The 57090-nt window shown below is 65.3% G+C and carries 49 protein-coding genes (2 of these 49 only partly in view); 21 read left to right on the forward strand and 28 right to left on the reverse strand.

Going from position 1 to position 57090, the window contains the following annotated elements; all coding sequences use genetic code 11:
• The 10 genes from pstB to FJQ54_RS06525 all read right to left on the reverse strand — a co-directional run.
• Nucleotides 1-599: the 5' portion of a phosphate ABC transporter ATP-binding protein PstB gene (pstB, locus tag FJQ54_RS06480; protein WP_140927744.1), read on the reverse strand. Its footprint begins 148 nt before the window's first position; 599 of the gene's 747 nt are visible here — the first part of the coding sequence; it begins with the start codon at nt 597-599; its stop codon lies beyond the left edge, outside the window.
• Nucleotides 600-655: 56 nt separating this feature from the next.
• On the reverse strand, nt 656-1954 hold the full coding sequence (gene pstA, locus FJQ54_RS06485; RefSeq protein WP_140927599.1) for a phosphate ABC transporter permease PstA: 1299 nt from the start codon (nt 1952-1954) through the stop codon (nt 656-658).
• On the reverse strand, nt 1947-3341 hold the full coding sequence (pstC, locus tag FJQ54_RS06490; RefSeq protein WP_140927600.1) for a phosphate ABC transporter permease subunit PstC: 1395 nt from the start codon (nt 3339-3341) through the stop codon (nt 1947-1949). The genes pstA and pstC overlap by 8 nt, the downstream gene beginning before the upstream one ends.
• Nucleotides 3338-4396 (reverse strand): substrate-binding domain-containing protein, encoded by a 1059-nt coding sequence (locus FJQ54_RS06495; RefSeq protein WP_140927601.1) that lies wholly within the window; start codon nt 4394-4396, stop codon nt 3338-3340. Before FJQ54_RS06495 ends, pstC begins: the two co-directional genes overlap by 4 nt.
• 77 nt (nt 4397-4473) lie before the next feature.
• The gene (locus FJQ54_RS06500) at nt 4474-5778 is read right to left on the reverse strand and encodes an ATP-binding protein (RefSeq protein WP_140927602.1); all 1305 of its coding nucleotides are present in this window, start codon (nt 5776-5778) and stop codon (nt 4474-4476) included.
• Nucleotides 5779-6320: 542 nt separating this feature from the next.
• Nucleotides 6321-7124: an SDR family NAD(P)-dependent oxidoreductase gene (locus tag FJQ54_RS06505; protein ID WP_140927603.1), complete on the reverse strand. Its 804-nt coding sequence runs from the start codon at nt 7122-7124 to the stop codon at nt 6321-6323.
• Nucleotides 7121-7861, reverse strand: a complete 741-nt coding sequence (locus FJQ54_RS06510) for an NnrU family protein (protein ID WP_140927604.1) — start codon at nt 7859-7861, stop codon at nt 7121-7123. Before FJQ54_RS06510 ends, FJQ54_RS06505 begins: the two co-directional genes overlap by 4 nt.
• A 10-nt stretch (nt 7862-7871) precedes the next feature.
• Nucleotides 7872-9170, reverse strand: coding sequence for an amidohydrolase family protein (locus FJQ54_RS06515; RefSeq protein ID WP_140927605.1), 1299 nt, complete (start codon nt 9168-9170; stop codon nt 7872-7874).
• A complete protein-coding gene (locus FJQ54_RS06520) occupies nt 9167-10564 on the reverse strand; it encodes an amidohydrolase (RefSeq protein ID WP_140927606.1) in 1398 nt (465 codons plus the stop codon). Before FJQ54_RS06520 ends, FJQ54_RS06515 begins: the two co-directional genes overlap by 4 nt.
• Nucleotides 10564-12141: a peptide MFS transporter gene (locus FJQ54_RS06525; protein WP_181160018.1), complete on the reverse strand. Its 1578-nt coding sequence runs from the start codon at nt 12139-12141 to the stop codon at nt 10564-10566. The genes FJQ54_RS06520 and FJQ54_RS06525 overlap by 1 nt, the downstream gene beginning before the upstream one ends.
• A 188-nt stretch (nt 12142-12329) precedes the next feature.
• On the opposite strand from FJQ54_RS06525, the gene FJQ54_RS06530 reads away from it, so the two are divergent.
• Complete coding sequence (locus FJQ54_RS06530; protein WP_140927608.1) at nt 12330-13193, forward strand: AAA family ATPase; 864 nt, start codon at nt 12330-12332, stop codon at nt 13191-13193.
• Between the two features lie 252 nt (nt 13194-13445).
• On the opposite strand, the gene FJQ54_RS06535 is transcribed toward FJQ54_RS06530, so the two are convergent.
• Nucleotides 13446-13934: a hypothetical protein gene (locus FJQ54_RS06535; protein WP_140927609.1), complete on the reverse strand. Its 489-nt coding sequence runs from the start codon at nt 13932-13934 to the stop codon at nt 13446-13448.
• 350 nt (nt 13935-14284) lie between these two features.
• Between FJQ54_RS06535 and FJQ54_RS06540 the strand changes: the two genes are divergently transcribed.
• Nucleotides 14285-14878, forward strand: coding sequence for a hypothetical protein (locus tag FJQ54_RS06540; protein WP_140927610.1), 594 nt, complete (start codon nt 14285-14287; stop codon nt 14876-14878).
• On the opposite strand, the gene FJQ54_RS06545 is transcribed toward FJQ54_RS06540, so the two are convergent.
• A complete protein-coding gene (locus FJQ54_RS06545; protein WP_181160019.1) occupies nt 14875-15462 on the reverse strand; it encodes a TetR/AcrR family transcriptional regulator in 588 nt (195 codons plus the stop codon). The two genes, FJQ54_RS06540 and FJQ54_RS06545, sit on opposite strands and share 4 nt — an antisense overlap.
• 146 nt (nt 15463-15608) lie before the next feature.
• Between FJQ54_RS06545 and FJQ54_RS06550 the strand changes: the two genes are divergently transcribed.
• The 6 genes from FJQ54_RS06550 to FJQ54_RS06575 all read left to right on the forward strand — a co-directional run bounded on the left by FJQ54_RS06550 (nt 15609) and on the right by FJQ54_RS06575 (nt 22238).
• Nucleotides 15609-16868, forward strand: coding sequence for a parallel beta-helix domain-containing protein (locus tag FJQ54_RS06550; protein WP_207790379.1), 1260 nt, complete (start codon nt 15609-15611; stop codon nt 16866-16868).
• Nucleotides 16865-17980, forward strand: a complete 1116-nt coding sequence (locus FJQ54_RS06555; protein WP_140927612.1) for an SO2930 family diheme c-type cytochrome — start codon at nt 16865-16867, stop codon at nt 17978-17980. The genes FJQ54_RS06550 and FJQ54_RS06555 overlap by 4 nt, the downstream gene beginning before the upstream one ends.
• 41 nt (nt 17981-18021) lie before the next feature.
• Entirely contained in the window at nt 18022-20457 is a 2436-nt protein-coding gene (locus FJQ54_RS06560; protein WP_140927613.1) for a zinc-dependent metalloprotease, read from the forward strand.
• A gap of 73 nt (nt 20458-20530) precedes the next feature.
• Nucleotides 20531-21106 (forward strand): DUF4136 domain-containing protein, encoded by a 576-nt coding sequence (locus FJQ54_RS06565; protein WP_181160020.1) that lies wholly within the window; start codon nt 20531-20533, stop codon nt 21104-21106.
• 2 nt (nt 21107-21108) lie between these two features.
• Nucleotides 21109-21714 carry a DUF4136 domain-containing protein gene (locus FJQ54_RS06570; RefSeq protein ID WP_181160021.1) on the forward strand — a complete coding sequence of 202 codons (606 nt, stop codon included), beginning with the start codon at nt 21109-21111 and terminating at the stop codon, nt 21712-21714.
• Nucleotides 21715-21749: 35 nt separating this feature from the next.
• Nucleotides 21750-22238, forward strand: a complete 489-nt coding sequence (locus tag FJQ54_RS06575) for a TPM domain-containing protein (RefSeq protein ID WP_140927616.1) — start codon at nt 21750-21752, stop codon at nt 22236-22238.
• Nucleotides 22239-22846: 608 nt separating this feature from the next.
• Here FJQ54_RS06575 and FJQ54_RS06580 read toward each other — a convergent pair.
• The 4 genes from FJQ54_RS06580 to FJQ54_RS06595 form a co-directional block, all read right to left on the reverse strand.
• Nucleotides 22847-24478, reverse strand: coding sequence for a long-chain-fatty-acid--CoA ligase (locus tag FJQ54_RS06580; RefSeq protein ID WP_140927617.1), 1632 nt, complete (start codon nt 24476-24478; stop codon nt 22847-22849).
• Between the two features lie 85 nt (nt 24479-24563).
• Nucleotides 24564-25523: a glutathione S-transferase family protein gene (locus FJQ54_RS06585; RefSeq protein ID WP_140927618.1), complete on the reverse strand. Its 960-nt coding sequence runs from the start codon at nt 25521-25523 to the stop codon at nt 24564-24566.
• Nucleotides 25524-25551: 28 nt separating this feature from the next.
• On the reverse strand, nt 25552-27336 hold the full coding sequence (atzF, locus tag FJQ54_RS06590) for an allophanate hydrolase (RefSeq protein ID WP_140927619.1): 1785 nt from the start codon (nt 27334-27336) through the stop codon (nt 25552-25554).
• Nucleotides 27329-28540 carry an aromatic ring-hydroxylating oxygenase subunit alpha gene (locus tag FJQ54_RS06595; RefSeq protein WP_140927620.1) on the reverse strand — a complete coding sequence of 404 codons (1212 nt, stop codon included), beginning with the start codon at nt 28538-28540 and terminating at the stop codon, nt 27329-27331. The genes atzF and FJQ54_RS06595 overlap by 8 nt, the downstream gene beginning before the upstream one ends.
• Before the next feature lie 169 nt (nt 28541-28709).
• Between FJQ54_RS06595 and FJQ54_RS06600 the strand changes: the two genes are divergently transcribed.
• From FJQ54_RS06600 to FJQ54_RS06615, 4 genes are all read left to right on the forward strand, one after another.
• Nucleotides 28710-30107, forward strand: a complete 1398-nt coding sequence (locus tag FJQ54_RS06600) for an amidohydrolase family protein (RefSeq protein ID WP_140927621.1) — start codon at nt 28710-28712, stop codon at nt 30105-30107.
• Between the two features lie 395 nt (nt 30108-30502).
• Nucleotides 30503-31003: a VOC family protein gene (locus FJQ54_RS06605; RefSeq protein ID WP_140927622.1), complete on the forward strand. Its 501-nt coding sequence runs from the start codon at nt 30503-30505 to the stop codon at nt 31001-31003.
• A 31-nt stretch (nt 31004-31034) separates the two neighbouring features.
• Nucleotides 31035-32015, forward strand: a complete 981-nt coding sequence (locus FJQ54_RS06610) for a bile acid:sodium symporter family protein (protein WP_140927623.1) — start codon at nt 31035-31037, stop codon at nt 32013-32015.
• A 96-nt stretch (nt 32016-32111) separates the two neighbouring features.
• Nucleotides 32112-33209 (forward strand): TauD/TfdA family dioxygenase, encoded by a 1098-nt coding sequence (locus FJQ54_RS06615; protein ID WP_140927624.1) that lies wholly within the window; start codon nt 32112-32114, stop codon nt 33207-33209.
• Here the strand turns inward: FJQ54_RS06615 and FJQ54_RS06620 are convergent.
• Genes FJQ54_RS06620 through FJQ54_RS06630 form a run of 3 tightly spaced genes read right to left on the reverse strand, consistent with a single transcriptional unit; the run spans nt 33176 to nt 35742 of the window.
• The gene (locus FJQ54_RS06620; RefSeq protein ID WP_140927625.1) at nt 33176-34198 is read right to left on the reverse strand and encodes an Lnb N-terminal periplasmic domain-containing protein; all 1023 of its coding nucleotides are present in this window, start codon (nt 34196-34198) and stop codon (nt 33176-33178) included. The genes FJQ54_RS06615 and FJQ54_RS06620 overlap by 34 nt on opposite strands.
• 39 nt (nt 34199-34237) lie before the next feature.
• Nucleotides 34238-34912: a cysteine hydrolase family protein gene (locus FJQ54_RS06625; protein ID WP_140927626.1), complete on the reverse strand. Its 675-nt coding sequence runs from the start codon at nt 34910-34912 to the stop codon at nt 34238-34240.
• Nucleotides 34909-35742, reverse strand: a complete 834-nt coding sequence (locus FJQ54_RS06630; RefSeq protein ID WP_140927627.1) for an oxidoreductase — start codon at nt 35740-35742, stop codon at nt 34909-34911. The genes FJQ54_RS06625 and FJQ54_RS06630 overlap by 4 nt, the downstream gene beginning before the upstream one ends.
• Before the next feature lie 164 nt (nt 35743-35906).
• Here FJQ54_RS06630 and FJQ54_RS06635 point away from each other — a divergent pair, with 164 nt between their 5' ends.
• The 5 genes from FJQ54_RS06635 (at nt 35907) to FJQ54_RS06655 (ending at nt 42386) form a co-directional block, all read left to right on the forward strand.
• On the forward strand, nt 35907-36779 hold the full coding sequence (locus FJQ54_RS06635; RefSeq protein ID WP_140927628.1) for a PfkB family carbohydrate kinase: 873 nt from the start codon (nt 35907-35909) through the stop codon (nt 36777-36779).
• Between the two features lie 64 nt (nt 36780-36843).
• A complete protein-coding gene (locus tag FJQ54_RS06640; protein ID WP_140927629.1) occupies nt 36844-37965 on the forward strand; it encodes an LLM class flavin-dependent oxidoreductase in 1122 nt (373 codons plus the stop codon).
• Between the two features lies 1 nt (nt 37966).
• Entirely contained in the window at nt 37967-38608 is a 642-nt protein-coding gene (locus FJQ54_RS06645) for a cysteine hydrolase family protein (protein WP_140927630.1), read from the forward strand.
• Nucleotides 38605-39972 (forward strand): zinc-binding metallopeptidase family protein, encoded by a 1368-nt coding sequence (locus FJQ54_RS06650; RefSeq protein WP_140927631.1) that lies wholly within the window; start codon nt 38605-38607, stop codon nt 39970-39972. The genes FJQ54_RS06645 and FJQ54_RS06650 overlap by 4 nt, the downstream gene beginning before the upstream one ends.
• 98 nt (nt 39973-40070) lie before the next feature.
• On the forward strand, nt 40071-42386 hold the full coding sequence (locus tag FJQ54_RS06655; RefSeq protein ID WP_140927632.1) for an acetamidase/formamidase family protein: 2316 nt from the start codon (nt 40071-40073) through the stop codon (nt 42384-42386).
• Nucleotides 42387-42392: 6 nt separating this feature from the next.
• On the opposite strand, the gene FJQ54_RS06660 is transcribed toward FJQ54_RS06655, so the two are convergent.
• From FJQ54_RS06660 to FJQ54_RS17930, 8 genes are all read right to left on the reverse strand, one after another.
• Complete coding sequence (locus FJQ54_RS06660; RefSeq protein ID WP_140927633.1) at nt 42393-43661, reverse strand: serine hydrolase domain-containing protein; 1269 nt, start codon at nt 43659-43661, stop codon at nt 42393-42395.
• Between the two features lie 29 nt (nt 43662-43690).
• Nucleotides 43691-44503, reverse strand: coding sequence for a TauD/TfdA dioxygenase family protein (locus FJQ54_RS06665; RefSeq protein ID WP_140927634.1), 813 nt, complete (start codon nt 44501-44503; stop codon nt 43691-43693).
• An 11-nt stretch (nt 44504-44514) separates the two neighbouring features.
• Complete coding sequence (locus FJQ54_RS06670) at nt 44515-45609, reverse strand: acetamidase/formamidase family protein (protein WP_140927635.1); 1095 nt, start codon at nt 45607-45609, stop codon at nt 44515-44517.
• A gap of 13 nt (nt 45610-45622) precedes the next feature.
• Nucleotides 45623-46432, reverse strand: a complete 810-nt coding sequence (gene ygiD, locus FJQ54_RS06675) for a 4,5-DOPA-extradiol-dioxygenase (RefSeq protein ID WP_140927636.1) — start codon at nt 46430-46432, stop codon at nt 45623-45625.
• 86 nt (nt 46433-46518) lie between these two features.
• A complete protein-coding gene (locus FJQ54_RS06680) occupies nt 46519-47004 on the reverse strand; it encodes a VOC family protein (RefSeq protein ID WP_140927637.1) in 486 nt (161 codons plus the stop codon).
• Nucleotides 47005-47388: 384 nt separating this feature from the next.
• Nucleotides 47389-48636: an MFS transporter gene (locus FJQ54_RS06685; protein WP_235890344.1), complete on the reverse strand. Its 1248-nt coding sequence runs from the start codon at nt 48634-48636 to the stop codon at nt 47389-47391.
• Nucleotides 48637-48833: 197 nt separating this feature from the next.
• The gene (locus FJQ54_RS17925; RefSeq protein WP_328592164.1) at nt 48834-49604 is read right to left on the reverse strand and encodes a TonB-dependent receptor domain-containing protein; all 771 of its coding nucleotides are present in this window, start codon (nt 49602-49604) and stop codon (nt 48834-48836) included.
• Entirely contained in the window at nt 49508-51220 is a 1713-nt protein-coding gene (locus FJQ54_RS17930) for a TonB-dependent receptor (protein ID WP_268920563.1), read from the reverse strand. Before FJQ54_RS17930 ends, FJQ54_RS17925 begins: the two co-directional genes overlap by 97 nt.
• 386 nt (nt 51221-51606) lie before the next feature.
• Between FJQ54_RS17930 and FJQ54_RS06695 the strand changes: the two genes are divergently transcribed.
• Nucleotides 51607-52278 carry a Crp/Fnr family transcriptional regulator gene (locus FJQ54_RS06695; RefSeq protein ID WP_235890345.1) on the forward strand — a complete coding sequence of 224 codons (672 nt, stop codon included), beginning with the start codon at nt 51607-51609 and terminating at the stop codon, nt 52276-52278.
• A gap of 41 nt (nt 52279-52319) precedes the next feature.
• Here FJQ54_RS06695 and FJQ54_RS06700 read toward each other — a convergent pair whose 3' ends face one another.
• Complete coding sequence (locus tag FJQ54_RS06700; RefSeq protein ID WP_140927638.1) at nt 52320-52979, reverse strand: OmpW/AlkL family protein; 660 nt, start codon at nt 52977-52979, stop codon at nt 52320-52322.
• A gap of 199 nt (nt 52980-53178) precedes the next feature.
• On the opposite strand from FJQ54_RS06700, the gene hemN reads away from it, so the two are divergent.
• The 3 genes from hemN to mgtE all read left to right on the forward strand — a co-directional run.
• The gene (hemN, locus tag FJQ54_RS06705) at nt 53179-54501 is read left to right on the forward strand and encodes an oxygen-independent coproporphyrinogen III oxidase (protein WP_140927639.1); all 1323 of its coding nucleotides are present in this window, start codon (nt 53179-53181) and stop codon (nt 54499-54501) included.
• Between the two features lie 364 nt (nt 54502-54865).
• Nucleotides 54866-56113: an MgtC/SapB family protein gene (locus FJQ54_RS06710; RefSeq protein WP_140927640.1), complete on the forward strand. Its 1248-nt coding sequence runs from the start codon at nt 54866-54868 to the stop codon at nt 56111-56113.
• Nucleotides 56114-56159: 46 nt separating this feature from the next.
• On the forward strand, nt 56160-57090 hold the 5' portion of the coding sequence (gene mgtE / locus FJQ54_RS06715) for a magnesium transporter (protein ID WP_140927641.1). The gene runs 455 nt beyond the window's last position; 931 of the gene's 1386 nt are visible here — the first part of the coding sequence; it begins with the start codon at nt 56160-56162; its stop codon lies off the right edge, out of view.

The raw sequence follows: 57090 nt of genomic DNA on the forward strand, positions 1-57090 counted from the left end.
GTCACGATCACGATGGCATAGCGCCCGCGCAAATCGTCGATCAGCTCCTCGATCTTCGCCGTGGCGATCGGGTCCAGCGCAGAGGCCGGCTCGTCCATCAGGATTACTTCCGGGTTCACCGCAATGGCGCGGGCGATGCACAGCCGCTGCTGCTGCCCGCCCGAAAGCGCGGTGCCGGAATCGGCAAGCCGGTCTTTCACCTCGTCCCACAAACCGGCGCGGCGCAGCGATTGTTCCACGATGCCGTCCATGTCGGCCTTGGTGCGCGCCAGCCCGTGAATGCGCGGCCCATAGGCCACATTTTCATAGATGCTCTTGGGGAAGGGGTTCGGCTTCTGGAACACCATCCCCACCCGCGCGCGCAGCTGCACCACGTCCATCGCCGGGGAATAGATATCCTCGCCGTCCAGCTGGATATCGCCCACCACGCGCGCACCCGCCACCGTGTCGTTCATGCGGTTCAGGCAGCGCAGAAAGGTGGATTTGCCGCAGCCGGACGGGCCGATGAAAGCCGTCACATCCTCGCGCGTGACGTCGATGGAGACGCCCGTGATCGCCTCGAACTCGCCATAGAAGACGCGCACGTTGCGCGCCGTCATTTTCAGCGAACTATGGGCGGCGGGCGGGGCCGCCGTTGCTGTCGGGCTCAAATCGTTCACCAGCGCACCTCGAAACGGTTTCTCAGATAGATCGCGAGGCTGTTGATCATCAGCAGGAACAGCAGCAGCACGATTATCGCACCGCTGGTCTTCTCTACAAAGCCCCGGCTTACATTGTCAGACCAGATGAAAATCTGCACCGGCAGCGCGGTCGCGGGCTGGGTAAAGCCCTGCGGCACCGATGTCAGGAAGGCGCGCATGCCGATCATCAGCAGCGGCGCGGTTTCCCCCAGCGCCCGCGCCATGCCCAGGATCGTGCCCGTCAGCATCCCCGGCAGCGCCAGCGGCAGCACATGGTGCGTCACCACCTGCACCGGCGATGCGCCAATGCCCAACGCCGCATCGCGGATGGAGGGCGGCACCGCCTTGATCGCGGCGCGGCTGGCGATCACGATCACCGGCAGCGTCATCAGCGCCAGCGTCAACCCGCCCACCACCGGCGCGGATCGCGGCATGTTCATCGTGTTCAGGAACACCGCGAGGCCCAGCAGACCGAAGATGATCGAAGGCACCGCCGCCAGATTGTTGATCGAAACCTCGATCAGGTCGGTCCAGCGGTTCTTCGGGGCGAATTCCTCCAGATAGATGGCGGCCAGCACCCCCACCGGGAAGCTGATCAGCAAGGTGATGATTGCCGTCAGGAAACTGCCCTTCAGCGCCCCCCAGATGCCCGCCAGTTCCGGGTCCACCGAATCCGCCGACGTCAGGAAGGTGGTGTTCAGCACGGTGCGGATATCGCCCTTCGCCTCCAGCCGCTTCCACGCCGCCACTTCGGCGTCGTTCACCGGCCGGTCGCCTTCGTCGGCGTCCAGATCGATGCGGCCCTTCGCCAACTGGTCGATGTTGGAGGTCGCGATCACCCACATCGGCACCGTCTTGCCGATCAGCGCCGGGTCCGCCTCCACCGCCTCGCGCAGCGCCAGCCAGCCGCCGTCGGAGACGATCTCCACCTCGTCGCCATGCGCTTTTGCCACACTGTCGGCCAGCACGCCGGGGAAGTTCGCCCGCCTGAGCAGCGTCGGGTCGGCCTTCGCCTGCTCCGCCGTCACGCCCAGCCGCACGGGGTCGAACACCACCGGCACGGAAATCTCGGTCTGTTTGAAGCTGGTCCAGCCGTCGGAAATCACGCTGGTCATCAGGAACAGCAGGAAGCCCGCCGCCAGCGCCAGCGCGGCGATGCCGGTGTATTTGAACAGACGCTCCTGCCGATAGCGGCGGCGGATGCGCGCCTGCATCTGCGGGGAAGACCACACAGTCGGCGTCACGGCATCCAGGGTGGAAAGACGATCAGTCATAGGCTTCCCGATACTTTTTCACCACGGCCAAGGCGTAGATGTTCAGCGCCAGCGTCACCAGGAACAGCACCAGCCCCAGCGCAAAGGCAGAGAGCGTCTTGGCGCTGTCGAACTCCTGATCGCCCGTCAGCAGGGCGACGATCTGCGCGGTCACGGTCGTCACGCTGTTGAACGGGTTGGCGGTCAGGTTGGCGGCAAGGCCTGCGGCCATCACCACGATCATGGTTTCGCCGATGGCGCGGGAAACGGCCAGCAGCACGCCGCCCACGATCCCCGGCAGCGCGGCGGGGATCAGCACCTTGCGGATAGTTTCGGATGGCGTCGCCCCCATCGCAAGGCTGCCGTCACGCATGGCACGCGGCACCGCCGTCAGGGCATCATCCGCCATGGAGGAGACGAACGGGATGATCATCACCCCCATCACAAGGCCCGCCGCCAGCGCGCTTTCGGAACTCGCGTCCGAAATGCCGATGGAAACCGCGAAGTTGCGCACCGCAGGCGCCACCACCAAGGCCGCGAAGAAACCGTAAACCACCGTCGGCACTCCGGCGAGCACCTCCAGCATTGGCTTGGCCCAGCGCCGGAAGCCCGGAGCGGCATATTGCGTGAGGTAAATCGCCGTCATCAGCCCCAGCGGAATCGCCACCACCATGGCGATGATCGCGCCGATGAACACCGTGCCCCAGAACAGCGGCACCGCCCCGAACGCGCCGGACGATCCCACCTGATCCGCCCGCATCGCCGTCTGCGGGGACCATTTGGTTCCGAACAGGAATTCGGCCGGGCTGACCATCTGGAAGAAGCGGAAACTTTCGAACACAAGACTGGCGACGATGCCGAAGGTCGTCAGAATCGCCACCAGAGAGGCCAGCACCAGCAGCCCCATCGTCAGCTTTTCCACCCGCGTCCGCGCGCGGAAATCCGGGCGCAGCCGGGTCCAGCCCCAGAAGGCGCCCACGCCCCCCAGCGCCAGCGCGCCCAGCCCGAAGATCAGCCCATAGCGCAGCGAAGCCGCCTTCCACACGGCAGCCGCGCTTTCAGCCTGCGGATTGAAGGCCGCCGCATAGCTGCCGCTCACCAGCCCGCGCACCTCCGACAGGAAGGCCGCCTGCTCAAGGTCGCTCGGCCCCACCGCACCGGCCGGCACGCTCGCCAGCACCTCGCGCGAAACCAGCCCCGGCCCCATCACCGCGCCAATGGTCAGCAGCAGCAGCGCAGGCAGCAGCGCCAGCACCGCCACATAGGCCGCATGATAGCCGGGGCGCGAATGCACCGCGCCCACTTCGGTGCTGTGCGTCGCCACGAACCCCAGCCCGCGCCGATAGCCCAGCCAGCCTGCCAGCAAACCAAGCGCCAGCACCAGCAGAAAGCCGACCCCAATCGTCATTCGAGATCGCCTTTCGTCAGCGGCGTCAGCGCTTCGGCGCGCGCCCGGTTCTCGGCCCGCACATCATCGGGCGCAGGCACCAGCCCGCGCCGCTGCAGGTAGCCGCCCGGCCCCCATGCGCGCTCGCTGGTATATTCGTCCAGAAACTCGCGCAGGCCGCGAATGGCGTGCACATGCTGCGCCTTCACATAGATGAACAGCGGCCGGGAAGCCGGATAGCTGAAGTCCGAAATCGTCTGGTAGGTCGCGGGCACGCCATCAATCGGCACGTCGCGGATGGTGTCCATATTCCGCTCAAGGAAGCTGAACCCCAGCACGCCGATCGCCGTGGGGTTGGTGCCCAGCTTCTGCACGATCAGATTGTCGTTCTCGCCCGCCTCCACATAGGCACCGTCCTCGCGGATCTTGTTGCAGATTTCCTTGTGGCGGCTCTCGTCGGTCTTTTTCAGCGCCTTCATCGCCGGGTCGGTGTCGCAACCGCCCACCATATACAGCTCGTTGAAGGCGTCGCGGGTGCCGGATGTCGGCGGCGGCCCGATCACTTCGATGCGGGTGGCGGGCAGCGCGGGATTCACATCCTTCCACGTTTTCGCCGTCTGCTTCTTCCCGAACGGCTCAGCCGCCAGCGCCGCATACACGTCGCGCAGCGTCAGGTTGAAGGGCGCGCCCTTCTTCCCCTGCACCAGCACGACACCATCGATGCCGATCTTGATCTCGACGATGTCCTTCGCGCCATTCTTCTGGCAATCCGCCAGTTCCCCGGGCTTCATCCGCCGCGAGGCATTGGCGACATCGGGGAAACGCGAACCCACCCCGTCGCAGAACAGCTTGATCCCGCCGCCGGTGCCGGTCGCCTCCACGATGGGGGCCAGATACTCCGGATTGTTGCGGCTGAAATTCTCCGCCACCACGGTGGTGAAGGGAAACACGGTGGACGATCCTACGATGCGGATCTGCGTACGCGAATCAGTGCAGGACGCCAGCAGCGCAACCGCCGCAGCCCCCAGGCCGATCGTTCGGATCAGATTCGCGCGATTCACGGAAATTCCCGCCATTTTCAAATCAGTTACCCATTCACGCCCCGGCAGCGAACCGGGGGCAGTGCCGCCTCTCTAGAGCCGGTCGATGGGGCTTATGTGACAGTCATATTGCGGTTTTGTGACGCTGCCCCGGCTTCGCCCGCCGCATCACCCTCCCCGGCCCGTCCGGGCATCGTCACCGGCAGCAGAAAGGCCACCGTCGTGCCCTCCCCCTGTCGGCTGCTGATCTCCAGCCGCCCCCGGTGCCGCTCCACGATATGCTTCACAATCGCCAGCCCCAGCCCCGTGCCGCCCATCGAGCGGGAGCGCCCGGTATCCACCCGGTAGAAGCGCTCGGTCAGCCGCGGCAGATGCTCGGGCGCGATGCCGTCGCCCTGATCGGTCACCGCCACACGCACCATCTCCTCGCCCCGCGCCGAATGGTCCCGCGCTGCCGTCACGCTAATCGGAGAGCCAGAATGCCCATATTTCAAAGCGTTGGAGATCAGGTTGTGCAACACTTGCAGAATCTGGTCGCGATCCGCCACCACCTGCGGCAAATCCGGCTCCACGCTCATCAGCAGCTTGCGGCCATCGGATTCCAGCCGCATCGCCAGCGTCTTGCTCACATCCACCAGCAACGGCGGCAGCTCCAGCATGGTCTGCGGCCGCACATATTTGTCCAGCTCGATCCGCGACAAGGACAGAAGGTCGTCGATCAACCGGCTCATCCGCCCGGCCTCGCGGCTCATGATGTCCAGAAACCGCCGCCGCGCCGGTTCATCCTCGGCCGCAGGCCCCAGCAACGTCTCGATAAAGCCGGAAATATTCGCCAGCGGCGTGCGCAGCTCGTGGCTCGCATTCGCCACGAAATCCACCCGCATCCGCTCCGTCAGCCGCGCCTGAGTCACATCGGTGAAGTTCAGCAGCAGCCGTTCCCCATCCAGCCGCACCACCCGCACGCGAAAGGCCCCGTCCTGCGAGCCCAGCGTCGTCACATCGCGCACCAGCGGCGCTTCGCCCGCCAGCCCGCTGCGCACTGCCTCCACCACCACCGGATGCCGCACCGTCTGCCTGAGGTCGCCGCCCACGATGCGCCCGCCGAACAATTCCAGCGCGCCATCATTCGCCGCCAACACCCGCCACCCGGATGACACGATCAGCGCAGGGTCCGCCAAAGCGGCAATGCTGATCCGGTCTCCGCTATCCGGGCTGGCCGTCGTCCCGGCCCATGGTTTCAGGGGCAAACTCTCTTCCTTGCGCGGGCTGCTCTCCAGCGAACGATAAACAAGGAAAATGACAAGTCCGATAACGGGCACGAACAGCAGCGGCGAAATTCCCGCATCGTCCGCCAGCGCCGCGCCCAGCAAGCCCAGCGCCACCACCGCACCCAACAGGATCAGCCGAAGAGAGCCCATCCGCCGCTGCTGCCACAGCCCGCGCGAAAATACACGCGCCTTGTGGGGGTGGGTGCTGCATTGAGGAGGCTTCGCCCCCTCAAACTCCCCCAGCAGGGAGCCGTGCTCCCTGCACCCACATTTGTTTTATCTGGCGCTTTTCGTTGTGCTTTTCCTCCTCACCCCGGACTTGATCCGGGGGCCAGCCGTTCTTCGGCAACGTGTGGGTGAAAAGCTGGACCCCGGATCAGGTCCGGGGTGACGTTGTGGGGGTTGCGAGGGTGGTGGGCGTCTCAGGGGCCTTCGACCCTTCGACAATCTCAGGGCTCAGGCTGAGCGGGTGGAGAGGTTAGTGGGCTTGGCCCGGCGTTACTCCCCTCTCTCCATCTCTCTCCCCGGCGGGGAGAGAGAGCCTCGTTGCGCCGCAGGCAATGGAATCGGATCACCCGCACGGCGCTGGAGTTGCGCCGTTGCGCCAATTTCGAGGGTGCAGGGACATCATGTCCCTGCTGGGTTCCAAGGGCGAAGCCCTTGGCCGCGCGGCGCGCAAAACCAAGCCGCCGCTAACTCCCAGCCTTCAGCTTCGTCACCACCCCTTGCCCCATCTGCGCCATCAGGTCGAACAGCGCGTCCGGGTTCTGCCGTTTCAGCTCCAGCAGCGCCATTTCCGGCCCGCCCCCGCCAACCGGGATTTCGCGCAGACCGCTCGCGAAGCCGTTCAGGATGATCGCCGCGGCTTCGTCGGCGGAGATTCCGGCGTCCACATCATCTTCGCCCGCCCCCTTTGCCGTTCCGTCGGCGGTCAGCGCCCGCGCGCCGATCTCGGTGCGCACAAAGCCCGGCACGATGGTCGTCACCTTCACGCCGCGCCCGGAAACTTCGGTGCGCAACGCGTCGAAAAAGCCCATCACCGCATGCTTGGCCGCGCAATAGCCGGTGCGCTGCGGCGATCCCACCTTGCCCGCCACGCTGGCAACGGCAGCCACATGGCCGCTGCCGCGCGCCAGCATCTGCGGCAGCACCAGCTTGGTCAGATGCACCGGCGCGAAGAAATCCACTTCCATGATCGTGCGATAGACATCGAACTCGGTGTCCTCCGCCAGACTCCGCTGCGAAATCCCGGCGTTGTTGATCAGCATGTCTACCGGCCCGGCATGGTCCACCACGGCGGGCAGCAGATCATGGTCGGTCGCCTCGAACGGCAGGATCACATTGTTCGGAACGTCGGCCGCCACCGCCGCCAGCGCCTCGCGGTTCCGGCCGGAGAGGATGACGGTCGCCCCCGCCACGCCAAACGCCCGCGCCAGCCCCGCGCCGATGCCGGAGGACGCCCCGGTGATCCAGATCCGCTGTCCCTGATAATTCATGCCAACACTCCCCAAGGTGGCACCATCGGTGCCTTCATGATTGCCGGATGCACAAACGTCAGCAGCGCCCACAAGGCCCCGCCCGCCAGCACCGGCACCACCCCCGGCCACAGCGCGCTCCACGGCTGCACACCCTTCATCTGCGCGCCCAGCGGCCAGAAGCTGGTTTCCTTCTCATAACGCGCCCATGTCGCACCCAGCAGCTGCCGCTTCTTATGGTCCTGATGCGCCGCCCCCAGCAGCGCCAGCCCGCCGATCCCCAGCACCAGCAACAGCGTGGGCAGGCTGCCCGAAAGCCAGCCGTGCACAAAGGCCCAGATGGCAAAGGCCCACATCATCGGATGCCGGGTGATCCGCATCGTCCCGCTCGCGGGTCGCTCCGTCACCGGCACGCCTGCCAGCCCCTTGTTCGCGGGCGTTAAAGACCCGGCGAACAGAATGCAGGCGATCAGCATCAGCGCCGAACACAGCGGCCACGCCCATGCCGGTGCCACCCACAGCGGGTAAGGCTCCATCCCGCGATAGGCGAAGATCGCCCCGCCCAGCAGCAGGATGGAGATCAGCGAATAAACCGCCTGAAACCCCTTCTCGCCCAACCGCGCCACCAGCGCGCTGCGAACCGGCCGGGCGGCCAGCCCGATATGTGTCAACACGAACGCCAGCAACAGCCCGATGAACAGCATGGCAACCTCCGCATTCCGCATCAGGAACGCAAGGATACCAGCCAGAACAAGCATGGCGCAGCCGTCAGCGCGTATAGGCTTCCGGCAGCTGCGTCCGGTCCCGTCCCGGCAGGTATCGCCGCGCCAGCCTTGTCTGCCGGCTTTCCAGATTCTGCGGCACGCCCCGGATGAACACCTTCTCCGTCTGTGTGGAAAGCTCCAGCGGATCGCCGGACCAGATCACCACATCGGCCCGCGCGCCCTGCTTCAGCACGCCCTGCCCTGCCAGCCCGAAGATTTCGGCCGGGGTCTTGGTGATGCTGGCAAAGGCCTGATCCCATGTCAGCCCCACGCCGCCCGGCAGCCGCGCCTGCGCCACCATGTTCCCGGCATAATGCGGCAGGTTGCGCGGCTGGAACGAGGCATCCAGATCAGGCGTGCCCAGCGCCACCTTCACGCCCGCCGCCGCCATGCGCCCCACGTTGGACATGGTCGCGCCCAGATACTCGAAATTCTCCGGCCGGTTCTGCATCCCCAGCGTGATCACCGGCACACCCGCGCGGGCGATCTCGTCAGCCACCAGCCAGCCCTCGTTGGCAGACACCAGCACCAGCCGCAGCCCCGGATACATGCGCGGCAGCTTCAGCACCTGCCGGATGTCGGAAGCCCGATCCACCCGCACCAGCAGCGGCTGCGCGCTTCGCAGCACCAGCGTCAGCGCCTCCGCATCCTCTGGCGTCAGCCGCGGGTCCTGCGACAAGTCGCGCTCGCCCTTCCGCCCCCGCATGGAGCGTTGCGCTTCTTCCAGCGCGTTGGTCAGCTCGTTCCAAGCCGCCGGGCGCGAACCGCCCGCCAGTTCCGATCCGCGCTCACCATAGCTCACATATTGGAACGCCCGGGACCGCAGCGGTGCCGTCACCCCTTCGCCAAGGCTCAGCACAAAGCCCTGCCCCGCGAACAGCGTGCGCCCCGGTGCCGGGCCGACGATCGCCGCCGTCACCCCTTCCTGCCGGGTGACGGGAATGGAGGTTTCAGCCGGGTTCAGCGCCACGTCCAGATCCAGCGCGGCGGTCCCCGGGGAGCGGCGGGCGGACAGGTCATTGGTGCTGCTGTTGCCCGCAATCTCGGCGGTTCCGATCTGGCTGAGCCCGGCGATCACGCCGGGCGTCACCCATTTGCCGGTCGCATCCACCTGCGTGAACCCGGCAGGCACGGACACACCGGGCGAGACGCCGATCACGACGCCGTCATTCAACAACACGGTCCCGCCCTCGATGGGCGCGCCGTTATTCGTGATGATCTTACCCCCGGTGATCGCAATGCGCTCTTGCGCAAGCGCCGGAACCGAAGTCGCCATCAGAAGCGCAAACAGGATCTTCCTCATTTGCGGTCTCCTTCACCCGGCTGGCCCAGTTCGAAATCGCTCACCGGCCGTCGCTTCGGATCATTGCTGTCATACATCAGCGCCCCGTCGATCCACACCTTCTCGGGCCGGGAATAAACGCTCAGCGGATTGCCGTTCCACAGCACCACATCCGCCTGCTTGCCCGGCTCCAGGCTGCCCACCTTGTCGGCGATGCCCAGCGCCTTGGCCGGGTTGATGGCAATCCACGTCCAGGCTTCCTCGTCCCTGATCTGCAAGCCCCATTTCCGACCGTCAGACAGCGCCTTGGCGGTTTCCTGATTCAGCCGCTGAATGCCGTCGGCATCGTCCGAATGGGTGATCGCGCAGCCGCCAGAGGCATGGAAGAAGGGCAGATTCTCCTCGATCCCGTCATAGCTTTCCAGCTTGAAGCCCCACCAATCCGCCCACATGGCGGCGCAAATGCCATTGTCGCGCAGCAGGTCGGCGATCTTGTAACCCTCCACCGCGTGATGGAAGGCCGTCACCTTATATCCGAACTCCTTCGACAGCTGGATCACGTTCGCCATCTCGTCCGCGCGATAGCAATGGTTCTGCACCAGAATCTTGCCGTCCAGCACGCCTGCCAGCGTTTCCATCTGCAAGTCGCGCTTCTGCGGCCCCTTCGCCGCCTTCATCCGCTGCTGGTAATCGCGCGCATTGGCCCATGTCTGGCGCATCATCGCCACATTGCCCATGCGCGTGCCGGGCATCTGGTTGCGGCTGCCATAAACCCGCTTGGGGTTCTCCCCGCAGGCCATTTTCAGCGTCCATGGCGCGTCGGGCATCATCATGTCCTGCGCCGTCCGCCCATAGACATTTTTCAGCGTCACGCCCCGCCCGCCGAACAGGTTGGCAGAGCCGGGCAGCACGTGCAGCACCGTCACCCCGCCCGCCAGCGCGCGGGAGAAATTCGGGTCCTGCGGCCAAACCGAATGGATCGCCCAAACCTCCGGCCGCACCGGAGACGTCACTTCATTGCCATCCGAATGCGCAGGCACGCCCGGCGCGGGATAGTCCCCCAGATGGCTGTGGATATCGATGATGCCGGGCGTCACCCATTTGCCCGTCCCGTCGATCACGGTCGCCCCGTCCGTCGGGACGCTCGCGCCGATCGCCGTCACCTTGCCCTTTTCAAAGCGCACCGCACCGCCGTCGATCCGGCCACCCTTGCCATCATAGATGGTCACGTTGGAAACCACCGTCGGCACGCCCGGCCATGCGTGATAGGTGGATTTCACCTCCCCTTCGGCCTCCGGGCTGCCGCCCTGCAACGCCGCAGGCGGCGGCGCAGACGCCGCCACCGGCTTCGGCCCGCTCGTCGTCGCACATCCCGCCAGCAACCCCGCCAGCAGGCCCACAGCCACTATCCGCATCAATCAGCCTTTCCCGGGTGCACACCCGCCGCCTGCGCTTCGCCAATCTCGGAAGCACCGGCAATTTCATCGTCCTTCAACGTATCCAGATGCATCAACCGCTTGATCAGCGGGCTGATCGCCAGCACCAGCACCCCGGCCCCGATCGCCATCCAGCCCACCTGCGAATAAACCGCCAGCGTCGATTCCGCAGTCGCCGCCCCGTCATGCCCGCCAGTCGCGCTCGCAATCAGCCCGGCCGCGAAATTGCCGGTGGCAGAGGCAAAGAACCATGTCCCCATGATCAGGCTCGCCATATGCGCCGGTGCCAGCCGGTTCATGGCGGACAAGCCCACCGGAGACAGGCAAAGCTCCCCGGTCGTGTGCAGCAGATAGATCAGGAAGATGAAGATCACCGGCGTCAGCCCGCCGCCCGCCGATCCCCACACCAGCACCAGAAAGCCCAGCCCCAGCTGCAGCATCGCCAGCCCGAACTTCGCAGGCGCACTCGGCTCCAGCCCCCGCTTCGCCAGCGCCAGCCACAGGATCGCGAACAAAGGCGCCAGCGTCACGATATAGATGGAGTTGATGGACTGGAACATCGAAGCAGGCACATCCCACCCCAGAATGTTCCGATCCACCGAACGGTCCGTGAACAGGTTCAGCGAAGACCCGGCCTGTTCGAACAGTGCCCAGAACAGGATGGAGCCAAGGATCAGGAACATCGCCGCGAAAATCCGGTCCCGGTCCTCGCGCGGCAGCTTCACCACCGCCACCCAGATCACATAGCCCACCAGCACGGCCCCGGCCGCGCCCAGCAGCGTCCCCACCAGCGCCTGATTCTGGATCAGCCACCAGCTCACGCCCACCGCCGCGATGCCGGAAAGATACAGCCACCACTCCAGCGGCAGCCCCGCCTTGCGCGCCAGCAGCGCCTGCGGATCGGGCGCTTCGCCCCGGCCCTCCAGCCAGGGCTTGCCGATCACGAACACGATCAGCCCCAGCAGCATCCCCACGCCAGCCGCGCCAAAGCCATAGGCCCAGCCATAGGTCTGCCCCAGATAACCGGCAAAGATCGCCCCCAAGGCCGCGCCAAGGTTAATCCCCATATAGAAGATGGTGTAGGCCGGATCGCGCCGCGGATCGGTGCGGCTGTAAAGCTGCCCCACGATCACGGAGATATTGGCCTTCAAAAAACCCGAGCCGACGATGATGAAGCTCAGCGCCAGCCAGAAGATGTTCATCGCCGGGTCGCCCTGCCCGCCGTCGCCCTCGGCCGCCATCAGCAAATGCCCAAAGGTCAGCAGGATCGCGCCATACAGCACCGCCTTGCGCTGCCCCAGCCAGCGATCCGCCAGATAACCGCCGATCACCGGCGTGATATACACCAAGGCCGTATAGGCCCCATAAATCACGCTTGCCTGCCCGTCCGAGAACATCCAGTGCTGAACAAGGTAGAAGATCAGCAGCGCCCGCATCCCGTAATAGGAAAAGCGCTCCCACATCTCGGCGAAGAACAGCACGAACAGCCCGCGCGGATGGCCCAGCCATGTCGGCCGCCCCCTCTCGCCAGCGACTTCAACAGTCGTTTGCGACAAACTCAGTCTCCCAGATGCGAGCCCGTCTGTCGCGGGCTCCACTTATAGCAGCTTGATGCGGCCCCCCGCCCGCAAGCGCAACCCCCAACGCGATCAACTGCAAACCCGGCTTTCACTGCCCCTCCCAATATCTCCATTGGCAAAACCCCCGCCCGCGCCGCACAAGGGGCCGCGAAAGGATTCCCCGTATGAGCAACCCCACCCGTTTCGAAGGCACCGAAGCGTATGTCGCCACAGACGATCTGAAGGTCGCCGTCAACGCCGCCGCCACGCTGCGCCGCCCGCTGCTGGTGAAGGGCGAACCCGGAACGGGCAAAACCGTGCTTGCGCACGAGATTTCCAAGGCGCTGAACGCCCCGCTGCTGGAATGGCACATCAAATCCACCACCAAGGCGCAACAGGGCCTGTATGAATATGACGCAGTCGCCCGCCTGCGCGACAGCCAGCTCGGCGATCCGCGCGTGGCCGATATCGCCAACTACATCCGCCGCGGCAAACTGTGGGAAGCCTTCACCGCCCCCACCCTCCCCGTCCTCCTCATCGACGAGATCGACAAGGCCGACATCGAATTCCCGAACGATCTGCTGCAGGAACTCGATCGGATGGAATTCAACGTCTACGAAACCGGCGAGACGGTGAAGGCCCACCAACGCCCCATCGTCGTCATCACGTCGAACAACGAGAAAGACCTGCCGGACGCATTCCTGCGCCGCTGCTTCTTCCACTACATCCGCTTCCCCGATGCCGACACGATGAAGGCCATCATCGAAGTCCACTTCCCCGGCATCCAGAAAGCCCTCGTCCGCGAAGCGCTGACGATCTTCTACGACATCCGCGAAGTGCCGGGCCTGAAGAAAAAGCCCAGCACGTCCGAACTGCTGGATTGGCTGAAACTCCTCCTCCACGAAGACCTGCCGCTGGACATCCTGCAAAGCCGCGACCCGAAAAAGCTGATCCCGCCACTGCACGGCGCGCTGCTGAAGAACGAGCAGGACGTGATGCTGTTCGAGCGACTGGCGTTCATGGCAAGGCGCGAGGGCGCGAAGGGCTGACCACCCTGTTGGACCGAACGCCTCCTCGGCCTTCGTGCGCGGAGGGGCGGGGTCGGACATGAATGGTGCCTTGCTGACGTGAAAACTGGAATTCACCACACACTCTAATTTCCACCGATTCTGCCACTCTCAAGACCACCGCACACTTTTCCACCAGTCGTCGCAAAAATGCGAATACAAATCACCATCCATCACAATAGCAGACTTTCAGTTAGCAGAAATACTCCAGACAGAGCGCCAATTATCTAAGTATCAGAATATCCAGCTCCATCCCCAGACAATTATTGCAACGATTCCTGCAGATATGATAGAAGCAAGAATTCCTGCAAGAAATGCGATCCATCGTTCTCGATTTACATTCGGCACACCAGCCAATTCCCGAAATGTAGTGATGTCTTGTTGCATTGCATCGCGAATGCTCTTAAGCTTGCCGTCCGTGTCCTGCTTACTTTCGAGGATCTTATTCAATTCTTTTCGACTATTTTCGTATTCTGCCTTTACCTTCTGCGCACTCTCTTTCAACTGATCGATGGCCGTCAGACTCTCCGAGAGCGCTTCACGCGCAACTTCGAGTTTGCTAATCCTCTCGTCGACCGACCGTTTGTCGGGCCGAGACACAAAAACTCCAACCTTCAACTCACCAAAATCAAAAATATTTGCAGAAATATTAAATATTGTATTTATATATTTTCCAAATATAGACTCAACAAAATTTAATAAAAATGAAAAAAATGATCTCATGTTCCATCCATCTTAAATTCTTTATATTAAATAATTTATGAAATACATCAAAAATACGACAATGCAATACTATTCAAACCTTCCCGATTTCCGGGCATGAGATAGATGATGGCCGGCTTTGGCGGCACTTGACGACCAACGCCTCAACCCCACTCCCCGCCCACTTCGGTCGTCTGAAAAAACGTAATGTGCGCGACCAGTTAGGTAGTCCGCGTTGCACGCAGACACCGAGGTCGGCAACATCCTTTACAATCCCATCCTTGCCCCCCGCCCCCCCCCGCCCCATACCCATGCTGCAAGGCCGCAAACGGCCAGCCAACACAAGAATCACACGGGTCGAAAGCGCAGCCATGCCAAGCAACGCCTCCGGGCCTGACTCCCTCCGCGCCGCACAGCTGCCCGCGCTCGTCGGCGATGTGCAGCCGCAGCCGCTGGAACAGCTGGTGGATCAGCTGCTGGATCGCTGGCACGGCAAGGGTGCGCCGCGCAATGTGCTCAGCAAGGCCGCGCAGGTGGATCGCGAATTCCGCACCCGCCACGCCGCTGTCCGCCATGATCGGGAATTCATCTCCAACTGCGCCTTCCTTATCGCCTTCCTCGGCGGCCTCTCCGCCGTCACGCTGGGCATCACGCTGGCGGAACTGCCGATCCTTACCGGCGAGCGCGTCGCCCGCATGGTGGTGCTCGCGCTGATGGTCGGTGCGTCCGTCTCCGTCGCCACCCGCACCAGCAACCGCCTCGCCATGCAGCTGGCGATCCTCGGCGGCTTCGCCCTCATCCTGTTCACCGGCGCGCCATCCGATTTCGCCCTGCGCGGCTGGGATCGCACCACCACCATGGTCGGCACAGCCCTCATCGCCGCCAAGGCGGTCCGACTGTTCCTTGATCGCATGCTGGATCGTTACGAAGCCCGCCTCCTCCTCGCCTCGGCGGGCTGCCGTTAAGTTCGCACCATCAGCTTCTCCAGATAGGCGACGCCCATCGCCACCAGTTCGCGCTGCATGAACAGCCGCTGCTCGCCATCCTCGCACGACAGGATCGCATCCGCCCCACTGATCATCGCCTGCGCCAGCACCAGCACTGCGGCCTGCCGCACCGGCTCTGGCAACCGGGGATTGCGCGCCTGAACAGCCACCGTCAGCGCCCCCACCACCCGTGCTCTGGAAAGCGTCCAGATATCCACCAGATCCTGAGAGGAGCGCACCAGTTCCAGCAACCGCCGGTCCGCCACGGTGTTGTTGGCGATCAGCAGCCCCACCGCATGCTCCGTCAGCCACTGCAGCGAAGCCCCGCTCAGCAGCATATCCTCCAGCGGCCCGTCCACCGTTTCCATCGCCTGCTCCGCCAGCGCGCGGAAAATCTCCATGCTGCCCGCGAAATGCCGATGAATCTCCACGGCAGTCATGCCCGCCCGCCCGGCGATCGCAGCCATGTCGATCTCCGCAGGCGCCCGTTCGCCCAGAAGCGCATAGGTCGCGTTCAAAATCTTCCGGCGGGCGGCCTGCGCACGCGTCTGGTTCGGCATCATTCCGTCAAATATCCCCTGCGATGGCATGGCTCTGGACAGGGATGTCCGGAACACGCAATGTTCAAATAACAACAACGAACCAAACGATGTGTCTCAAAGACACAAACACAGACATTGATTCAGGTCATCGCTCGGGGAGGAGCAGCATGAACAATCGTCATCCGGGCCTGATGCCCGTGCTTCTGGCCGCGCTGTTGGCTGCCTGCGGCCAGCAGCAACCACAGGCCACCAAAGGCGAACGCCCGGTCGCTGCCAGCGAACAGGCCGTGGAAACCCTGCTGGAACAGCTTGTGGCGGCAAAGCCCGGCGATGTGATCCGCATCCCGGCGGGCATCTACAGCCTCGATCGCTCGCTCAGCCTGTCCAGCCCCGGAGTCACCATCCGTGGCGCGGGGATGGATCAAACCATTCTCAGCTTCAAAGGCCAGATCGCCGGGGCGGAAGGGCTGCTGGTAACCGGCGGCAATTTCCTGATCGAAGACCTCGCCATCGAAGATTCCAAGGGCGACGCGCTGAAGGTGAACGGCGTGGAAAATGTGATCATTCGCCGCGTCCGCACCGAATGGACGAACGGGCCGGATACCGCCAACGGCGCCTATGGCATCTACCCGGTGCAGGCGAAGAATGTGCTGATCGACGGCTCCGTCGCCATCGGCGCATCGGATGCGGGCATCTATGTCGGCCAGTCCCGCGATGTGGTGGTGAAGAACAGCCGCGCCGAATTCAACGTGGCGGGAATCGAGATCGAGAACACCGTGAACGCCGACGTGTTCGACAATGTCGCCACCAACAACACCGGCGGCATTCTGGTGTTCAACATGCCCAACCTGCCGATGGCGGGGCACAGCACGCGGGTGTTCCGCAACCGCATCTTCGCCAACAACACGCGCAACTTCGGCGCGAAGGGCACCGCCGTCGCCTCGGTTCCGGCGGGCAGCGGGGTCGTCATCAACTCCAACGATCTGGTGGAAATCTTCGACAATGACATCAGCGACAATGCCACCGCCAACGTCATCGTCTCCAGCTATTTCTCCACCGGCTACATGACGAAAGAGGGCGTCGCCACCAGCTTCGATCCATGGCCGCAGGGCATCCATGTGCATGGCAACCGCTTCACGGGCGGCGGCGATTCCCCCGGCACGGTAGAGCTGAAGGCGCTGAAAACGCTGAAATTCGGGCTGAACGGCCGCCTGCCGGACATTTTGTGGGACGGTTTCGCCAACCCCAAGCCGCCGGCGGGCACCCCGCCGGTGCTGTGCGTGAACAACCCGCCCGCGCAGGTGCTGAACGCGGATGGCCCCAACAAGTTCAAGAACCCTGCCCTCTCCACCACGCATGATTGCAGCCTGCCGCCGCTGCCCGCCGCGGTGGTGAACACCAGCTGGGCCGACACGCCCGCGAAATGACGCGCTGGCCAATGGCGCTGCTGATCCTGCTGCTGGCCGCCTGTGGCCAGCCGCAAGGCGTGCGCTTCCACGAAAATACCGATCCCGCCGATCTGGCGGAATGGGGCGTGCTCCACCGCGACGGCACGCAACTGCAACTGGCCGAAGGGGTGATCCCCTATGAACTGGCGACGCCGCTGTTCACCGATCATGCCTCGAAGCTGCGCACCATCTGGATGCCGCCGGGCAAGGCAGCGGCCTACAATCCCGCCACCGCTCTGGAGTTCCCGGTCGGCACCATCCTCAGCAAGACCTTCTATTACCCGCTGGATGAACAGGGCCGCGCCATCGCCACCCATGGCCCCGCCGAGCTGCGTGGGAACGCGCTGGATGTCCGCCATGTCCGGCTGATCGAAACCCGCCTGCTGGTCCGCCGCGAAACCGGCTGGGTGGCGCTGCCCTATGTGTGGAACCCAGACGGCACCGCCGCCCGGCTGAAGCGCATCGGCGGGGTGGAGAAACTCACGCTCGCCCCCGGCGTGGCCGGGCCGGGCGGCGACTTCGCCTATGTGATCCCCAGTTCCACCCAATGCGGGGCCTGCCATGTGCCGGATGCCGCGACCAAGGCGCTCGCCCCCATCGGCCCCACCGCGCGCAGCCTGAACATCCCCTCCCCCTTCATCAGCGGCCACCCCAACCAGTTGCACCTGCTGGCGGATGGCGGCCAGCTCTCCGGCCTGCCCGCCAGCCCGCCCGCCAACGCCGTCTGGACGAAAAGCGCTCAGCCGCTGGAGGCCCGCGCCCGCGCCTATCTGGATGTGAACTGCGGCCATTGCCACAGCGCCACCGGCCCGGCCCGCACCTCCGGCCTGCATCTGGATGCCGCCACCCCGCTTTCGCACGATCTGGGCCTGTGCAAGCCGCCGGTCGCCGCCGGGCAAGGCACGGGGGACAGGCAGTTCGACATCGTGCCGGGCCAGCCCGAACGCTCCATCCTTATCTTCCGCATGCAAAGCCTGAAGCCGAACGAGATGATGCCGGAAATCGGCCGCACCACCGCGCACGCGCAGGGGATCGCGCTGATCTCCTCGTGGATCGCGGCCATGAAGGGCAGTTGCACAGTGGAACGCTGAACCGGCTTGCCGTGCAGGCCCGGCCCCGATAGCCATTGCGGATGCAAGCCCGATCCCGCGCGGCCGCCGCCGTCATCGCCCTCCTCCTCGCCACCAGCCCGGCGCTTGCCGCGAAACCGGCGGACCCGCTGGCGGGCACCGTGCGGCAAGAGGGGCTTCTCCCCGTTTATGTGGACAAGGCGGGCGGCCGCATCCTGCTGCAACTGCCGCCGCCGGGGCCGGACGGCGTCTCCACCCGCCTGCTCTACATGGCGCAGCTGCGCACCGGAATCGGCTCCGCGCCGCTGGGGCTGGATCGCTCCCGCCCCGGCCCGGCGCAAATCCTCAGCATCCGCCGCATGGGCAAAAAGGTCGCGTTCGAGTTGGAAAACCCCCGCTTCCGCGCCACCAATGCCCCCGCCCCGGAACAGGCCGCCGCGCGCGACGCCTTCGCCGCCTCCACCCTCTGGCTGGGGGACGCCATCCCCGGCCCGGGCGGCAGCCTCCTCGTCGACATCGCCCCCTTCCTCGCCCGCGATGCGCAGGACGTGACGAGCGACCTGAAAGGCGCGGGCGAAAAGAATTGGCGGCTGGCCCCCGAGCTGACGGCGGCAGACCCGAACGCGGTGAAAGCCTTTCCGGACAATCTGGAATTCGAAGCCCGGCAGACCTTCGTTTCGGATTCCGCAGGCCCGGAAATCCGCAACATCGCCCCCGATCCCCGCCAGATCAGCCTTACGGTGCGGCACAGCTTCGTCCGCCTGCCCGAAGCGGGCTATGCCCCGCGCCGCTTCGATCCGCGCGGCGGCAGCTTCGCCACGCAAGTGGTGGATTTCGCCGCCCCGCTGGGCAGCCCGGTGGTCTATGAACTCGCCAACCGCTTCCGGCTGGAAAAGACGGACCCGACCGCCGCCCGCTCCCGCGTGAAGAAACCCATCATCTTCTACATCGACAACGCCGCCCCCGAACCCATCCGCACCGCGCTGCTGGAAGGTGCGCGCTGGTGGGAAAAGGCGTTCGAAGCCGCAGGCTATATCGACGCCTACAAGGTGGAAATCCTGCCCGAAAATGTCGATCCGCTGGATATAAGGGTGAATGTGGTGAACTGGGTGAACCGCGCCACGCGCGGCTGGTCCTATGGCTATGCCGTGACCGATCCGCGCACCGGCGAAATCCTGAAGGGCACGGTGCTGCTCGGCTCTCTCAGGGTGCGGCAGGATATGCTTATTTTCGAAGGACTTGTGGGTGCAGACAAGATCGGCACCGGCGGCCCCAATGATCCGGTGCAGGCCTCGCTCGCCCGCATCCGCCAGCTCTCCGCGCATGAAGTCGGGCATGCGCTGGGGCTGCTGCACAATTTCGCGGGCAGCACGCAGGACCGCGCCTCGGTGATGGATTATCCCGCCCCGCGCGTGGGGTTGGTGAACGGCCTGCCCGACCTGACGGATGCCTATGGCGTCGGCACCGGCCGCTGGGACGCTTACGCCATCGACTGGCTCTATGGCACCAACGACGACGCACAGGCCCGCGCCAAGGCAGACGCCGCCGCCGCGCAAGGCCTGCGCTTTGTCTCCGACGAACAGGCCCGCGACGTCGGCAGCGCCCACCCGCACGGCAGCCTGTGGGACGATGGGGCCGATCCGGTGGCCGAACTGGCGCGGGTGATGGCCGTGCGCCGCGCGGCGGTCAGCCATTTCGGCCCGCAGGCGCTCACCCCGGATGAACCCGCCAGCAACCTCCGCCGCAAGTTCGTGCCGATCTGGCTGCTGCACCGCTATCAGGTGGAAGCCGCCGCCAAGCTGCTGGGCGGGCTGGACAGCCGCTATGCCGTGGCCGGGGGCACCGGCCCGATCTCCGCGCCCGTTCCGCCCGCCGAACAGCGCGCCGCGCTGGACGCGCTGATGGAAACACTGGCCCCGTCCGCGTTGCAGGTGCCGCCCGGCCTTGTGCCCACCCTCTCGGCCGGATGGTCCGGCGAACGCGACCGCCAGTTCGAAATCGAGATATTCCCCACCAATGGCGGCACCATGTTCGAACCGCTCGCCGCCACGGATGCCGCCGCCACCGTCACGCTGGATGCACTGCTGCACCCGGCCCGGCTGAACCGGCTGGCCACCCAGCATGATCGCAACCCGCAGGTGCCGTCGCCGCTGCAACTGGCAGACCGGCTGACGACGCTGGCGCTCGCCCCTCCGCCCTCTAACGTGTCGGAAGATGTCAGCCTGCGGCTGGGCACCCGCATCATCGCCGCGCTGTTGCAGGCGCAGCGGCAGCCCGGTCTGTCTCCGGTGGTGGCGGTGCAGTTGCAAGGCGCGCTGGAGCAGTTCCGCACCCGGCTGGCCGCTGCGCCCGCCGGCACGCCAGCCCGGCAGGCCTGGAAAACCGGCTTGTCGAAGCTGCTGGCAGACCGGGATGCGATCGAAGCCTTCCTCGCCCGGCCAGAGAGCGCGCCGCCGGTTCCGCCCGGCATGCCGATCGGCAGCGGCGATCTGGATTGATGCGACGAACCGCGCTGGAATTCCGCCAAAATTGGCAGTAGAGCGGACAGGAAACGAGCCAGGGGAACCCGATATGAAGCGTAAGATTTTCGCCGCCACCTCCATCGCCCTGATGGTCGCGCTCAGCGCCTGCGGACGCGGCGGCACCTATGCCGATGTCGCCCGCTTCCACACCAACCAGCCAATCAACCGCGGCACGCTGTTCATCCAGCCTGCAGACCCGGCCATCGCCAACAGCCTGGAATTCCGTACCCATGCGGAATCAGTCGCGGTGGAAATGCGCCGCCAAGGCTTCCAGACCGTGCCGGACGCCGGTCAGGCGCAATATGTCGCCACGCTGGACATCACGCAGACGGACGGCACCACCGTCACCCGCCCGGGCACCACGGTCGGGGTGCCGGTCGGCCCCACCATCATCGCCACGCCGGTTGGCCGCGGCCCGCGCAACAGCTCGGAGCGCACCACCACTGTTGCCGTGCAGATTCAGCGCCAGTCCGACGGCCAGAAGGTGTGGGAAGGCCGCGCCTCGAAAACCGCCACGGCCGGTTCGCAACAAGCCACCCTCACATGGGCGGTGCCCGCGCTCGCCGGCGCCCTGTTCACGGACTTCCCCGGCACGCCGGGCGTCACGCAACAGGTCCGCATCTGATCATGCGTATGGCCCCGGCTCATCTCGGTTCGGCACTGGTGATCGCCGCCGCGCTGGCGCTTGGTGCGTGCAGCACCACGCCCAGCGCCAATGTGCTGCGCTTCCACCAGAACCAGCCGGTCAGCCGGGGCACCGTCTATCTGAAACCCGCCAATCCGGCGCTGGCAGGCAGCCTTGAATTTCAGGCGCAGGCCAACGCCGTGGGCGCGGAACTGCGCAAACAGGGGTTCGAACCCGTTTCCAGCCCGCAAGTGGCCCAATTCACCGCCGTGATCGACGTGCAGACAACGGAACGCGTCGGCCCGCCACGCCAGTCCGGCGTCTCCATCGGCATCGGCGGCGGCTTCTCCAGCGGCAATGTCGGCGTCGGCACCAGCGTGCAGGTGCCGGTGGGCGGGCAACCCTCGCCACAGGTCGCCACCACCACAACCCTCTCGGTTTCGCTGGTGCAGGCACTGGGCAATCAGGCCGTATGGGAAGGCCGCTCCAGCCTGGACACGCAGCCGGGCGGCCAGCGCGGCACCCCGCTGACGCCCGTTCTGGCATCCGCGCTGTTCCAGGATTTCCCCGGCCCCTCCGGCAAGACGGTGCAGGTGCCGATCCGATAAAAATCCCGGCGGGGAACCGGGAAAAAGGGGATGTGATGCTGCGTAACCTTGCCCTGTCACTGCTGTTGCTGGCAGCCGCCTGCGGCCAACAACCTCCCCGGTCGATACAGGGCTGGGTTACAGATGAAGCCAATCTGCTCAGCACCCAGCAAAAGGCTGCAATCACCGCCCGCCTCGTCGATCTGGAACGCACCAGGGGCCATCAGTTCGTCGTCGTCACGGTGAACAGCCTCGGCGGACAATCCATCGAAACATTCACGCGCGACCTCGGCAACAGCCAAGGCATCGGCCGCAAAGATGCCAACGACGGCGTCATCCTGCTCGTCGCCCCCAACGAACGGCAAGTCCGCATCGAAGTCGGCTCTGGCCTCGAACAGACGCTCACCGATGAGAAGGCGGCGGGCATCATCCAGACACAAATCACCCCGCGCTTTGTGAAGGGCGACATGCCGGGCGGAATCGCCGCCGGTGTGGGTGCGATCATCACAACGCTGGACCCTGCGCGGCCGAAGGTGCGGGGTTAGTTTACGGCGTTACGCCCGGGAGGAACGAAGGGGCTCTGCCCCTTCACCCCGGCAGGGGCGTGACGCCGCTCGCACCCCCGAACTTTTTAGCCCCTCCCGTTGACGCTTCGCGTCAGCTTCGCTTCGAGGGGAGGGGTTGGGGTGGGGGCCATCCGCTTGGCGTGAGGTTGGGGGTTATAGCCTGCGGCGCTTATGCGTGGCGTCCCATTACCCCTCCCCCGCTCAGGCTGAGCTTGTCGAAGCCCCATGTGGCATAACCCCCGGGCTCAGCTGTTGCGCTTTTGCTTCGGGGGCTTCGACAAGCTCAGCCTGAGCGGGTTGGGGGGTGGGTTGGGGTGGCGGTGGGTTTGTGAGGATGTTGTGGATCAGGCCCGGCGGTGACACCCCCTCTCCATCTCTCCCCCTTGCAGGGGGAGAGCGCTCCGTAGCGCCGCAGGCAATCGAATCTGATCACTCACACGACGTGGCGGTTGGGGTACGACGCGAAGTTTGAGGGTGCAGGGAAATCATTTCCCTGCCCGCCGGAGGCAAAAAACCGCAGGCCGGCTCCGGGCAGAACCCGGCCGCGGCAGGCAACACTCCAACGCCGGAGACACACGCCCCCAACCTCAAGCCGCCAGCCGATACCCCGCGAACTGTTCCCGCAGCGCGGTTTTCTGGATCTTCCCCGTTGCCGTGTGCGGGATCGAGTCCACGAATTCCACCGCGTCGGGCATCCACCATTTGGCGATCTTGCCTTCCAGATACCCCAGCACCTCCGCGCCTGTCAGTTGTGCGCCGTCTTTGGGGATCACGATCAGCAGCGGCCGTTCGTCCCATTTGGGGTGGGGCACGCCGATCACGGCGGCTTCGGCCACGCCGGGGCAGCCGATGGCCAGATTCTCGATTTCGATGGAGGAAATCCATTCGCCGCCGGATTTGATCACGTCCTTGGAGCGGTCTGTGATCTGCATATAGCCGTTGTGGTCGATGGTGGCGACGTCGCCGGTGTCGAACCAGCCATCCTTGTCCAGGATGTTGCCGCCGTCGCCTTTGAAATAGCTGCCGACGATCCACGGCCCGCGCACCATCAGCCGCCCGAAGGCGACGCCGTCGCGCGGCAGTTCACGGCCTTCATCGTCCACCAGCTTCATATCCACGCCGAAGATGGCGCGGCCCTGCTTGCACTTCAGGTCGATCTGCTGCGGGCGCGGCAGCTTTTTCGCGTCGGCGGAAAGGCTGCCGATGGTGCCCAGCGGGGTCATCTCCGTCATGCCCCATGCGTGGCAGACGTCCACACCATATTTCTCTTCGAAGGCCTCGATCATGGCGCGCGGCGCGGCGGAGCCGCCGATCACCACCCGCTTCAGCGGATTGAGATTGGTGGCCGTCGATTCCAGATGCTGCAACATCCCCAGCCAAACCGTCGGCACGGCCAGAGTCAGCGTCACGCCTTCCTTGCGGATCATGTTGGCGATGGTCGGCGCGTCGAAATGCGGCCCGCACATCACCAGCTTCGCGCCGACGGCGGCGGCCGCATAGGGCACGCCCCATGCGTTGGCGTGATACATGGGCACCACCGGCAGGATCACCGTTTCGGATCGGATATCCAGCACGTCGCCCATGCAGGCGCCATAGGCGTGCAGCACATTGGCACGGTGCGAATATTGCACCCCCTTGGGGTTCCCCGTGGTGCCGGAGGTATAGCAGAGGCCGGACGGCGCGGTTTCCGGCAGCTCCGTCCATGGCGCGTCGGCATTCTGCCCGGCGATGAACTCCTCGTAGCAGATGAAGTTCAGGCTGCTGTCGGCGGGCATATGCTCGCGGTCTGTCAGCAGCACATAATGTTCCACTGTGGTCAGGCGCGGGGCCAGCTTCTCCACCAGCTTCACGAAAGTCAGGTCGAAGAAGAGCACCCGGTCTTCGGCGTGATTGGCGATATAGGCGATCTGGTCTTCGAACAGGCGCGGGTTGATGGTGTGCGCCACCCCGCCCATGCCGGAAATGCCATACCAGCTTTCCACATGCCGGTGGGTGTTCCACGCCAGCGTCGCCACCCGGTCGCCCGCGTTCACGCCCAGCCCGCGCAGGGCTTCGGCCACCTGCCGGGCGCGGCCCTGCACCTGATGCCATGTGGTGCGAACCTCATGGCCTTCGCAGGTCAGGCTCACGATCTCCCGGTCGCCATGGTTCAGCGCCGCATGGTCGATCAGCTTCCACACCAGCAGGGGCCAGCCCTGCATCGTGCCCATGGTCATCATGTCTCTCCTCATCCCTCGCCCACAGTCCTAACCCAAAGCAGGCGGCGACGAAAAGGCCCGTTGTTACGGCGCGGCAATCCGGGCGCTAAAGTCCGAGGCTGGAAAGATCAGGCCCCACCGGCACGATGCCGTTCGGGTTCAGCGCGAGGATGGAATAATAGCCGCGCTTGATATGGTCGATGTTCACTGTCTCCCGCACGCCGGGCATCGCCAGCATCCGCGCCAGCCAGCCGCTCAGCGCCGGATAATCGGCGATCCGGCGCTGGTTGCATTTGAACACGCCATGATAGGCCGCATCGAAGCGCACCAAAGTCACAAACAGGCGGATATCGCTTTCGGTGAAGCGATCCGCGAACAGGAACGGCCCGCCGTCCGCCAGCCGCGCCTCCAGCCTGTCCAGCATGGCGAACACATCGGCGAAGGCTTCCTCATAGGCCAGCTGCGTGGTCGCGAACCCGGCGCGATACACGCCATTGTTCAGCTGGGTGTACAGCGGCTCGTTCAGCGCATCGATCTCGACGGCGAGATCGGCGGGGTAGAGGCTGACGGACGAATCCGCCAGCGCGCCAAAGCCGCTGTCGAAGATGCGCAGGATGTCCGACGACTCATTGTTGACGATCGTGTCGGTCGCCTTGTCCCACAGCACGGGCACCGTCGCCCGCCCGGTGTAGCGCGGGTCCGCCAGCGTGTAGAGTTCGTGCATATATAGGAAGCCGTGCAGCGGTTCGCGCGTGGCCCCGGGATAGTCGCCGAAACGCCAGCCCTCTTTCGTCAGCGTCGGCTCCACGACGGAAACACTGACCACATCCTGCAGCCCTTTCATCCGCCGCGCCATCAATGTGCGGGACGCCCATGGGCAGATATAGGCGACATACAGATGGTAACGCCCGGCCTCCGCCTTGAAGCCGCCCTCCCCCGTCGGCCCGGCCGCGCCATCCGGCGTCACCCAGTTGCGAAAGCCGGACGACATGCGCACGAAGCCGCCCTTCGCGTCCGTCCCCTGCACGGGTTGCCAATCCGCCATCCATTTGCCGTCCACAAGCATGTGCAATGTCCCCTGATGCAGCCGAGAATCAACCGAGTGAGCGGATATAGCCGCGCCAGCCGCCGAAGTCCGTGATGTCGGCCGCGCCGTCCAGCGCGCGCGGCTCGGCGACGAAGCCTTTCACCGAAGTGCCGTCCTCCAGTTCCACTGTGCCGATGGCGAGCGGGGCGGGCACCTCCACCACGAAGCTGCCGAACGCCGCGACGGGCAGCCGATACACCTCCACCTCGATGGCGGCACTGCCGCCATGCACCAGCGCAGGCTTGGGCGGCACCGAATTGGCGATGGCGAACAGCCGATAGGCAGGCGCGGTGCGGCAGCGCCGCACCAGTTCCGCCCCGCGCGAGGTCAACTGCCAGTGCAGCGGCATCCCGGCCAGATGCGCGCCGACCACCGCCAGCTCCACGGTTTCGGCCACACCCTTCACATCCAGCGGCGGCACGTCGGGCATGGGGGCGATCTCCTGATAGGCAGCCGCCAGCGCCAGCAGCGCGCGGTCCGTGAAGGCGGGGGCAATGAACGACACGCCAAAGCCGGTTGCATTGGCGCGGAACCCGGCGGGCACAGCGATGGCCGCCATATCCAGCAGGTTCACGAAATTGGTGTAGAGGCCCATGTTCGCGTTCAGCGCCAGCGGCTCCGCCAGCAATTCGCGCACGCGGTAGCTGGTGGGGCAAGTGGGCAGCAACAGCGCATCCACCTGCCCGAACAGCGCCGCCGCCCGCCGCGCCAGCGCCTTCAGCGCATATTCGCCGCGAAACGCGTCCATCGCGCTCATCGCCAGCCCGCCCTGCACGATCCCGCGCACGACCGGGTGGATCGCCTGCGGCTTCGACCGCAGCAGCGGCTCCACCGCCGCCGTCCGCTCCGCCACCCAAGGCCCTTCATACAGCAGCCGCGCCGCCTCCAGCAGCGGGGCAATATCCACCTCCACCGGCACCGCGCCCAGCGCCCGCACCCGCTCCAGCGCCGCCGCCCACAGCCGCGCGGAACCGGCATCGCCCAGGAAATTCAGTTGAGACGGCAAGGGGATAGCCAGCCGCAGCGCAGCCTGCGGCAAAGGCACATCCGCCCCTTCACGCGAATAGTCATCCGCCGCATCGAACCCCGCGATGCAGCCATCCAGCAATGCTGCGTCGGCTGCGTCATGCGTGAAAATACTGATGCAATCGAGCGAGCGGCAGGCAGGCACCAACCCGGCAGTGCTCCAGCGCCCCTTGGTCGGTTTGAAACCGAACAGCCCGTTCAGCGCCGCAGGCACCCGGCCGGAACCAGCCGTGTCCGTCCCCAGCGCAAACGGCACCAGCCCCGCCGCCACCGCCACCGCCGAGCCGGAACTGGACCCGCCGCTGATCCACGCCCGGTTGTGCACCGCCCGGCACGCGCCATAGGGCGAGCGCGTGCCCACCAGCCCGGTCGCGAACTGGTCCAGATTGGTCTTACCCACAGGGATCGCCCCGGCCGCCACCAGTCGCGCCACCACCCGCGCGGACTGCGCCGGCGTAGTGGCAAAGGCCGAGCAACCGGCGGTCGTCTGCAGCCCCGCAACGTCGATATTGTCTTTCACCGCGAACGGCACGCCCGCCAGCGGCAGCACTTCGCCCGCCGCCACCCGCGCCTCCACCGCTTCAGCCATCGCCATCAGCGCCGCATCGCTGAAGCGGCTGATCCACACCTCCGGCTGCACCACTTCATAGGCCCGCACGCGGCGCAGCGTCTCGCGCATCACCGCCGATGCGCTGACGCCTGACGCCGCGATATCGGAAACCTTGCGGAACGGCGGCAGACCGTCTGCCGCCAACCCCTCAGCCATTCGCCGCCGCAAGCTTCACCGGCTTCTTCGGCCCTTTCAGCCTGTCCCACGCCTTGCGATAACGCGCGACGAGCCACTGGTTGAACTGCCCCTGCGCGCCTTCCTGCCAGGAATAGCGCCCCCGCACCGCAAAGCGCGAGCGCAGGCCCACCTGCACCAGCTCATCCACATGCATGTCCTGCGCGATGATCTTCGCCGCGCTGTTCATGATAGCCTCCAGCTTGTGGGAAAAGGCCGGGTCCTTCTTCGCGCCGGGGGCCACCAGCACGCCGGTGTCCTGCTCCATCGTCTCTGCCCCGTCGGCGCGCAGGATCAGGTAGATCACCAGATCGGGCGTCATCACCAGAGACAGCGTCGGCGGCATGTTGGCAAACGTCACACGCGTGCGATCCTCGTCCGTCAGCTTCGGGAAAATTGGCAGGATCGCCTTCTGCGTCGGGTTGAAGCTCGGGTCTTTGTGCAGCGCCCCGTTGAACCGCAGGAAACCGGCATCCTCCGCAGCCGCATCCGGAAACACCGCGAGGTTCGACGGGATGAAATCGTGCAACGGCCCCTGGTGCAATTTTGAGGCGTGGTAGCCGTCGTTGTTGTTCTCGAACATCACCTTCCAGTTCCACGCGAAACTGCCGGTGATGGTGTCCGCCAGCTCGGCCGAGGCGAGGTCGTAATTGGCGATCGCCTCTTCCACCACCGTCAGGCGCGGGGCCAGCGGCGCGGCTTCGGCATCGAAGTTCACGAAGATGAAACCCTGCCAGATTTCCACCTTCAGCGCGGGCAGGCTGAACTTTTTCCGGTCGAAGTTGCAGGTCTTGTCCATGGCGGGCGCGCCCACCAGCCGCCCGTCCAGATCATAGGTCCAGTGGTGATAGGGGCAGACGAACCCGCGCGTGTTCCCGGCCCCTTCCGCCACCAGCATGGCGCGGTGCTGGCACACCGAACTCATCGCCCGAATCTCGCCGGCCCGGTCCTTCGCGATCACCAGCGGCTCACCGATGATCTTGGTGGTGAAATAATCCCCCGGATTCGCAACCTGCTCCACCCGGCCCACGCACAACCATTCATGGTTGAACAGCGCTTCCTTCTCGAACTCATAGAAGTCCGCATCGGTGTAGCATTCCGGCGGCAGCGTCTCGGAATCGGCCAGATTCAGCGTCGAGCTTTCAAGGCTCGCGAAAAAACTGTCGGTCAGGATCGGGGAAGTCATCGGTCATCTCCGTCGAAACTGGGCAAGGCTGAATACCCTCCGACAGTGCCTCGCAACCGCCGCCCAAGTCTTTGCAGAGGGCGCACAGACATCTGCCGCAACCGCTGCGACAATTTGTTCTGCCCTCTCGCTCAAGACTCGAAGGGCCAAAACGCGCGAGAAAGCCCGCATGACCACCACCCCCATCGAAGCAGACCTGCTGATCTCCGGCGCGGAGATCATCAGCATGAACCCCGCCCGCGAAGTGTTCCGCGATGGCGCGCTGGCGATCAAAGGCAACCGCATCGTCGCCGTCGGCAAGCGCGAAGCGCTGGAACAAAGCGTCCGCGCCCGCGCCACCCACGATGCACGCGGCTTCGTCCTCACCCCCGGCTTCCACGACGGCCATATCCACATCACCGGAGACCCGCTCACGCGCGGCCTCGTCCGCCGCGTGCCGGATCAGGATTGGGGGGATAATCTCTCCAAATGGGTGATCCCGCTGTTCAAGGCGCAGACGCCCTCAGACGAAGCACTCGCCGCCCAGCTCTCCGCGCTCGCGATGATCCGCCACGGCACCACCAGCTTCATGGAAGCCGGCACCGTCATCCATCTCGACGCGGTGATGGAGGGCCTCGCCGCCAGCGGCATCCGCGGCCGCGTCGGCCGCTGGGTGGAAGGCCGCACCTACGATCCCGCCGCCGATCCCGCCATCCGAACCAACGAGGCCATCGCCCTCCTCGAATCCGAAGTCGCCGCCTACCCGGACGATGGCGAAACCCTGCTCGCCGCATGGCCCCAGCTCGTCGGCCACAGCACCAATTCGGATGAGGTCTGGCTCGCCGCCAAATCCCTCGCCGATTCGAATGGCCTGAAAGTCTCCGCCCACATCAGCCCGCGCGCCAGCGACCCGGAATGGTTCCTCGCCAACACCGGCCGTCGCCCCGTCGAGCATCTCGCCCACATCGGCGCGCTCGGCCCCAACATCTGCCTCACCCACCTCGCCGACACCGACATGGCCGAAGTGGAACTGCTCGCCGAAACCGGCACCTCGGCCATCCACTGCCCGCACGCAGCCTTCCTCGGCGGCTTCGGGCTGGCGAAAAAGGGCCTGCACCCGGAAATGATGGCGCGCGGAATCCCCCTCATGCTCGGCACAGACGGCATGGCCGCCGACATCCTCTCCTCCGCCCGCCTGATGGCCGCCGCCTACCGCGACGCCCGCGACGATCAGGACCTCCTCCCCGCCACCAAACTCCTCGAACTGATGACGGTCGACGGCGCAAAAGTCATGGGCTGGGAAGGCGTCACCGGCGCCCTCATCCCCGGCGCCAAAGCCGATTTCATCCTGCACGACACCCGCACCCCCGAATGGGGCGGCCCCCTGTTCGACAGCGTCGGCCAACTGGCGCTCAGCGCCCCGCCCTCCGCCGTCCACAGCGTCTGGATCGACGGCAGACAAGTGCTGGAATCCGGCCGCAACCTGCTGCTGGACGAGGAAAAGCTGCTGGCAGACGCGGTGCAGGCAGGCCAGGCCATCGTCGCCCGAACCGGCCTGCCCATCCGCACGCCATGGCCGGTGCTGTAGAGCGGGGAGAGGCTGTAGCGCGGGGGGAGCCTGCCTCCGGCGGCCAAGGGCTTTGCCCTTGGAACCCGTGCCAAGGAAATGATTTCCCTGCACCCTCAAAATTGGCGTTGCGCCCAACCTCCAACGCCGCGCGTGTGATCCACTTTGATTGCCTGCGGCGCTACGAAGCCCTCTCCCCCTGAAAGGGGGAGAGCTGGAGAGGGGGTGTCACCGCCGGGCCTAACCCACAGCGCCCCAACACGCAAAAAACCAAAATCCCGCACGCCATCCCCCAAACCCGCGTCCTTCCGCCACACCCCGCGCAGGAAATCGCGCGCGGTTGATCAATTTCAACGCACGCCAGCTTGCTACGCTGCACCAAAGGTCTGGCAACCAGACAACCAAAGGACAGCAGCATGAGCGAAGCCACCCACAGCACCGGCCGCCTGCACAACACAGGACCGGGCCGCCCCACATGGACGCACATGGCGCTGGCCGTCTCCAACGTCGACGCCACCGTCCAATGGTATGAAAGCTTCACCCACCTGCGCACCCTCGCCCGCCACGAAGATGTGGACGGCCGCAACGCATGGCTGGCAGACCCGGACGAGAAAAGCCGCCCCTTCGTGCTGGTGGTGGGCGAATTCTACCCCGGCCACGATCCCTTCGCCCCCGCCCCGCACCACCCGCTCGGGCCGTTCGCCCATTTCGGCATCGAACTCCCCAGCCGCGAAGCCATCGACGAGATCGCCGCGCGCGGCAAAGCCGCCGGTTGCCTCGCGCTTGGCCCGGTGCAGATGGCCAAGGACATCGGCTACATCTGCTTCCTGAAAGACCCGGACGGCAACACCATCGAATTTTCCTACGATCAGGGCGTGTTCGAAACCGCGCGGGACATCTGGCAGGTCGCAGTGTGACAACAGCATCGCACCGGCGTAGGGCCGCGCCATGAAAGCCTTGCTCGCCCGTTTCAATATCGACCCTTACATCCTGCTGTTGCTGGGAACCGTGGCGCTCGCCTCCCTGCTGCCCGCGCGCGGCATCTGGGCAGATATCGTCGGCATCGCCTCCAAGATCGGCATCGTTTTGCTGTTCTTCCTGCACGGCGCGCGCCTTTCGCGCGAAGCCGTGGTGGCGGGCGCGCAGCACTGGCGGCTGCACCTCTGCGTCGCCGCGATGACCTATGGGCTGTTCCCCGTGCTAGGTGTGCTGTCGCAGTTCATTCCCGGTGTCGATCCCACGCTGGGGCGTGGGCTTTTGTTCCTCACCCTGCTGCCCTCCACCGTGCAATCCTCCATCGCCTTCACGGCAATCGCCCATGGCAATGTCGCAGCCGCCGTGTGCAGCGCCTCATTCTCGAACCTCGCCGGGATCGGCATCACCCCGCTGCTCACCGCCACGCTGATGCACAGCAGCGCGGATGGCGGCTTCTCGTCGGATGCGGTTCTCACCATCGTCGTGCAGCTGCTGCTGCCCTTCCTCGCGGGGCATCTGCTGCGCCCGTGGATCGGCGACTGGGTGGCCGCCCGCAAGGCGATGCTCACCTATGTGGATCGCGGCTCGATCCTGCTGGTGGTCTATTCGGCCTTCGGTGCGGCGGTGGTCGCCGGGCTGTGGGATCAGGTCACGCTGAAGGATTTCCTCATCGTGCTGGCCGTCGCCGCTGCGATGCTCGCCATCGTGCTGTGGGCCAGCCAGGCGCTCGGCCGCTGGATGGGCTTTGCCCGCGAAGACATCATCGTGCTGCAATTCTGCGGCTCGAAGAAAAGCCTCGCCTCGGGCGTTCCCATGGCGGGCGTGCTGTTCCCCGCCGCACAGGTGGGGGCCATCATCCTGCCCCTGATGCTGTTCCACCAGTTGCAGCTGATGGTCTGCGCCGTGCTCGCCCGCCGCTATGGCCGTCAGGCCGAGCTGGAGGCCGCAGCATGAGGATTCGCCTGCCACAAAATGAAACGGCATCGCCGAACAAGACGGTTCGCGCGCGCCGCTGCATCACAAACCGAACCTGAACGGAAGAAACCGCCCATGCCCGCCACCGCCCCCGCCGCCCCGCTCGAAGCCCTGCCCCCCGTCACAACCGAAGCCGCATGGCGCGGGGATCAGCTGACGAAATCGGCCGAGTGGGTCTATCTGTTGTCAGACGCGCAGGTGGCCGAGCTGGAAGCACTGGGCCAGCGCTTCCTCACCGAAAACCCCGATCTGCGCAGCGTGCAGGCCAGCGACTATCCGCTGGTCGCCTGCGCCGATGCGGTGGCGGAGTGGGGCAAGGATGTCGATTACGGCCGGGGCTTCGTGCTGGTGCGCGGCCTGCGCACGCACTTCTACTCAGACGCGCTTTCGGCTGCGATTTACTACATCCTTGGCCTGCACATGGGCGATCCCATCCGCCAGAACGAAATGGGCGACCTGATCGACCATATCTACGCCACCTCGGATAAGATGATGGACGATCCCACCGCTTACTCCTCCCGCGTGCGGGACAAGCTGGTTTACCACTCAGACAGCAGCGACATCGTCGCGCTGATGTGCCTGCGCCCGGCCAAGGAAGGCGGTGCCTCCTGCCTCGTCTCTGGCGCGGAAATCTACAACGAGATCCTGCGCCGCCGCCCCGATCTCGCCCCGTTGCTGCTGGAACCCTTCCACTGGGACTGGCGGCGGCAGGATCACAACGCCCCGGCAGACACCTACACCTCACCCATCGTCAGCCTCGTGGATGGCGTGTTCAGCATGTATGCGGGTTCGCTCTACATCCTCACCGCGCAGGAATATCCGGGCGTGCCGCAACTTACGCCGCAACAGATCGAGGTGCTCGAACTGTTCGACACCATCACCTACGAACCGGGCATGGCCATCGAGATGGATTTCCGCCCCGGCGACATCCAGTGGCTTTCGAACTATGCGGCCCTGCACGCCCGCACCACCTTCTATGATTTCCCCGAACCGCAACGCCGCCGCCATCTGCTGCGCCTGTGGCTCAGCCGCGACGCGGGCCGCCCCGTGGTCGAAAATTTCGGCAAGAACGGCGTCGTCCAGCACCGCGCCGCCCCGCGCGACGGTGCCGCCGAGCATCCGGAGGCGCATTTCGACGTCTATTCCGTCTCGGTGCCGCGCCTGATTTCCTGAGCCGCCGGATCGGGCACGCCTTCCCTGATCCGCGCTGAAAAGCCCGGATCGGGGGGTGGCCCAGCCGCACGCGGGCCAATCCGCCCCAGCGCCACCAGTTCCTCCAGCGGCACGTCGCGGCTCACAAACTCATGCTCGCGCAGGAAGGCCGGCAAGCGCCCCGGCAGCAGGATGCGCCAGTCCATCCGAATGCGCGGGTCCATCCGCCGCGCCATACCGAAGATCATCGTCGTGCAATTGGCGGTGATGGTGTTGTACCAGCGCGGCGTGGCGCTCACATCATTGGCCAGCTCCACATATTGCCCCAGCAGCCCGCGCACCGTTTCGGGCTGCATGTCCAGCCGGAACAGCCGCACATCCTCCCCGCGCACGGTGCTGCGCACCTTCACCACATCGCGCTCGTCGGCGGCGATGACGGCCAGTTCATAGCTTTTGAAAAATCCGGTGGTCGAGGAATAGCTTTCGCCCATTTCCTTGCGGATCTCGATGGAGAAGGCCAGCGGCACGCTGTCAGCGAAATCGAAGCTGACGATGGCATGCGCCACATTTTCCCCGGCCCAATAGGAAAGGAACAGGTCCGCACCGCGCAGCTGGTTGAGGTTATAGCGTCGCGTTTCCCAGCGCTGGTCGAAATCACTGGCGCTGCGCCAGTCGAAATTGCGGACATTCTCCACCGTCAGCACATCACCGTCGATTGCCGCGCGCGCCACATGCGCCACCTCGGGCTGCCAGTCCCGATCATTGGAGGGCAGGATCGTCCCCCACCAGCCCAGCAGCACCGCCCACAGCGGCACGATCAGCGCCCCGGCCAACAGCGCCCGCCGCCGCCACAGCAACACAATCGCCAGCAGCATCGCCGCCACGAACAGCCCCGCCACCGCCCCGCGCCCGGCCGCGCCCAGCGGCAGCCGATACCAGACCGCCCCGCCGCCCCACACAGCGGCGGGCAACAGCAACAGCGTCAGCAAAACGTTCAGGATCAACCGCATCGCGGGGCAGACCCTGCCCCAGCCCCCGCCCAAGCGCAATCAGCCGATGCCTGCGAACATCGCCGTCAGTTCGGCCACATCTTTCACATCGGCGAAATTCAGCCGCAGGTTCAGCAGCGCCGCATTATGCTCCGCGTCCGTCACCGTGGCGCAGGCATCGCTCGCCACGATCACCCGCCAGCCCGCCATGTTCGCGTCGCGCGCCGTCGATTCCACGCACACGTTGGTCAGCGTCCCCGCCAGCACCAGCATCTCCACCCCCAGCCGCTCCAGCGCCAGCGGCAAAGCCCGCGCCGGGCACATCAGCGCGCCATAACGATATTTGTCGAGCACGAGATCGTCCGCGCCCACCTCCATCGCCGGGTGCAGATCATGCGCCGCTGTCCCGGCGCGCAACGCTTCCACCGCGCGCGCCACATGGCTGTCGCTCAGATCATATTGCCACGTCGGCATCGCCAGCGGCGGCTCATCGCTCACCGTCTGCCGCGTCCAGATCACCGGGCAGTCCGCATTGCGAGCCGCCCGCGCCAGTTCGTTCACCGGCCCGATGATGTCGCGCGCATGGGCGTTGCCGAACACCTCGCCCTCGCCAAGGAACGCCAGTTGCATGTCGATCACCACCAGTGCGGTGCGCCCCGGCAGCAGCTGGTCGAACGCGTTCAGCCCGCGCCCGCGCTGAACGGCCCAGTCCGGCAGATCGATATGATGCGTCACGCCGCCTCGAACGCGGTGGAGAGAGACAGCGCCCGCCAGCGCTTCATTTCCAGCCCGATGAAGGCGAACTGATCCTCGGCATAATGCAGCGCATCCTCGCCCAGCAGCAGGTGCAGCGGCGGCTCCGGCGAATCCAGCGCCGCCAGAATCGCAGCCGCGCCGCGCACCGGGTCGCCCTTTTCCTTGCCGGCATTGCCCGTCAGCACCTGCTCGGCGACATGGGCGCTGCCGTCATAATCGGCGATCTTGCGCGCTGCCACGGCCAGCCCGCCAGCCGCGAAGCCGGTGCGGAAGCCGCCCGGGGCCACATTGGTCACGCCGATCCCCAGCGGGCGCACTTCCTGCGCCAGCGTCTGGCCGATGCACTCCAGCGCATATTTGCTCGCGCCGTAAATGCCGGTGCCCGCCCATGGCGCCAGCCCGGAAACGGAGGTGATGTTCACCACATGCCCGGCGCGCCGCGCGCGCATCCCCGGCAGCACCGCCTGAATCACCCGGATCGCGGCGAACACATTGATTTCGAACAGCGCCTGCACCTCGCTCAGGCTCACTTCCTCGATTGCGCCCACCATGCCGAACCCGGCGTTGTTCACGGCGAAATCGATCCCTCCCAGCCAGTTTTCCGCTTCTGCCACGGCGGCAGTCACGGCGTCGGCATCGCGCAGGTCCACCGCCAGCCCCTTGGCCAGCCCCGGCTTCAGCGCCTCGAAGGCGGCGATGTCCGCCGTCTTGCGCGTGGTGCCCACCACCTTGTCTCCGCGATCCAGCGCGGCTTGCGCCAGCGCCCGGCCCAGCCCGCTTCCGATCCCCGTGATGAACCAGCCCGCCATGAAAATCCCTCGCTCAAAATTGAAGCCCCGCTATGGCCCCGCCCTTGCCGATGATTCTTGATGCCCGCCACCGATAGTCTTGGCCGCCCACGCACCGCCGCCGAACCGGCTTGATCGCCCGCCCCCGCCATGGTTCTGAGGCCCCCAAACGAGGGAGTGCCGCCATGACCGTCCATGTCGTCGGATCGATCAATATCGACATCATCGCCCGCGTGGCGGCGCTGCCCAAGCCCGGCGAAACCGTGCTGGCGCTGGAGTCCACGCGGCTGGCAGGGGGCAAGGGGGCCAATCAGGCGGTGGCCGCCGCGCGCATGGGCGCGGCGTGCCGCATGGTGGGCGCAGTCGGCGCAGACGAGGGCGGCGGATGGATTCGCGAGATCATCGCCAGCTACGGCGTGGAAATTAGCGGCATTGCGCAAGTGCAAGCCGCCACCGGAGCCGCGCATATCGCCGTGGATTCGGCAGGCGAAAACCAGATCATCGTCCTGCCCGGCGCCAACGCCCATGTGGTGGCTGAACCGGTGGATGGCGGCATCCTGCTCGCGCAGCTGGAGGTGCCGGTGCAGATGCTGACCACCCTGTTCGCCGCCTCCCCCTCGGCGCGCCGAATCCTGAACGCCGCCCCGCCAACCCCGGCCGCGCTCGCGCTGCTGCCGCATGTCGACATCCTCATCGTCAACGAACATGAACTGGCCGCCCTCGCCCCCGGCCCGTCCGCGCCGGATCAGTTGCGCAGCCTGCTCACCCGCCCGGATCAGTTCGGCATCGTCACGCTGGGGGCAAAGGGCCTGCTCGCCGTCTGGCCGGATCGCGAGCTGTTCGTCCCCGCATGGCCGGTGAACGCGCAGGACACGATTGGCGCAGGCGACTGTTTCTGCGGCTCGCTCGCTGCCCTGCTGGATGCCGGCACCCCGGTTGAACAGGCGCTGCCGCTGGCCGCCGCCGCCGCCGCGCTGTGCACGCTGAAGCCCGGTGCCGCCCCCGCCATGCCTACGCGCGCAGAGGTGGATGCGTTCATTGCAAGCGCCCCAAGATAATATGCGCTAACAATCAAGAACGCCGCCGCGCCTCGCATCAGGCTGCCCGCTTCAAGGAGAGATTATGACCCAGCTTGAGCGCACCGCCTTCGATCTTCCGTCAGACCTCGGCGGCAAGGATCTGGGCATCTTCCTCCCCATCGCCAACGGCGGCTGGATTCTCTCCCGCAACAAGCCGGAGATCGACGGTTCCTACGCCTATTGCCGCGCCTCTGCACTGGCGGCCGAAGCGGCGGGCTTCGATTTCATCATGGCGATGGCGAAATTCCGAGGCTACGGCGGCGAAACCAAGCATTGGAACAGCAGCATCGACAGCGTCGTCGCCATGGCGGGCCTGTCCGAAGCCACGTCGCGCGTGAAGGTGTGGGCTACCATCCACACCCTGCTGCAGAACCCGGCGGTCGCCGCCAAGGCCATTGCCACGCTGGATCAGATTTCCAAGGGCCGGGCGGGCCTCAACGTCGTCAGCGGCTCCTACAAGGGCGAATTTTCGCAAATGGGGGCGTGGCCGGAAAATGTGAATCACGATCAGCGCTATGATCTGGCGGATGAATGGGTCCGCGCGGTGAAGGCGCTCTGGTCTGAGGATTCCGTCACCATGAACGGCACCTATGTCACCATGGAGGATTGCGAATCCTGGCCCAAGCCGGAAAAGCGCCCCTTCCTCGTCTGCGCGGGAAGCTCGGAAAAGGGCATGCGGATGACGGCGGAGCAGATGGACGCCATCTTCCTGTCGGGCGGCACGGCGGCGGAATTGTCCAAGGCCAGCGGCCGCGCCAAGGCGATCTCGGCGGAATATGGCCGCAACATCCGCACCTATTCCATGCTCACCATCGTGTTCGGTGAAACCGACGAGGAGGCGCAGGCCACCGCGAAACATTTCGCAGACGGGCTGGACGAAGAGGCGCTGAAGGGCATGATGCGCGCCTATGGCTTCCTCGATGCGGAAATCGGCAAGGAAAATGATTTCGTGAAGAAAAGCCGTTCGTCCTTCATGTCCGCGCATATCGTCGGCTCGCCCGACAGCGTCGCGCGGCAGGTGGGCGACCTGCTGGAAGGCTCCAACACGGATGGGCTGATGCTGATCTTCCCGGATTATCCGCGCGATATCCCGATCTTCGGCCAGCATGTGCTGCCGAAACTGCGCCAGCGTTTCCCCACCACGCCCGCCAGCGCGGCGGCCTGAAATGGCCTCCCTCCCCCACCTCAAATCCCCCGATTTCCCGGACATGATCGCCGCCAGCCACACGGCGCTGGTGGTGATCGACATCCAGACGGATTTCGCTGCCCCCGAAGGGCTGCTGGGCCGGGTGGGAGTGGACCTGTCCGAAGCGCATGCCGCCATCGACCAATGCGAGAAACTGGTGGCCGCCGCCCGCAAGGCGGGGGCCACGGTGGCGCTGCTGCGCGTCGTCACCACGCCGGAAACGGACTCGCGCGCGCTGCGCACCCTCTACGCCCGGCGCGGCCGCCCCGGCGAACAGGCGATCTGCCGCAGCGATGACGGCGGCGCGGATTATTACCGCATCTTCCCCGAACCGGGCGACATCGAGATTTCCAAACTGCTCTACAGCGGCTTTCGCGGCACCGATTTTGAAGCGCAGTTGCGCGCGCGCGGCATCGACACGCTCGTCATCTGCGGGCTGAGCACCGATTGCTGCGTCGATTCCACCTCGCGCGATGCGTTCCACCTCGATTTCGACGTGTTCGTCGTCTCCGATGCCTGCGCCGCTTACGAGCCGGGCCTGCACGACAGCAGCCTCGACGCCATGGAGAAGAATTGCGTGCTGCTCGTCACCACCGCAGACGTCGAAGCCGCATGGTCATGAGCGAATTCGCTAACCCGGCCCACGCCCCCCACGCCATTTCAGAGGCGGACCGGAACGCCATCGCTGCGGCCATCGACACAGACGAGCTGGTGAACCTCGCCCTCACGCTGGGCAACATCCCCAGCCGCTCGCAGCAAGAGGCGCAGGCGGCAGATTATGTGTTCAACTGGATGCAGGCCGAAGGCTTCAGCCCGCGCAAGGTCGGCGCAACACCGGAACGCCCCAATGTGATCGGCGAATATGGCGGTGGGGCAAAAGGCGCAAACCTGCTGTTCACTGCCCATCTCGATACCGAAAGCCCCTCCGGCCTGCCGCACCAGAACGCCTTCCGCTACAAGCCGGAAACGCTGGCAGACCCGGAATGGACGCAATGCTGGCTGGAGGATGGCGCGCTGCGCGGCTACCCCATCAGCAATGATCGCGGGCCGATGTCCTGCTTCCTGATCGCCGCCAAGGCCCTGAAAAAGGCCGGAATCGGCTTGGCCGGCAAATGCTGGCTGACGGCCTGCCCCGGCGAAATCGGCCCCGAACCGATTGAGGAATTTTCCGGTATCGGCTGGAACGGCAAGGATATCGGCGCGCATTATCTGTTCCACCATGGCGGCGTCGCGCCCGATTACGCCATCGCCGCCGAAGGCACGGATTTCGGCCTGAACTCCGTGGGTTGCGGCTATGCGCTGTTCCGCGTGCGCCTTTATGGCAAGGGCGTCTTCACCCCCATCCTCAATGCCCCCGCCGATCCCCACCAACATCCCAACCCCATCTATCGCCTTGGCCCGGTAATCGCCGCGCTGCACGCATGGGGCCAGTCATTCGAACGGAGCAGCATCCTCGAAACCCCCGGCGGCACCGCTGTCCCCAAGGTGCAGATCGCCAGCGTGCGCGGCGGCATCCCCTTCGATTTCGGCGCGGGCACCGAAGTCTGCGCGCTTTACGTCGATGTCACGCTGAACCCGCGCCAGACGGCGGCGGAAGCCTATCATGGCATTATGGAGGCGATGCGCAGCGTCGATGTGGAGGGCTTCGATGTGGAAGCCGTCGTCGTCCGCCACGGCTTTGAGGCTGATGCTGCAAAGGTCGCCCCGCTCAACGGCGCGGTGGACGCCGCCACACGCCTCGTGCGCGGTGCCCCACTGGAGGTGTCGCACCCCGTCTACAGCAGCATGTGGCGCGACCATAATGTATTCAACATGCACCGGGTTCCGGCCGTCACCACCGGCATGCCGCGCTGGCGGCCCACGCCTGCCGCCATGCGGGACAGCGCGCTGATCTATGCGCTCACCATGCTGGCCGTCTGCGGACGCGGCCCCGCGCCGGGCGGCCCGACCAGCAGCAGCGTCTATGGAACGGAAACGCCTTTCTGAGTTCCCGGGGTTGATCCCTGTTGCGCCGCAGCATAACTTAACAACATTGCAAAACTGGTTGCGGGTTTGGTCGGCCCCAGCTTCCAAGGTGATTCTTCGTGCGCTTCACTACCAACGCATACCCCAAGGAACAGCGCCGGGAGGCCTGGCGGTTCGCGCTCAAGCGCGTATCCCTGCTGCTGGATGAAGCGGATGAAAGCCTCCTCTACGGCGAACTGATCCAGTTCCGCAGCCGCGCGGGCTTCAGCTTCGTCCGCGTCACCGGCACCGCGCAAAGCTGGTCCATCGATCTGCGCGAACAGCCCGGCTCTTATTGGCTGGCCATCGTGCTGGATGGCGGCGCGACGCTGGTGGACGGCGAAGATCGCATCCCGCTGGCCGATGGCGAAATGGTCTGCGGCCGCAGCGAAAGCGGTGCGCACCTCAGCTTCAGCGGAGACAATCGCACCCTCCTCATCCATGTGCCGCAGGGGTTGAGCAACCTGCGGCTGAAAACCCCCATTTCCGATACGCCGCGCAAGATCAGCGCCATCGTCGGCGCGGGGCGCATCTTCTCCGGCATGCTCCGCGCACTGGCAGACACCATCGGCGAAATTTCCGAGGAAGACGCCCGCCCCATCGAGCTGGCCTTCCCCGAATTCCTGATCACCAGCCTGATGGACAACGCGCCCGCCAAAACGCTGGGCGGCGCGGCGGGCATGCGCGCGGCCCTGCTGGAGCGCATCTACCAGACGATCGAAATCCGCCTGTCAGACCCGGATCTGAACTATCAGCAGGTCGCGGCCGAACATGGCATCTCGCCGCGCTATCTGCAGAAACTGTTCGAATCCACCGACGACAGCTTCGGCCATTATGTGAAGCTCAGGCGTCTGGAACGCTGCCGCCTCGATCTGCGCAGCCCGCTGCACGCGCAGAAATCCATTTCCGAAATCCTGTTCGAATGGGGCTTCAACGATAGCGCCACCTTCAGCCGGGCCTTCCGCGAACAATATGGCATTTCGCCGCGCGAATATCGCAAGGGCGCGCCCACGCTGGCGGATGAGGAAGCACAACAGATGCGGCGCGGCCGCCCGGCCCGCGCAGACCGCACCGCCGCGGATGAACCACCGGAGCCGGACGAGGACGCCCCGTCAGAAACCCCGGAAGCCGAAAGCCCGCTGCGCCACCCCGTGCGCCACCACCATCTGCCGGTCAGCCCGGACACCGTGCACTGGGGCTATCTCAGCCGCAACCTGAAGCCGGTTCTGAAGGTGCAGTCGGGCGATTTCGTCACCATCGAAACCCTCACCCACCACGCCAATGACGACCCCGAACGCATGGTGGAAGGCGATCCCGGCGCGGAATCCGTGTTCCACTGGGATGCCGACTACAAGGCCATCGACAGGCGCGGCGCAGGCCCGATGGATGCGTCGGCCTTCGGGCGCGGCCCCGGCGAGGGCTTCGGCGTGCACATCTGCACCGGCCCCATCGCCGTGGAGGGCGCACAGCCCGGCGACCTGATCGAAGTCCGAATCCTTGATATCAACGCCCGCCCCTCGGGCAGCGAACGCTTCGCCGGGAAAAGCTTCGGCAGCAACGCCGCCACCTATTGGGGCTTCCACTTTCAGGATCTGCTGACGGAGCCGCGCCAGCGCGAAGTCATCACCATCTACGAAGTGGAAACCGGCGGCGGCCGCCCGCCCGTCGCCCACGCCGTCTACAATTTCCGCTGGACCGAACAGGTGGACCCGTCCGGCATCCGCCACGCCCGCTATGATTACCCCGGCGTCCCCGTCGATCCCGCCACCATCGAGCGCAATTACGACGTGCTGCGCAACGTCGAAATCCCGATCCGCCCGCATTTCGGCGTGATCGCGCTGGCCCCCGCCCACAATGGCTTTGTCGATTCCGTGCCGCCCAGCAACTTCGGCGGCAATCTGGACAATTGGCGCACCGGCCCCGGCTCGCGCATCTTCCTGCCGGTGCAGGTGCCCGGCGGCCTGCTCTCATTGGGCGATCCGCACGCCTCGCAGGGCGATTCCGAACTGTGCGGCACCGCCATCGAATGTTCGATGACGGCGCTGATTCAGGTGATCCACCACCGCGCCGCCAACGTGACGGATTATTTCCGCGATCTGGATTATCCGCTGATCGAAACCGATGCCGAATGGGTCATCATGGGCTTCAGCCACCCGGATTATCTGAAGGAACTGGGCGAAGACGCGCAAAGCGAAGTCTACAAACAATCCTCCATCGACAGCGCCATGCGAGACGCCTTCCGCAAGGCCCGCCGCTTCCTGATGACAGCCAAGCGATTGAGCGAGGACGAGGCCATCTCCCTCCTCTCGGTCGGCGTCGATTTCGGCGTCTCGCAAGTGGTGAACGGCAATTTCGGCGTGCACGCCATCATCCGCAAATCGCTGTTCACCGGCTGAAACGCCTTAACGCGGGGCCTTGGCAGGGTCTGCGGCCACCGCAAGCGCAGCCGCATTCACCGCCGCGCGCAAGGCGAAGCTGCGGTCTGCAAAGGGGCCGGGCGTCAGCACATTGGTCATCACCACGGCCACCGTTCCGGATTCGGGCTGCACGAGGAAATAGCTGTTGGCAGACCCGCTCCAACTGCCGGCCCCCACAGGCAGACCTCCCGCCGCCTGCGTGCGCGCGTCCCCGATCGCCAGCCCATAGCCGAACATCGCTGCTTCGCGCGGGTCTCCGCCGGTGTGGATGCGCGGCGTGAACATCTCAGCCACAAGCCCCGCGTCCAGCAGGCGTTTGCCCCGCCAGATGCCGCCATCCGCCAGCATCTGCGCGAAGTGCAGATAATCCTCCATCGTGCCCGCCAGCGCCCCGCCGCCATCGATCAGCCGCGCCGGGTCGCGATACTCAGACGTCAGGCCCTGCTCCAGCGGGCGCAGCCCGCCAGCCGTCGCCACATAATTCGTCACCAGCCGCGCCGCCTGCGCCTCGTTCAGAACGAAGCGCGTGTCCGGCATCTCCAGCGGATCGAAGATGCGCCGCTTCAGAAACAGCGGCAGCGGCTCGCCCGCGACACGGGCGACCAGCGCCCCCAGCACCGTGGTGGAAAAGCCATAGCTGAAACGTTCGCCCGGATCGTGCAGCAGCGGCGCATCGCCAAGCCGCGCCACCAGTTCATCCAGAGTGGCGGCAGGCGGCACGCCCGCCGGGCCGCTCGCCACCGCTGTCACGCGCGCCACGCCATGGTCGCGGTAATAATGCTGCACCGGGCCATCGCCCATGAACACATAGGTGAACCCCGCCGTGTGCATCAGCAGGTCTCGAACCGTCACATCGCGCGCGGGCGGGCGTGTCGTCATCGCCGCCCCGTCGCCCTCCTGATAAACCTTGAGATGCGCCATTTCCGGCAGATAGCGGCTGATCGGCGCATCCAGCGCGATCCGCCCCTCCTCCACCAGCATCAGCGCCGCTATGCTGGTGACAGGCTTGCTCATCGAATAGAGCCGATAGATCGCATCGGCCGCCAGCGGCCGCGCCGCCTCCACATCCGCCTTGCCCAGCAGGATTTCGATGTCCCTCGCCCCGCCGCGCATCACCACGGCATGCGCCCCCGGCAGTTCGCCACGGGCGATCATGCCAGACAGCGCGTCCTGCAGATCCACCCCCGCCTCGTGCACGGCCGGGCTTGCGGCCAACACCGCCGACAGCGGCAGCGGCACCGAGGCAGCCAGCAACAGCAGGCCGCCACGGATCGCCGCGCGGATCAGAACGGCCGGTCCCCCGCCACCGTCACGCGGAAGCCGGAGCGGACATCGGGGAAATAATCCCACACGGCGAAATGCTGGGTGCAGCGATTGTCCCAGAAGGCCACCGAATTCGGCTGCCAGCGGAAGCGCACCTGAAAATTCGGGTCTTTCACATGATCGAACAGGAAGCGCAGCACCGCGTCGCTTTCCTTCTTCGAAAGCTCGTTGATCCTGACCGTTTTCGATTGGCTCACGAACAGGCATTTGCGCTTCGTCACCGGGTGGGTGCGGATCACCGGATGGGTGTTGCGCGGGTAGGTTTTCTGCACATCCGGGAACAGCTCGCGATAGATGTGGTTGCTGTCATGCACGGCGGTCAGCGGGTCCAGAAACGCCTTCATCGCCGGGCTGAGCGCGTCATAGGCGGCATACATGCTGGAAAACAGCGTATCGCCCCCGGCATCCGGCAGGGTGTGCATATACAGGATGCTGCCCATCGGCGGCTCCGGGTCTTCGCTCAGGTCCGAATGCCAGTCCTCGCCGGCGACATAGGTGCTTTTTTCATCCGCATGGATCGCCACAATCTCCGGATGATCGGGCAGCCCGGCCACGGCGGAGTGCATCGCCAGTTCGCCAAAGCTGCGCCCCAGCGCCTTGTGGCTCTCATGCGTCAGCTGCTGATCGCGGAAGAACAGCACCTGATGCTGCATCAGCGCGTCATGCAATTCGCTGAAGGCCTGATTGCCCAACGGCTGCGACAGATCGATGCCGAATACCTCGGCACCGATCCGCTTCGTCATCGGCCGCACCTGAATCAGTTCATAACCCATGGCCGAAATCCTTACTTCGGGTCTTTCACCGTGCCCTTATGCGGGAAGATCCGCCGTTCGATGCGGCAATGGATGCCCTGCGTGCCGTCCACCACCTGCGTCACGCCGAAATCGGCCGCCACGCTCATCAGCGAATAGCCGTCCTGCTTCGACAGGCCCTGATGTTCCTCCAACAGGTGCAGCATGTCCATGGAGGCATTTTTCATCGCCTCGTCCAGATCGCCACCGAAGCCGTGCACGATCCAGCAATCCGGCGTTTCCAAGAGCGGCGAGGGGAATTTGAAATCCTTGCGCAGGATGATCTGGAACAGCACGTCCAGCGAAGCCTCGATCGCCGTGCCGCTGATCTCGCCGTCGCCCTGGCTCACATGCGGATCGCCGATGGAGAACAGCCCGCCCTTCACCTGCACCGGATAATACATGCGCGAGCCCGCGCCGATGCGCCAGTTGTCGATATTGCCGCCGTGCAGGCCGGGCGGAATGGTGGAAACGGGTTCGTTCACCGCCGGGGCCACGCCCGCCGTGCCAAGGTGCGGGCGGGCGGGCACGGTGATGCCCTTCAGCGCGGGCGAACGGTCGCACTCGGGGCAGTGGGTGATCCGCCCCGGCACCACATATTTCTCTTCCACATCATAGGCATAAAGCGCACTCGCGGTATTCGCCAGCGGGTCCAGCTTGTAGATGGTCACCCGCTCCGTCTCACCGAACTCCTTGTACAGATGCCCCCAGTTGGCCTGCAGGTTCGATCCATAGTTGAAGCGCGGCACCATCTCGAAATAGCGCACTTCCAACATGTCGCCCGGCTCCGCGCCTTCCACATAGATCGGCCCGGTCATGATATGGCAGCCCGGCGCGCGGGTGGCGGGATCGACTTCGGTGAAGATGCGGCGGATATCGTCGTCGAACATCAGGTCCGGGTCGTCGCCCGCATGGTGCGTCACTGCCTGCGCCTGAATCAGGTCGCCACTTTTCACCCGCAGCGCCGGTTTGATCTCGGGCGAGAAATAGCCCCAGTGAATGGTCTCGGGCGTGGCCCGCAGATGGTGCAGCGCCGACGGCTTCACCGTCTGCGGGTCGTCGGTCGGGCGCAAGCTGATGAGGGCCATCTGGTTTCCTTTGTCAGGCTGGAATGGAAGGCGCCGGTGACGGCGATGCACCGATCAGGATGCTCGTCATGCTCAGCGATTTGTGGTGGATGAAATTCGGTTCGAATTCAGCGAGTTCGTCTGGATACCGCGCGCCCAGCACATACAGCAGCGGCCAGAAATGATCCGGCGTCGGCACAGACAGCCGGGCCGCATCGCCCAGCGCCTGAAAGTCGATCACCGTCTCCGGCTTGTCGGCGGCTACAGCGCTCAACATCGTCTCGTTGAACTGCGCCGCCCAAGGATAGGCGGGCGCATTCGGGTTCGCCCAGTCCATCGCGGGCAGATTGTGCACGATGTTGCCGGTGCCGATGATCAGCACGCCCTCATCGCGCAACGGACGTAGCAGGCGGCCGATCTCCCAATGCTGGCGCGGCGATTTCGCCACGTCCATGCCCAGTTGCACCACCGGCACATCGGCCTGCGGAAAGGCATGCACCAGCACAGACCATGTCCCATGGTCCAGCCCCCAGCCCTGATCCATCTGCACCGGCATCGGCGCCAGCAGTTCGCGCACTCGCGCGGCCAGCCCCGGATCACCGGCGGCGGGATATTGCACATCGAACAGCGCCTTCGGAAACGCGCCGAAATCATGAATGGTGCGCGGCTGCGGCATCGCCGTCACCGCCGTCCCACGCGTCAGCCAGTGTGCGGAAATGCACAGGATGGCGCGCGGCTTGCCGATCCGCGCGGCGATCCCGGCCCAGCTCCGCGTCACCGCGCTCTGTTCCAGCGCGACCATCGGGCTGCCATGGCCAAAGAAGATGATGGGAAGGCGGCTCATGCTGCAAAGGCTATGGGCAGGTCCAAACATGGTCTTGGCAGCCCGCGCACAAGAGTTTGCTCCCGTGCGGCGAACTGCCACCAATCCTATTCGCGCGTATAATCGGCCGGAATCTGCGGATTCTCCCCGGCCTTGCCCCACAGCAGGATTTCATTGCCCCACGGGTCGGCAAAGGCATGGTTATAGCCGTTGAATTCCTTCCAATAATGGTTGCGCCACAGGATCGTCGCGCCCAGTTCCTCAGCCGTGGAAAGAATGCGATCCGCGCTGTCATCGTCGCTGATCAGCACCCACACCCGCGCCTTGCGCCCGCCCGTGGAAATCCCGCGAGGCTCCACCCCCGCCGGATCTGGATGCGGTCGCGCATTGGCCGCATCGAAAATGCCCAGATGCAAATTGCCGATCTGGCTGTCGCTGCCATCCTTGTGCTTGAAAAAGCCCCCCGGCACCATGCGATGGTAAATGCCCTGCGGCCGGGCATCATTCTCCCACCCGAACACCTTCGCGTAAAACTCCCCGGCAGCAGCGGGATCGTCAGACGCCAGGTCCACGAAGATCAGCGTGTTGGTCATGGAGGCTCCCTGCAAAATTTGAGGCCCCAGCCAATGCCCGCCCACCCCCACCCGCGCGTGGCACCCTGCGCCCGAAAGCTTGACCACTGGCGTTGTCGCGCGGGCGGTGCGGTTGTGTGCCTCCGGCGGGCAGGGCTCTGCCCTGCACCCGGCAGGGAAATGATTTCCCTGCACCCTCGAAATTGGCGGAGCGGCCCAACTCCAACGCCATAGGAGTGATCAGATTCGATTGCCTGCGGCGCACCGCAGCTCTCTCCCCCTGCAAGGGGGAGAGCTGGAGAGGGGGTGTCACCGCCGGGCCTGACCCACCCACATCCCCACAAAAACGAAGCCCCGGATCAAGTCCGGGGCAACGCGCAACCACATGAAATCAAACGGCCCAACTCACTCAGCCGCCAACGCAGCCTCACCCTCCGGCACCACCGCCCCCACAACCTCAGGCGCGCGCAGGAACAGCGCAGACACAATCGTCGCCAGCCCCAGCATCCCGGCGAAGGCCAGGAACACGATGTTGTAATGGCCGGTCACATCGGCCACCCGCCCGGCGATCACCGGCCCCAGCACGGCGACCGTCGTCATCATCGTCGCCATCGCCGTCATGTCGCCCGCAATCGCCGCGCCATAATAGCGCACCAGCAGGATGTGCGCAGACAGCCACGTCACCCCCCAGCCGATCCCGAACAACAGCGCAGAGGCGTAAACCATCAGCACAGACCCGCCAGACCACATGCCCAGCATCGCCACCGATTGCAGCGCAAGCCCGCCCACCAGCAGCCGCACCGGCGGATATTTCTCACACAGGGCACCCGTCACGCCCTTCGAAAGCGTCCCCGCCGCCGCCAGCAGGCTCATCGCCACGGCCCCGGCCGAAGCGCCCAGCCCCATGCTCGCCACATGCGAGACCAGCATGGCGTGGCAGGTCGTCACCACCGTCTGCACAACGGCCATGGCCAGCGCCAGCACGGCGAAGGCCGGCGTCATCATCGCCCGCTTCACCGTCCATGCAGACGCGGCGACCGGGCCTTCATCCTTCGCCCCGGCGTGGCGCACCTGCTCGGCGCTTTCCACCTTCACCGCATCGCGGATCGCCACAAAACAGATCACCGCCAGCGCCACCGAGCATCCCGCCATCACCATCCAGTGCGTGCGCCAGCTGCCCGTCAGCCCCACGATGCTGCCCACGATCAGCGGCCCGGCGATCCCGCCCGCCGCGCCAGACATGAAGTAGAAACCGATCATCCGCGAGGATTTCTCGGGGAACCATGTCGCCAGCAGGTAAACCGCAGGTGCAGGCGCAATGAGGGAGAAACCGATCCCCATCAGCGTCGTCGCCAGGAAGAACATGTAGAGGCTGTCGATAGTCCCGGCCAGCGCGAATCCGGCAGCCAGCACCAGCGCGCCGATCGTCATCGTCAACCGCGTGCCCACCGCCTTCATCAGTTGCGGCGGCAGCGGGCTGGACAGCCCGCAGGCCAGCCCCAACAGCGCGAAGCTCATCCCCGCCGCCGTCTGCGACCAGTGCAGCTCCGCCACCATGGTGTACAGAACATAGCCCAGCGACGTGAAGGTCGTGGCCGTCACGAAGAAGAAGCCAAGCGAGGCTGCGATCATCACGGCGAGACTGCGGGGCATGGCGACTCCATTTATCATGCCGGCAGGCGCGAAATACAATGCCGGCGCGAGCATGCCACAGTCGCACCGGCCCCCCGCCCCGCTCTTGCGCACAAGCGCCCTAAGAATTGATCTTCCCCCGCCTCGCGCCGGATACGGAAAGGGCGCGCGGTTTGCACCACGCGCCCTCCCGGTTGCCAAACCGGCGATGTTGAGCGTCAGAAGCGATATCCGGCAGACAGGATGAACTGCCGCGGCGGAATGAACGTCTCCATCACCTGCGCGCTGCCATAGGGATCAGAGAAGCGCGAGTTCACGCCATCCACGTTGAACAGGTTGGTGATCCGCGCCGTGATATCGAACCCGGTGTTTTCGGGCTGATACTTCAGCATCAGGTTCACCTGCGTATAATCCGGCGTGGTATCCACGGCAGAGTCGTTGAACAGGCGATACTGATATTCGCCGCGATAGATCAGCTGTGCCCGCGCCGTCATGGTGCCGGGGCCCACTTCGCCGGTGTAGGTGGCGGCGATGTTGCCCTGCCAGCGCGGCAGTTTCGGCACCCGGTTGCCGTTGATGTTTTCCCGTGCGGAATCGCGGGCCACCGTCGCTGGATAGAAGTTCACCCAGTAGAGCCAGCCGGGGAAGCCCGCGGCAACCTGCGCCGCCATCGCTGCAGCGGAATCCAGCGCGTAATAATCCTTGGTGAACTTCCCTTCCAGCCACGACAGCGACGCGTCGATACGGAAGCTGGGCGTCACCATCCACGAACCTTCGGCCTCAAGCCCATAGATCCGCGCGGCAGGCGCATTGGCAACACCTTCGCCGAACAGCACAGGGTCTTCCTCAAGGAACTGCATATTCTTGTAATTGTAGAGGAAGGCGCTGAGGTTCAGCTGGGCCTTGTTGTCGGCGAAGCGGTTCTTGCTGCCGATTTGAAGGAATCCACCGTCTCCTGCTTGTAGGTCGGCTTGATCGCGTCCTGCCAGCCCAGATACTCATAGGCGCCGGAGCTGGTGTTGATGCCGCCGGGCTTGAAGCCGCGCGTGTAGCTTGCATACACCAGATTGGCGGGCGTGATCCGGTAATCCAGCGCCACCTTGCCCGTCACCGCGTTGCCGGAAAAGGGCTCCCGCACCTCGGGTTGCAGGAAATTGCCGGAAGTATGGCCGCTGTTGCCGCCCGACATGCTGTCGGAATCGCCGGACGCCTGGTCGTCATTGTAACGGATGCCCGCTGTCAGGCTCAGCTGCTCGGTGAAATTATAAGTTCCTTGCGCGAACACGGCCCAGGCCTTGCGCGTGATCGACGAAAGCTCGGCATAGGTCAGGTTGGAAACCAGTGGACTGACGGCCGGCGTGTCCTGCGGCAGCGCCGGGCGCAGGATATTTCCGTCGGCAGAGCGGAACTCGTTGATATACTGGCTGTTCTTGGAGTGGAGATACACCCCGCCCACAACCCAGCTAAACGGCCCGCTGCCATTGGAGGACACGTTCAGCTCCTGCGTCCAGGATTCGGTGTCGCTCTGCCACAACGCCACATGGTCATGGGTATAACCCGAATAGGTCAGCGGGCTGTAACTCAGGTTCCAGAACAGCACGCTGTCCAGCCCGTCCGCGTCCCACTGCTGCTCGCTGTGCAGCTTCTGATAGCTGGTGATGGATTTGAAGGTGGCAAAATCCGCCTCATACTTGATCACGCCGGTGTACAGCTGCGTGCGCACATAGGCGCGGCCGGTGTAATCCTGCGTCAGGCGGCGCGGATCGGGATCCGGGTCCAGAATATTCTTCTGCGCCGGGCCGTTGGTGTCGCTGCGGAACTGGATGGTGTTCAGCGTAATGGAGAAATTGTCCTTCGGCTGCCATTTCGCCGCGATCCGGCCGCCGAACTCGTCCGCATCATCCAGCGGATACAGGTCGTAACCCGGCACCTTGGTGGCGTTGGCATAGCCGTCATGCTTCAGGAAATCGAAGGCGCCGCGAATGGCGAAGGTTTCGCCGATCGGCACGTTCACCGCGGCCTTGGCTTCGCGATACTTATAATTGCCGAACCCGGCGTTCAGATAACCCGTCAGGTCGGTTAGGGATGGCTCGACAGACACCACGTTGATGGTGCCCCCGGTGGAACCCTGCCCGAACAGCGTGCCCTGCGGCCCGCGCAGCACTTCCACCTGCCCCACGTCGATGAAGGCCGCCTTGGCCGCGATCGAGTTGAAGATGTAGGCGCCGTCGATGTGATAGGAGACGCCCGGCTGGGTGTTGGTGTTTTCCGGCGTTTCCGAACCGATACCCCGGATCACCAGCATCAGCTCGCCGCCGCCGCTGCGGGCGACCAGCAGGCTGGGCACGGTGCCGTTCAGGCCGGTGATATCGGTGATGTTGGCCGCGCGCAGCGTCTCCGCCGTCATCACGCTGACAGAGAGCGGCGCATTCTGCAGGCCAATGTCGCGCTTTTCGGCGGTGACGATGATCTCATCGAGACCGCCGCTGTCTGTTGCCACATTGTCGTCCGCAGCGGCGGCAACGCCGTGCATCAGGGCAAAGGCAGCCGAGCAGATCGAGAAGCTGGTGGCGACAGTGTGAAGAAACTTGCTTTTGTTAGACATGGATTCCCCCGATAACTGGGTTGCGGGAACCTCCCGATGGCGCGGCATTTTTGTCTGTTCCGCTTGCCCTGAAGTCTGTTCAGCAGCTGCCCAAGGGTCTTGTGCGAGTGCGAATAAGAAGTTGACGGAAACGCGTGTGCAGCAAAGTCCGCAGCCACGCCAGCCGTCGCAAGCATTGCCGCAACGCAATAAAAAACGGAGGTGCAGCGCAGGCGCGACGTTCCGCGCATGGCGCTTGGCCGATCAATGGTTTACAGGCAGGCGGCCCTTCGCCATCTTGCGTATCCGTATCCGGGGGAAGCTCAATCGTGCCCGAACTCTCATCCTCATCCCCCGCGTCAAGGGATCAGCGCGCATCCGCCACGCATCATTGCGATGCCTGCGTCGTGCGCAACCGCGCCATCTGCGCCGCGCTGGAACCGGAAGACAGGCACGCGCTGGGCCGCGAAGGCCGCATCCAGACCGTCCCGCGCGGCCGCACTTTGGTGTGGGAAGGCGAAGACGCCATGCTCGTCGCCAATGTGATCGAAGGCGTGCTGAAACTTTCCACTTCCACCAGCGATGGCCGCGAACAGATCGTCGGCGTGGTCTACCCTTCGGATTTCATCGGCCGCCCGTTCGGCGAACGCAGCCAGCACAGCGTCACCGCGCTGGTGGACAGCCGCGTCTGCCTGTTACCGCGCGCCGCCTTCGATCGCTTCGCCCACGAACATCCGGAACTGGAACATCGGCTGCTGAACCGCGCGCTGGACGAACTGGATCGTGCCCGGCGCTGGATGCTGCTGCTGGGCCGCAAATCCGCAACCGAACGGGTGGCGAGCTTCCTGCTGGAACTGTCGCACCGGCTCGCCGAATCGGGCTGCGCGGGCGATGTCGCGCTGGACAGCTTCGAACTGCCGCTGGATCGCCAGCAGATCGCGGATGTGCTGGGCCTCACCATCGAAACCGTCAGCCGCCAGATGTCGTCGCTGCGCGCGGCGGGCGTCATCGAACTGCCCGGCCGCCGCTCGCTGCACATCCTCGATCGCGCCCGCCTCACCGCGCTCGCCGGGGATTAAGGCGGGCACCCGGCCAGAAGGCCGAATGCCCGCCTGCTCGCTTAGAACTTGGTGCCGATCCCGAAGCCGACAACGATCGGGTTGATATCGACCCGCACGCTCTGCCGGCCGATGGCGGCCGTCGTCAGCCGTGCGCGGCTGCTCATGTCGATGTATTTCACGTCGAAGTTCAGGAACAGCTTGTTGTTCAGCGGAATGTCCGCCCCGGCCTGAAGCGCCCAGCCAAAGCTGTTCGACATGCTCACATCGGTGTCGCCCACGGCCGCCTCAAGGCTGCCGGACGCGCGGGTGTTATAGAAAATGGTATAGTTCACGCCTGCGCCGACATAGGGGCGAATGCTGCCCTCAGGCATGAAATGATATTGCAGTGTCAGCGTGGGCGGCAGCACCCAGGTGTCCAGCAGCTTGCCCACCGATTTCAGCGTGCCGCTATCGCCGTAAGCCGAATGCTTGGTGGTCGCCAGAATCAGCTCCATCCCAAGGTTGTTCGTCATCATATAGGTGAAGTCGAGTTCCGGCGTGTAGGCCTTGCCCACATTCACGCCCTCGCCCGGGAAGGCCGGCAACACATCGCCCGAGCTATCCTGCGGGGCGACAACCAGAAACCGGCCGCGCACCAGAAAATCTCCGGCTTCGGCGAACGCCGGGGCGCTTCCCGCCAACATGGCGGCACCCAGCGCGACGGTTGCAATGGCTCGCATCTTAGTCTCTCCTTGTCATGCAGGCGCTGGCTGCGGCTTCGAAAGCTGTTCCGAAGCCCGCCGCCTTCTCCCTGAATGGAAGGCCGCCTGTGGTGGTCCGCTTGTGCGCCCGCGCTGCAGCCCCGTCCTTGACGAACCCCAAGAATCGGGTTGACCTCGATCAACGCAAGCGAGCCGCCGCGCGTGCAATCGTCGCGGCATGTGGCCCTTCCACCCAGAGCTTCTGGCCCGCGCGGTGCCGCGCTACACCAGCTATCCCACGGCGGCCGAATTCGGCGCATCGGTGGGCGGCGCGGATCAGTTGGCGGCGCTGCGCTCGCTGCCGCACGGCACCTTCGTCTCGCTCTATGTGCACATCCCCTTCTGCCGCGACATCTGCTGGTATTGCGGCTGCAACACCAACCGCGCCAACCGCACAGACAGGATCGTCGCCTATCTCGAAGCGGTGGAGGCAGAGATCAACTGGCTCGCCAGCCACCTATCGGGCCGGGTGTCGCTCAGCCGGATCAGCTTCGGCGGCGGCAGCCCCAACGCGCTCGATCCGCTCAGCTTCGTCCGCCTCGTCAGCCAGATCGTCACCGCCTTTCAGGCCTCCACTCCCGAGATCTCGGTCGAGCTGGACCCGCGCACGCTGGACGCCGAATGGGCCGGCCTGCTCGGCAAGATCGGTGCCACCCGCGCCAGCCTCGGCGTGCAGACTCTGGACGCCGAAATTCAGGCCCGCATCGGACGGGTGCAACCGCTGGAAATGATCCGCAGCTCCGTCGATCTGCTGCGCAAATCCGGCGTCACCTCGCTCAACTTCGACTTGATGTACGGCCTCCCCGGCCAGAGCGAAGCGATCCTGATGGACACGCTGGAGGGCGCGCTGCAACTGGCCCCGGATCGCATCGCCCTGTTCGGCTATGCACATGTGCCGCACCTGATTCCGCGCCAGCGCCGCATCGAAGCCAGTGAACTCCCCGGCCTCGAACAACGCTTCCAGCAGGCCGCGCTCGGCCATGAACGGCTGGTCTCAGCAGGGTTGCAACCGATCGGCTTCGATCATTTCGCCCAACCCTCTGATCCAATCGCCGTCGCCGCCCGCGAAGGCCGCCTGCGCCGCAACTTTCAGGGCTTCACGGATGATCAGGCCCCGGCGCTCCTCGGCATCGGTGCCACCGCTATCAGCGCCACGCCGGATCTCATCGTCCAGAACGAGAAAAACACCGGCCGCTACCGCATGCGCGTGCTGGGCGGCCAACCAGCCGCCGAACTCGGCGTCCGCCGCAGCGCAGACGATCAGGAACGCGGCCTCGTCATCGAAGACCTGCTCTGCGGCCGCTCCGCGGACCTCTCCGGCCTCCCCGAAGACGGCGACTGCGAATTGCGCCTGAAACCCTTCCTCGAAGCGGGCTTGTGCCAGCTCGAAAACGACCGCCTCACCATTTTGCCCGGCGGCCTCCCCTATTCCCGAGCCATCGCCGCCTGCTTCGACAGCTACCGCGCGCAGGGCGCAGGCCGCTTCTCCTCAGCAGTCTAACCCCACAAAACAGCCCCTCCCCTTTAGGGGAGGGGTTGGGGTGGGGGCCATCCGCCGGGCGCGAGGTTGGGGTTTAGACAGCAGCGCTTTGGAGTGCACCCGCCCGTTCCTCCACACGTCGCCCCGGACTTGATCCGGGGCCCCGCTTTCACCTCCAACGTTGCCGAAGAACAGCTGGACCCCGGATCAAGTCCGGGGTGACGGTGTGGGTGTGAGGAGGTTGGCGCATAGGCCCGCCCCCCCCCCCCCCCCCCCCGCTGGATGCCAACCTATCCCCCGCTCAGGCTGAGCCTGTCGAAGCCCCATGGAGCATGCCCACCCCCAACACATTCCCATTCCCACCCGCACCCCCTAATCTCGCCTTATGCTTGATCTCGCCCAGCTCCGCCCGCTCGCCTTCGCGCTCGCGATCGGCTTGATCATCGGCCTGCAACGTGGCTGGCAGGCCCGTGCAGAACCAACGGGCCGCCGCGTCGCGGGCTTCCGCACCTTCGGGTTGCTGGGTCTGGCGGGCGGGCTGGCGGCGTTACTGCCATTGCCGTTCGGCACAGTGATTCTGGCGGCGGCGGCGGCGATGCTCATCGTCGGCTATGTGCGGGAAAGCAGCAGCACCGAATACAGCGCCACCACCGCCATCGCCGGCGTGCTCACGCTGGGGCTGGGCGCGTTTGCGGCGATGGGTCGGGAAACAGAGGCGATGGCGGCGGCGGCAGTGATGATGCTGCTATTGGCGCTGAAACACCGGCTGCACCATTTCCTGCGCGGCGTCTCCGCGACGGAGATCGAAGCCGCCAGCCGCTTCGCCATCGTCGCGCTCGTGATCCTGCCGCTGATGCCGGACAAGGCCTATGGCCCGTTCGAGGCCTGGAATCCGCGCCAGCTGTGGACGGTGGTGGTGGTGGTGCTGGCGCTCAGCTTCGCAGGCTATGTCGCCACCCGCCGCCTCGGCCCGTCGAAGGGGCTGCTGATCACGGCGGCGGCGGGGGCGCTGGTGTCATCCACGGCGGTCACCGCCAGCTATGCCCGGCAATTGAAAGAGGATTCGCCCGCCGTCCCCGCCCTCATCGCCGGGATCGCACTGGCCTCGGCAATTTCCTACGGCCGCCTGCTGCTGCTGGCAGCGCTGCTCACCACGGCGGCCGCACCCACGCTCGCCATCGCCATCGTGCCTGCGGGCCTTGTCGCGGTGGCGGCGGCATGGATCGTCGCGCGCCGGGCGGAGCCGCAAGTGCATGAAGGCGAACTGGCGCTGGGCAACCCGCTGAACTTCGGCTCGGCGTTCGGCCTCGCGGGATTCGTCGCGCTGCTGTCCGCGCTGTCGCGCTGGGCGCTGGATCATTTCGGTGGCGCGGGGATCGGCATCGTGCTGCTGCTCACCGGGCTTGCCGATGTGGATGCGGCCGTGTTGACGCTTGCGGCGCTGCCACCGCAAAATCTCGCGCCGGATCGCGCGGGGCTGCTGCTCACGCTGCCTGTCATCGCCAATATGACGGTGAAGATCGGGCTGGTGCTGGTGAACGCCCCCAACCGCCGGGGCCTGAAAGCAGCCCTGCCGCTGCTGGCCACCACGCTGGCGACGGCGCTGGGTGCCGCCTTTCTGGCGCTGCGCTGAAGCCGCTGTTGCAATCCGGCCTGCACAGGGCCAAGCCTCGCGCTGCATGAGCGAAGCAGACGCCGATCCGAACGCCGCGATGGACGATAACCGGCTGCAACCGGCCTTTCTGCGCGCCATCGAATCGGCGCTGAACGCAGAGGATGAAGGCGAAGTCCGCGCGCTGGTGAAGCCGCTGCACCCGGCCGATATCGCGGACCTGTTCGAGCAGCTGGACGCCGATCACCGAACCGCGCTCACCACCGCGCTCGGCCGCGATCTGAACGCCGATGTGCTGGCGGAAATGAACGATTGGGTGCGCGACGAAGTGGTGGGCGAACTCGCCCCCGAACATGTCGCCGAAGCCGTGTCGGAAATGGACACGGACGACGCCGTCGCCCTGATCGAGGAACTGGAACCCGCCGAACAGGAAGCCGTTCTCGACGAGCTTTCGGCGGACGACCGCGTGGCAATCGAAACCGCGCTGTCTTACCCGGAGGAATCTGCCGGGCGGTTGATGCAGCGCGAACTGATCGCGGTGCCGGAACATTGGACGATCGCGCAGGTGCTGGATTTCCTGCAGACCGCCCGCGACGATGTCACCGATTTCTGGGAAATCTTCGTGGTGTCGCCGGAACATAAGCCGCTCGGCACGATGCGGCTGTCATGGCTGCTCACGGCCCCGCGCTGGCTCGGCGTGTCAGACGTGATGCAGCGCCAGCAGACGCTGATTCCGGTCGATCTCGATCAGGAGGAAGTGGCGCTGCGCTTCCAGAAATACGCCCTGATTTCCGCTGCCGTGGTGGATCGCGACGGCCGGCTGGCCGGCGTGATCACGGCGGACGACATCGTCCACATCATCGCCGAGGAAGCGGGCGAAGATATCCTGAAACTGTCCGGCGCGGGCGACGGCGACATCTTCGAGCCCGTGGTCGACAGCTATAAGGCCCGCGTCCGCTGGCTGATCGCCAACCTGCTGACGGGTATCGTCTCGGCCA

This window comes from Sandaracinobacter neustonicus (assembly GCF_006385875.1).
In the GTDB taxonomy this organism is placed as follows: Bacteria; Pseudomonadota; Alphaproteobacteria; order Sphingomonadales; family Sphingomonadaceae; genus Sandaracinobacteroides; species Sandaracinobacteroides neustonicus.

What these genes read in the sequence shown, in the direction of transcription:
- pstA (WP_140927599.1), bottom strand. Translation starts at nt 1,954, where the DNA reads ATGACTGATCGTCTTTCCACCCTGGATGCCGTGACGCCGACTGTGTGG.
- pstC (WP_140927600.1), bottom strand. Translation starts at nt 3,341, where the DNA reads ATGACGATTGGGGTCGGCTTTCTGCTGGTGCTGGCGCTTGGTTTGCTG.
- FJQ54_RS06495 (WP_140927601.1), bottom strand. Translation starts at nt 4,396, where the DNA reads ATGGCGGGAATTTCCGTGAATCGCGCGAATCTGATCCGAACGATCGGC.
- FJQ54_RS06500 (WP_140927602.1), bottom strand. Translation starts at nt 5,778, where the DNA reads ATGGGCTCTCTTCGGCTGATCCTGTTGGGTGCGGTGGTGGCGCTGGGC.
- FJQ54_RS06505 (WP_140927603.1), bottom strand. Translation starts at nt 7,124, where the DNA reads ATGAATTATCAGGGACAGCGGATCTGGATCACCGGGGCGTCCTCCGGC.
- FJQ54_RS06510 (WP_140927604.1), bottom strand. Translation starts at nt 7,861, where the DNA reads ATGCTTGTTCTGGCTGGTATCCTTGCGTTCCTGATGCGGAATGCGGAG.
- FJQ54_RS06515 (WP_140927605.1), bottom strand. Translation starts at nt 9,170, where the DNA reads ATGAGGAAGATCCTGTTTGCGCTTCTGATGGCGACTTCGGTTCCGGCG.
- FJQ54_RS06520 (WP_140927606.1), bottom strand. Translation starts at nt 10,564, where the DNA reads ATGCGGATAGTGGCTGTGGGCCTGCTGGCGGGGTTGCTGGCGGGATGT.
- FJQ54_RS06530 (WP_140927608.1), top strand. Translation starts at nt 12,330, where the DNA reads ATGAGCAACCCCACCCGTTTCGAAGGCACCGAAGCGTATGTCGCCACA.
- FJQ54_RS06535 (WP_140927609.1), bottom strand. Translation starts at nt 13,934, where the DNA reads ATGAGATCATTTTTTTCATTTTTATTAAATTTTGTTGAGTCTATATTT.
- FJQ54_RS06540 (WP_140927610.1), top strand. Translation starts at nt 14,285, where the DNA reads ATGCCAAGCAACGCCTCCGGGCCTGACTCCCTCCGCGCCGCACAGCTG.
- FJQ54_RS06545 (WP_181160019.1), bottom strand. Translation starts at nt 15,462, where the DNA reads ATGATGCCGAACCAGACGCGTGCGCAGGCCGCCCGCCGGAAGATTTTG.
- FJQ54_RS06550 (WP_207790379.1), top strand. Translation starts at nt 15,609, where the DNA reads ATGAACAATCGTCATCCGGGCCTGATGCCCGTGCTTCTGGCCGCGCTG.
- FJQ54_RS06555 (WP_140927612.1), top strand. Translation starts at nt 16,865, where the DNA reads ATGACGCGCTGGCCAATGGCGCTGCTGATCCTGCTGCTGGCCGCCTGT.
- FJQ54_RS06560 (WP_140927613.1), top strand. Translation starts at nt 18,022, where the DNA reads ATGCAAGCCCGATCCCGCGCGGCCGCCGCCGTCATCGCCCTCCTCCTC.
- FJQ54_RS06565 (WP_181160020.1), top strand. Translation starts at nt 20,531, where the DNA reads ATGAAGCGTAAGATTTTCGCCGCCACCTCCATCGCCCTGATGGTCGCG.
- FJQ54_RS06570 (WP_181160021.1), top strand. Translation starts at nt 21,109, where the DNA reads ATGCGTATGGCCCCGGCTCATCTCGGTTCGGCACTGGTGATCGCCGCC.
- FJQ54_RS06575 (WP_140927616.1), top strand. Translation starts at nt 21,750, where the DNA reads ATGCTGCGTAACCTTGCCCTGTCACTGCTGTTGCTGGCAGCCGCCTGC.
- FJQ54_RS06580 (WP_140927617.1), bottom strand. Translation starts at nt 24,478, where the DNA reads ATGATGACCATGGGCACGATGCAGGGCTGGCCCCTGCTGGTGTGGAAG.
- FJQ54_RS06585 (WP_140927618.1), bottom strand. Translation starts at nt 25,523, where the DNA reads ATGCTTGTGGACGGCAAATGGATGGCGGATTGGCAACCCGTGCAGGGG.
- atzF (WP_140927619.1), bottom strand. Translation starts at nt 27,336, where the DNA reads ATGGCTGAGGGGTTGGCGGCAGACGGTCTGCCGCCGTTCCGCAAGGTT.
- FJQ54_RS06595 (WP_140927620.1), bottom strand. Translation starts at nt 28,540, where the DNA reads ATGACTTCCCCGATCCTGACCGACAGTTTTTTCGCGAGCCTTGAAAGC.
- FJQ54_RS06600 (WP_140927621.1), top strand. Translation starts at nt 28,710, where the DNA reads ATGACCACCACCCCCATCGAAGCAGACCTGCTGATCTCCGGCGCGGAG.
- FJQ54_RS06605 (WP_140927622.1), top strand. Translation starts at nt 30,503, where the DNA reads ATGAGCGAAGCCACCCACAGCACCGGCCGCCTGCACAACACAGGACCG.
- FJQ54_RS06610 (WP_140927623.1), top strand. Translation starts at nt 31,035, where the DNA reads ATGAAAGCCTTGCTCGCCCGTTTCAATATCGACCCTTACATCCTGCTG.
- FJQ54_RS06615 (WP_140927624.1), top strand. Translation starts at nt 32,112, where the DNA reads ATGCCCGCCACCGCCCCCGCCGCCCCGCTCGAAGCCCTGCCCCCCGTC.
- FJQ54_RS06620 (WP_140927625.1), bottom strand. Translation starts at nt 34,198, where the DNA reads ATGCGGTTGATCCTGAACGTTTTGCTGACGCTGTTGCTGTTGCCCGCC.
- FJQ54_RS06630 (WP_140927627.1), bottom strand. Translation starts at nt 35,742, where the DNA reads ATGGCGGGCTGGTTCATCACGGGGATCGGAAGCGGGCTGGGCCGGGCG.
- FJQ54_RS06635 (WP_140927628.1), top strand. Translation starts at nt 35,907, where the DNA reads ATGACCGTCCATGTCGTCGGATCGATCAATATCGACATCATCGCCCGC.
- FJQ54_RS06640 (WP_140927629.1), top strand. Translation starts at nt 36,844, where the DNA reads ATGACCCAGCTTGAGCGCACCGCCTTCGATCTTCCGTCAGACCTCGGC.
- FJQ54_RS06645 (WP_140927630.1), top strand. Translation starts at nt 37,967, where the DNA reads ATGGCCTCCCTCCCCCACCTCAAATCCCCCGATTTCCCGGACATGATC.
- FJQ54_RS06650 (WP_140927631.1), top strand. Translation starts at nt 38,605, where the DNA reads ATGAGCGAATTCGCTAACCCGGCCCACGCCCCCCACGCCATTTCAGAG.
- FJQ54_RS06665 (WP_140927634.1), bottom strand. Translation starts at nt 44,503, where the DNA reads ATGGGTTATGAACTGATTCAGGTGCGGCCGATGACGAAGCGGATCGGT.
- FJQ54_RS06670 (WP_140927635.1), bottom strand. Translation starts at nt 45,609, where the DNA reads ATGGCCCTCATCAGCTTGCGCCCGACCGACGACCCGCAGACGGTGAAG.
- ygiD (WP_140927636.1), bottom strand. Translation starts at nt 46,432, where the DNA reads ATGAGCCGCCTTCCCATCATCTTCTTTGGCCATGGCAGCCCGATGGTC.
- FJQ54_RS06680 (WP_140927637.1), bottom strand. Translation starts at nt 47,004, where the DNA reads ATGACCAACACGCTGATCTTCGTGGACCTGGCGTCTGACGATCCCGCT.
- FJQ54_RS06685 (WP_235890344.1), bottom strand. Translation starts at nt 48,636, where the DNA reads ATGCCCCGCAGTCTCGCCGTGATGATCGCAGCCTCGCTTGGCTTCTTC.
- FJQ54_RS17930 (WP_268920563.1), bottom strand. Translation starts at nt 51,220, where the DNA reads ATGTCTAACAAAAGCAAGTTTCTTCACACTGTCGCCACCAGCTTCTCG.
- FJQ54_RS06700 (WP_140927638.1), bottom strand. Translation starts at nt 52,979, where the DNA reads ATGCGAGCCATTGCAACCGTCGCGCTGGGTGCCGCCATGTTGGCGGGA.
- hemN (WP_140927639.1), top strand. Translation starts at nt 53,179, where the DNA reads ATGTGGCCCTTCCACCCAGAGCTTCTGGCCCGCGCGGTGCCGCGCTAC.
- FJQ54_RS06710 (WP_140927640.1), top strand. Translation starts at nt 54,866, where the DNA reads ATGCTTGATCTCGCCCAGCTCCGCCCGCTCGCCTTCGCGCTCGCGATC.